Source organism: Streptomyces sp. NPDC027189 (assembly GCF_055566975.1).
Genome location: NZ_JBVHRI010000016.1, coordinates 1 through 57,671 on the forward strand (window position 1 = coordinate 1; position 57,671 = coordinate 57,671).

Annotated in this window: 44 protein-coding genes and 8 pseudogenes (1 of these 52 running past the window's edge); 29 read left to right on the top strand and 23 right to left on the bottom strand. The window is 67.8% G+C overall.

Features of this window, described 5'->3' with window-relative positions; translation table 11 throughout:
- Positions 1 to 877: 877 nt before the first annotated feature.
- The 4 genes from ACZ4RZ_RS31785 to ACZ4RZ_RS31800 all read right to left on the bottom strand — a co-directional run bounded on the left by ACZ4RZ_RS31785 (position 878) and on the right by ACZ4RZ_RS31800 (position 5,113).
- Complete coding sequence (locus tag ACZ4RZ_RS31785) at positions 878 to 1,276, bottom strand: hypothetical protein (RefSeq protein ID WP_467749817.1); 399 nt, start codon at positions 1,274 to 1,276, stop codon at positions 878 to 880.
- A 1,109-nt stretch (positions 1,277 to 2,385) separates the two neighbouring features.
- The gene (locus ACZ4RZ_RS31790) at positions 2,386 to 3,339 is read right to left on the bottom strand and encodes an NAD(P)H-quinone oxidoreductase (RefSeq protein ID WP_467749819.1); all 954 of its coding nucleotides are present in this window, start codon (positions 3,337 to 3,339) and stop codon (positions 2,386 to 2,388) included.
- A 269-nt stretch (positions 3,340 to 3,608) separates the two neighbouring features.
- Positions 3,609 to 4,304: a type 1 glutamine amidotransferase domain-containing protein gene (locus tag ACZ4RZ_RS31795; RefSeq protein ID WP_467749821.1), complete on the bottom strand. Its 696-nt coding sequence runs from the start codon at positions 4,302 to 4,304 to the stop codon at positions 3,609 to 3,611.
- Positions 4,305 to 4,381: 77 nt separating this feature from the next.
- A complete protein-coding gene (locus ACZ4RZ_RS31800; protein ID WP_467749823.1) occupies positions 4,382 to 5,113 on the bottom strand; it encodes a type 1 glutamine amidotransferase domain-containing protein in 732 nt (243 codons plus the stop codon).
- A gap of 193 nt (positions 5,114 to 5,306) precedes the next feature.
- Here ACZ4RZ_RS31800 and ACZ4RZ_RS31805 point away from each other — a divergent pair, with 193 nt between their 5' ends.
- On the top strand, positions 5,307 to 6,218 hold the full coding sequence (locus ACZ4RZ_RS31805) for a LysR family transcriptional regulator (RefSeq protein WP_467749825.1): 912 nt from the start codon (positions 5,307 to 5,309) through the stop codon (positions 6,216 to 6,218).
- 366 nt (positions 6,219 to 6,584) lie between these two features.
- On the opposite strand, the pseudogene ACZ4RZ_RS31810 reads toward ACZ4RZ_RS31805, so the two are convergent.
- The 3 pseudogenes from ACZ4RZ_RS31810 to ACZ4RZ_RS31820 form a co-directional block, all read right to left on the bottom strand.
- Positions 6,585 to 6,782: pseudogene (locus ACZ4RZ_RS31810) on the bottom strand (tyrosine-type recombinase/integrase); the annotation flags it as partial.
- Positions 6,775 to 6,954, bottom strand: a pseudogene (locus tag ACZ4RZ_RS31815) (helix-turn-helix domain-containing protein); the annotation flags it as partial. The pseudogenes ACZ4RZ_RS31815 and ACZ4RZ_RS31810, both read right to left, overlap by 8 nt.
- Positions 6,947 to 7,348 (bottom strand): annotated as a pseudogene (locus ACZ4RZ_RS31820) (replication initiator); the annotation flags it as partial. The pseudogenes ACZ4RZ_RS31820 and ACZ4RZ_RS31815, both read right to left, overlap by 8 nt.
- A 97-nt stretch (positions 7,349 to 7,445) precedes the next feature.
- On the opposite strand from ACZ4RZ_RS31820, the pseudogene ACZ4RZ_RS31825 reads away from it, so the two are divergent.
- The 6 genes and pseudogenes from ACZ4RZ_RS31825 to ACZ4RZ_RS31850 all read left to right on the top strand — a co-directional run.
- Positions 7,446 to 7,835: pseudogene (locus tag ACZ4RZ_RS31825) on the top strand (IS110 family transposase); the annotation flags it as partial.
- A gap of 104 nt (positions 7,836 to 7,939) precedes the next feature.
- Positions 7,940 to 8,527: a transposase gene (locus ACZ4RZ_RS31830; protein ID WP_467749826.1), complete on the top strand. Its 588-nt coding sequence runs from the start codon at positions 7,940 to 7,942 to the stop codon at positions 8,525 to 8,527.
- Positions 8,528 to 8,944: 417 nt separating this feature from the next.
- On the top strand, positions 8,945 to 9,553 hold the full coding sequence (locus ACZ4RZ_RS31835) for a hypothetical protein (RefSeq protein ID WP_467749828.1): 609 nt from the start codon (positions 8,945 to 8,947) through the stop codon (positions 9,551 to 9,553).
- A gap of 241 nt (positions 9,554 to 9,794) precedes the next feature.
- On the top strand, positions 9,795 to 11,051 hold the full coding sequence (locus tag ACZ4RZ_RS31840; RefSeq protein WP_467749830.1) for an IS256 family transposase: 1,257 nt from the start codon (positions 9,795 to 9,797) through the stop codon (positions 11,049 to 11,051).
- A complete protein-coding gene (locus ACZ4RZ_RS31845) occupies positions 11,048 to 11,740 on the top strand; it encodes a class I SAM-dependent methyltransferase (RefSeq protein ID WP_467749831.1) in 693 nt (230 codons plus the stop codon). The genes ACZ4RZ_RS31840 and ACZ4RZ_RS31845 overlap by 4 nt, the downstream gene beginning before the upstream one ends.
- Before the next feature lie 606 nt (positions 11,741 to 12,346).
- Positions 12,347 to 13,588 carry a GTPase gene (locus tag ACZ4RZ_RS31850; protein WP_467749833.1) on the top strand — a complete coding sequence of 414 codons (1,242 nt, stop codon included), beginning with the start codon at positions 12,347 to 12,349 and terminating at the stop codon, positions 13,586 to 13,588.
- A 392-nt stretch (positions 13,589 to 13,980) separates the two neighbouring features.
- On the opposite strand, the pseudogene ACZ4RZ_RS31855 reads toward ACZ4RZ_RS31850, so the two are convergent.
- The 3 genes and pseudogenes from ACZ4RZ_RS31855 to ACZ4RZ_RS31865 all read right to left on the bottom strand — a co-directional run.
- Positions 13,981 to 14,205 (bottom strand): annotated as a pseudogene (locus ACZ4RZ_RS31855) (replication initiator); the annotation flags it as partial.
- A 154-nt stretch (positions 14,206 to 14,359) separates the two neighbouring features.
- Positions 14,360 to 14,986, bottom strand: coding sequence for an arsenate reductase/protein-tyrosine-phosphatase family protein (locus tag ACZ4RZ_RS31860; protein ID WP_467749835.1), 627 nt, complete (start codon positions 14,984 to 14,986; stop codon positions 14,360 to 14,362).
- Positions 14,983 to 16,446, bottom strand: coding sequence for a tyrosine-protein kinase domain-containing protein (locus ACZ4RZ_RS31865; protein WP_467749836.1), 1,464 nt, complete (start codon positions 16,444 to 16,446; stop codon positions 14,983 to 14,985). The genes ACZ4RZ_RS31860 and ACZ4RZ_RS31865 overlap by 4 nt, the downstream gene beginning before the upstream one ends.
- Positions 16,447 to 16,845: 399 nt before the next feature.
- Between ACZ4RZ_RS31865 and ACZ4RZ_RS31870 the strand changes: the two genes are divergently transcribed.
- The 3 genes from ACZ4RZ_RS31870 to ACZ4RZ_RS31880 are packed head-to-tail and all read left to right on the top strand — an operon-like array spanning position 16,846 to position 20,225.
- Positions 16,846 to 17,511, top strand: a complete 666-nt coding sequence (locus tag ACZ4RZ_RS31870; RefSeq protein ID WP_467749838.1) for a hypothetical protein — start codon at positions 16,846 to 16,848, stop codon at positions 17,509 to 17,511.
- A 10-nt stretch (positions 17,512 to 17,521) separates the two neighbouring features.
- Positions 17,522 to 19,411 (top strand): DUF4012 domain-containing protein, encoded by a 1,890-nt coding sequence (locus tag ACZ4RZ_RS31875; RefSeq protein WP_467749839.1) that lies wholly within the window; start codon positions 17,522 to 17,524, stop codon positions 19,409 to 19,411.
- Positions 19,404 to 20,225, top strand: coding sequence for a glutaminyl-peptide cyclotransferase (locus ACZ4RZ_RS31880; protein ID WP_467749840.1), 822 nt, complete (start codon positions 19,404 to 19,406; stop codon positions 20,223 to 20,225). The genes ACZ4RZ_RS31875 and ACZ4RZ_RS31880 overlap by 8 nt, the downstream gene beginning before the upstream one ends.
- 317 nt (positions 20,226 to 20,542) lie before the next feature.
- On the opposite strand, the pseudogene ACZ4RZ_RS31885 reads toward ACZ4RZ_RS31880, so the two are convergent.
- Positions 20,543 to 20,837, bottom strand: a pseudogene (locus ACZ4RZ_RS31885) (IS5/IS1182 family transposase); the annotation flags it as partial.
- Between the two features lie 180 nt (positions 20,838 to 21,017).
- Between ACZ4RZ_RS31885 and ACZ4RZ_RS31890 the strand changes: the two are divergent.
- The 5 genes from ACZ4RZ_RS31890 (at position 21,018) to ACZ4RZ_RS31910 (ending at position 27,590) form a co-directional block, all read left to right on the top strand.
- Complete coding sequence (locus ACZ4RZ_RS31890) at positions 21,018 to 22,238, top strand: hypothetical protein (protein ID WP_467749842.1); 1,221 nt, start codon at positions 21,018 to 21,020, stop codon at positions 22,236 to 22,238.
- A gap of 349 nt (positions 22,239 to 22,587) precedes the next feature.
- A complete protein-coding gene (locus ACZ4RZ_RS31895) occupies positions 22,588 to 24,060 on the top strand; it encodes a sugar transferase (RefSeq protein WP_467749844.1) in 1,473 nt (490 codons plus the stop codon).
- A gap of 226 nt (positions 24,061 to 24,286) precedes the next feature.
- Positions 24,287 to 25,180, top strand: coding sequence for a WecB/TagA/CpsF family glycosyltransferase (locus tag ACZ4RZ_RS31900; protein WP_467749846.1), 894 nt, complete (start codon positions 24,287 to 24,289; stop codon positions 25,178 to 25,180).
- Between the two features lie 56 nt (positions 25,181 to 25,236).
- Positions 25,237 to 26,400, top strand: coding sequence for a glycosyltransferase family 4 protein (locus tag ACZ4RZ_RS31905; protein ID WP_467749848.1), 1,164 nt, complete (start codon positions 25,237 to 25,239; stop codon positions 26,398 to 26,400).
- Positions 26,394 to 27,590 (top strand): glycosyltransferase, encoded by a 1,197-nt coding sequence (locus ACZ4RZ_RS31910; RefSeq protein ID WP_467749850.1) that lies wholly within the window; start codon positions 26,394 to 26,396, stop codon positions 27,588 to 27,590. The genes ACZ4RZ_RS31905 and ACZ4RZ_RS31910 overlap by 7 nt, the downstream gene beginning before the upstream one ends.
- On the opposite strand, the pseudogene ACZ4RZ_RS31915 reads toward ACZ4RZ_RS31910, so the two are convergent.
- Positions 27,587 to 28,263: pseudogene (locus tag ACZ4RZ_RS31915) on the bottom strand (transposase). The gene ACZ4RZ_RS31910 and the pseudogene ACZ4RZ_RS31915 overlap by 4 nt on opposite strands.
- Positions 28,264 to 28,444: 181 nt before the next feature.
- Complete coding sequence (locus ACZ4RZ_RS31920; RefSeq protein WP_467749852.1) at positions 28,445 to 29,761, bottom strand: O-antigen ligase family protein; 1,317 nt, start codon at positions 29,759 to 29,761, stop codon at positions 28,445 to 28,447.
- Between the two features lie 263 nt (positions 29,762 to 30,024).
- Here ACZ4RZ_RS31920 and ACZ4RZ_RS31925 point away from each other — a divergent pair, with 263 nt between their 5' ends.
- From ACZ4RZ_RS31925 to ACZ4RZ_RS31935, 3 genes are all read left to right on the top strand, one after another.
- The gene (locus ACZ4RZ_RS31925) at positions 30,025 to 30,867 is read left to right on the top strand and encodes a glycosyltransferase family 2 protein (RefSeq protein WP_467750128.1); all 843 of its coding nucleotides are present in this window, start codon (positions 30,025 to 30,027) and stop codon (positions 30,865 to 30,867) included.
- Between the two features lie 828 nt (positions 30,868 to 31,695).
- Positions 31,696 to 32,397: a glycosyltransferase family protein gene (locus tag ACZ4RZ_RS31930; RefSeq protein ID WP_467749854.1), complete on the top strand. Its 702-nt coding sequence runs from the start codon at positions 31,696 to 31,698 to the stop codon at positions 32,395 to 32,397.
- Positions 32,394 to 34,034, top strand: coding sequence for an oligosaccharide flippase family protein (locus ACZ4RZ_RS31935; protein WP_467749856.1), 1,641 nt, complete (start codon positions 32,394 to 32,396; stop codon positions 34,032 to 34,034). The genes ACZ4RZ_RS31930 and ACZ4RZ_RS31935 overlap by 4 nt, the downstream gene beginning before the upstream one ends.
- Positions 34,035 to 34,068: 34 nt before the next feature.
- Here ACZ4RZ_RS31935 and ACZ4RZ_RS31940 read toward each other — a convergent pair whose 3' ends face one another.
- Both ACZ4RZ_RS31940 and gmd read right to left on the bottom strand, forming a co-directional pair.
- Positions 34,069 to 34,854, bottom strand: a complete 786-nt coding sequence (locus tag ACZ4RZ_RS31940) for an FkbM family methyltransferase (protein ID WP_467749858.1) — start codon at positions 34,852 to 34,854, stop codon at positions 34,069 to 34,071.
- Between the two features lie 156 nt (positions 34,855 to 35,010).
- Positions 35,011 to 36,051, bottom strand: coding sequence for a GDP-mannose 4,6-dehydratase (gene gmd, locus ACZ4RZ_RS31945; RefSeq protein ID WP_467749860.1), 1,041 nt, complete (start codon positions 36,049 to 36,051; stop codon positions 35,011 to 35,013).
- A gap of 252 nt (positions 36,052 to 36,303) precedes the next feature.
- Here gmd and ACZ4RZ_RS31950 point away from each other — a divergent pair, with 252 nt between their 5' ends.
- On the top strand, positions 36,304 to 37,275 hold the full coding sequence (locus ACZ4RZ_RS31950; RefSeq protein WP_467749862.1) for a GDP-L-fucose synthase family protein: 972 nt from the start codon (positions 36,304 to 36,306) through the stop codon (positions 37,273 to 37,275).
- A 317-nt stretch (positions 37,276 to 37,592) separates the two neighbouring features.
- Positions 37,593 to 38,417: an SDR family oxidoreductase gene (locus ACZ4RZ_RS31955; RefSeq protein ID WP_467749864.1), complete on the top strand. Its 825-nt coding sequence runs from the start codon at positions 37,593 to 37,595 to the stop codon at positions 38,415 to 38,417.
- 409 nt (positions 38,418 to 38,826) lie between these two features.
- On the opposite strand, the gene ACZ4RZ_RS31960 is transcribed toward ACZ4RZ_RS31955, so the two are convergent.
- On the bottom strand, positions 38,827 to 39,951 hold the full coding sequence (locus tag ACZ4RZ_RS31960) for a GNAT family N-acetyltransferase (RefSeq protein WP_467749866.1): 1,125 nt from the start codon (positions 39,949 to 39,951) through the stop codon (positions 38,827 to 38,829).
- A gap of 1,032 nt (positions 39,952 to 40,983) precedes the next feature.
- On the opposite strand from ACZ4RZ_RS31960, the gene ACZ4RZ_RS31965 reads away from it, so the two are divergent.
- Both ACZ4RZ_RS31965 and ACZ4RZ_RS31970 read left to right on the top strand, forming a co-directional pair.
- Positions 40,984 to 41,712 carry a DUF2637 domain-containing protein gene (locus tag ACZ4RZ_RS31965; protein WP_467749868.1) on the top strand — a complete coding sequence of 243 codons (729 nt, stop codon included), beginning with the start codon at positions 40,984 to 40,986 and terminating at the stop codon, positions 41,710 to 41,712.
- Positions 41,684 to 41,926: a hypothetical protein gene (locus ACZ4RZ_RS31970; protein WP_467749870.1), complete on the top strand. Its 243-nt coding sequence runs from the start codon at positions 41,684 to 41,686 to the stop codon at positions 41,924 to 41,926. The genes ACZ4RZ_RS31965 and ACZ4RZ_RS31970 overlap by 29 nt, the downstream gene beginning before the upstream one ends.
- 28 nt (positions 41,927 to 41,954) lie before the next feature.
- Here ACZ4RZ_RS31970 and ACZ4RZ_RS31975 read toward each other — a convergent pair whose 3' ends face one another.
- Together ACZ4RZ_RS31975 and ACZ4RZ_RS31980 are read right to left on the bottom strand one after the other, a co-directional pair.
- Positions 41,955 to 43,142 (bottom strand): cytochrome P450, encoded by a 1,188-nt coding sequence (locus ACZ4RZ_RS31975; RefSeq protein WP_467749872.1) that lies wholly within the window; start codon positions 43,140 to 43,142, stop codon positions 41,955 to 41,957.
- Positions 43,132 to 43,887 (bottom strand): cyclodityrosine synthase, encoded by a 756-nt coding sequence (locus tag ACZ4RZ_RS31980; RefSeq protein ID WP_467749874.1) that lies wholly within the window; start codon positions 43,885 to 43,887, stop codon positions 43,132 to 43,134. The genes ACZ4RZ_RS31975 and ACZ4RZ_RS31980 overlap by 11 nt, the downstream gene beginning before the upstream one ends.
- Before the next feature lie 273 nt (positions 43,888 to 44,160).
- Here ACZ4RZ_RS31980 and ACZ4RZ_RS31985 point away from each other — a divergent pair.
- Positions 44,161 to 44,298, top strand: a pseudogene (locus tag ACZ4RZ_RS31985) (DUF397 domain-containing protein); the annotation flags it as partial.
- Between the two features lie 26 nt (positions 44,299 to 44,324).
- Here ACZ4RZ_RS31985 and ACZ4RZ_RS31990 read toward each other — a convergent pair.
- Positions 44,325 to 45,215, bottom strand: coding sequence for a calcium-binding protein (locus tag ACZ4RZ_RS31990; protein WP_467749876.1), 891 nt, complete (start codon positions 45,213 to 45,215; stop codon positions 44,325 to 44,327).
- Between the two features lie 108 nt (positions 45,216 to 45,323).
- Positions 45,324 to 46,556, bottom strand: a complete 1,233-nt coding sequence (locus ACZ4RZ_RS31995; RefSeq protein WP_467749878.1) for an MFS transporter — start codon at positions 46,554 to 46,556, stop codon at positions 45,324 to 45,326.
- Between the two features lie 83 nt (positions 46,557 to 46,639).
- On the opposite strand from ACZ4RZ_RS31995, the gene ACZ4RZ_RS32000 reads away from it, so the two are divergent.
- The 3 genes from ACZ4RZ_RS32000 to ACZ4RZ_RS32010 all read left to right on the top strand — a co-directional run bounded on the left by ACZ4RZ_RS32000 (position 46,640) and on the right by ACZ4RZ_RS32010 (position 49,124).
- On the top strand, positions 46,640 to 47,605 hold the full coding sequence (locus ACZ4RZ_RS32000) for an ArsR/SmtB family transcription factor (RefSeq protein WP_467749880.1): 966 nt from the start codon (positions 46,640 to 46,642) through the stop codon (positions 47,603 to 47,605).
- 34 nt (positions 47,606 to 47,639) lie between these two features.
- Entirely contained in the window at positions 47,640 to 48,140 is a 501-nt protein-coding gene (locus ACZ4RZ_RS32005; protein WP_467749882.1) for a glutathione peroxidase, read from the top strand.
- Between the two features lie 87 nt (positions 48,141 to 48,227).
- A complete protein-coding gene (locus tag ACZ4RZ_RS32010; protein ID WP_467749884.1) occupies positions 48,228 to 49,124 on the top strand; it encodes a MerR family transcriptional regulator in 897 nt (298 codons plus the stop codon).
- A 181-nt stretch (positions 49,125 to 49,305) separates the two neighbouring features.
- Here ACZ4RZ_RS32010 and ACZ4RZ_RS32015 read toward each other — a convergent pair whose 3' ends face one another.
- Positions 49,306 to 51,141, bottom strand: a complete 1,836-nt coding sequence (locus ACZ4RZ_RS32015) for an MFS transporter (protein ID WP_467749886.1) — start codon at positions 51,139 to 51,141, stop codon at positions 49,306 to 49,308.
- 204 nt (positions 51,142 to 51,345) lie between these two features.
- Positions 51,346 to 54,387, bottom strand: a complete 3,042-nt coding sequence (locus ACZ4RZ_RS32020) for a serine hydrolase (protein ID WP_467749887.1) — start codon at positions 54,385 to 54,387, stop codon at positions 51,346 to 51,348.
- A gap of 220 nt (positions 54,388 to 54,607) precedes the next feature.
- Between ACZ4RZ_RS32020 and ACZ4RZ_RS32025 the strand changes: the two genes are divergently transcribed.
- The 3 genes from ACZ4RZ_RS32025 (at position 54,608) to ACZ4RZ_RS32035 (ending at position 57,033) form a co-directional block, all read left to right on the top strand.
- The gene (locus tag ACZ4RZ_RS32025) at positions 54,608 to 55,363 is read left to right on the top strand and encodes a GOLPH3/VPS74 family protein (RefSeq protein WP_369247303.1); all 756 of its coding nucleotides are present in this window, start codon (positions 54,608 to 54,610) and stop codon (positions 55,361 to 55,363) included.
- Between the two features lie 354 nt (positions 55,364 to 55,717).
- Positions 55,718 to 56,575: a helix-turn-helix domain-containing protein gene (locus ACZ4RZ_RS32030; RefSeq protein ID WP_467749889.1), complete on the top strand. Its 858-nt coding sequence runs from the start codon at positions 55,718 to 55,720 to the stop codon at positions 56,573 to 56,575.
- A 260-nt stretch (positions 56,576 to 56,835) separates the two neighbouring features.
- On the top strand, positions 56,836 to 57,033 hold the full coding sequence (locus tag ACZ4RZ_RS32035) for a DUF397 domain-containing protein (RefSeq protein ID WP_467749891.1): 198 nt from the start codon (positions 56,836 to 56,838) through the stop codon (positions 57,031 to 57,033).
- Positions 57,034 to 57,144: 111 nt separating this feature from the next.
- Here the strand turns inward: ACZ4RZ_RS32035 and ACZ4RZ_RS32040 are convergent, their stop codons facing one another.
- Positions 57,145 to 57,671, bottom strand: partial view of a hypothetical protein gene (locus tag ACZ4RZ_RS32040; RefSeq protein WP_467749893.1) — the 3' portion only. 313 nt of this gene lie beyond the right edge of the window; the window shows 527 of its 840 coding nt (coding positions 314–840); its start codon lies off the right edge, out of view; it ends in the stop codon at positions 57,145 to 57,147.

Genomic DNA, 57,671 nt, shown 5'->3' on the forward strand with positions numbered 1-57,671 from the left:
CACCGCCGAACCGGCCGAGGACGACCATCAGCTTCCTCCACAGCCGGAACCGAACCAGCTCGGCCAGTGACTACACCACTCGGCGGGACACCATCTTGGGCCCGGCCCCTCTGCGCCTGCGGCGCCGGGGCCGTGCCCCTGGGGCCGCAGCGAGCTACGGCCCTGAGTAGAGACCTGAACACACAGTGGCCACGGTCAGAACGAGCCTCCGGCGGGGGGCGCTCAGGTTCCGAGATGGAGGGGGCGCCGTTCGCGAGTGCCGGCGGAGTAGTGGCGTGCGCGGGGAGCTCCCATCCCGTCTGCCGTCGACCCAGGCAGAGCCGAGCAGACGCGGCCCCTGGCGTCCAGGTCGTTCGTACAGTGGCGCGCTCCACCTGGACGCCAGGAACCACGCCCGCTCCACGGTGTGTGGGTCGACGGCAGACGGGACGGGAGCTGGGGAGGATGGTGGGTTGAGGAGGAGCGAAGGCGCGACTCACCACTTAGAGCCCGGTGCAGCCCGAATCGAATGTCGTCAATCGCCGCGGCCGTCCTCACCCTGGAGTGGCAACGCTGAAAGAGCTCACTGCTTCGACCGAACAAAAGAAGGGCCGTCAGCAAACTGACGGCCCCTCACGGAAGATCGAGGTTAGGCCGCTACGCCGGGCCACCGTTCAGGTTCCCACCCCTCTCCCGCCGGGCATAGCCGATCGGGGTGTTCCCCCGCGCTAAGAAGCCCTGGCGGGGACGGAGCTTTGCCGACACTGCACTTGACTGCAATCCCTGTGCAGGTTACCTCATGGGGGCAGACAAGAAGCTCCCTGGCGTAGCTTCACAAGATGCACCAAGGAAGCATCAAGGCGCCAAAAAGGAACCCCGGTACATTCTGCAGATCTGATTACGTTGTCACTGTCTTGGAATAATATGTGCCACCATAATAGGCGCCGAATGTGATCTTGACGCCCTCGGGGAAGTCCTTGTTGCAGTATCCCCATTTACCGGCTCCGAGAGTGCTGCCGCACTGCCCCCACCTGCTGCTGCCGTTCGAGAGGCTCCAGTCGTTGGAAACGCCGTTGCCGTCGGCCTTCAAGTCCTTCACATACAGGTAGTCACCTTCGGCCTGAAAACAGGCCGTGGTGTTAGGAGTGCTCACGCACACCTGCGATGCATCCGGGGCGGGACTGCCAGCCTTTGCGAGATCACCTTCATAATCGGAGGCGGACGCTGTGCTTGCCAGTGGAAGCGTAGCCATAAGCACGCCACTGAGCGTGATGGCTATCCTGAATTTGTTTTTCACAGGTCTCCCGTTGTGTCTCTTGATCGTTGCCTTATTGTGAACATGCCAAGCTGTAGTCGCAAGGCTGCGGTTTGTGACCCTTCTCACGAGAGCATGAAGCCCACCCTTTGCAGCCTCCTGTACAGGCCAGCGCAACGTCTTCCTGGACGCCACCTACTGCAAGGCCCGGGTTGAACCACCGGATCGTCTCCCAGGCGGTGGAGAAGGTCTCTGACATCCACGATTGACTGTGAGGATGCCGGTGGTGCTGCCCTGGGGGCCTGACTCTCCGTCTGACCGACGCAGCCGCGTCGACCACCCTGACCGAGGCGCCTGCTGGCTCAGGGTGCTCTCCGCACCACAGGACGCAGCAGCGTAAAAAGCCCTGGGTAGATGCCGTCAGGCCGTTTCGTCGCCAACGGGATTGTCCTTCTCCCAGCTTGAGCTGGGAGACAGCTCGCACCCGTCCGCCGAGCGCGCGACACGCGCCCCGAGGCGGAGGCGCGGGTGAAGCCGAACGAGAGAAGTTCCGGAGAGCTGGCAGCCCCAGCACGCGGCTAACCGCAGGGCCGTGCCACCCTGCGTGCACGACAACGCCCAGGCACAGCAATCCGTGTGCAGTCGCGACGGCCCCGGCAGCCGACCTCCCAACCTGGGCTACGTCAGCCCGGCCGGAACCAATCGGCCCCCTGATCCCCTCACTTGATCCCCTCACTGCCCGGCGCCGTGCCCATAGCTGCCCGGAAGGGCGGGAAACAAGGGTCAACAGCGGTGCGACCCCGCACTTACGAGCCCCGCGGAAAGCACAGATGCCCAGGTCAAAAGCCCTTCCAGGTTGAAAGCGCCGTCGTTTCCCAAGCCGAGAGCGCGAGTTTGATTCTCGTCACCCGCTCCAGAGTGAAACCCCAGGTCATTAGCCTGGGGTTTGTTGTCTGCAGTGGATCGGCGGGCCCACGCTGAGCACGCACTTCGCTTGCCTCTGGCAGCAGGTCGGCTTCGTCTTGCATATGGCGAGGGCGGGGCCCGAAAGGCCCGCGGGTGCCCGAGGGCGCGGACCCGCGCTCCTCGGCCCGTTTTCCGGCGCTAACTGCAGCCCTGTCGTCGGACTCGTGGGCGATGGCGCGTCGGTGTTATGCGGTGTCGGGGTTGACCAGGACGATCTTGCCGATGTGGTGGGCGTCCAGGATCCGGTGCGCTTCGGCAGCCTCGGTCATGGGCAGGGTGCGGTCGATGACCGGCTGTACGGTTCCGTTCTCGATCAGTGGCCACACGTGGTCCTGGACCTCGGCCACGATGGCCGCCTTCTGCCCGGTCGAGCGGGAGCGCAGGGTGGTCCCGTGTACGGATGCGCGCTTGAAGAGGAGTTCGGCGAGGTTGAGTTCGCCCTCCAGGCCGTTCTGCAGACCGATGATGACCAGTCGCCCGTCGGGGGCCAGGGAGTGGACGTTGCGCTGGAGGTAGTGGCCGCCGACGACGTCGAGGATCACGTCGTACGGGCCATGCTCGGCGAAGTCCTCGGTGCGGTAGTTGATCGCGACGTCGGCGCCAAGGTCTCGTACCTTGGCGGCCTGCTCGTTGCCGCCAACAGTGGTGACGACGTAGGCGCCGTGGGCCTTGGCGAGCTGGATGGCCATCGTGCCAATGCCGCCGGCTCCGCCGTGCATGAGGAAGGTTTCACCCGCCTTCAGCGCACCGGTCATGAAGACGTTCGACCACACCGTGGCGGCGGCCTCCGGCAGCGCCGCCGCTTCGACAAGGCTGACGCCCTTGGGTACCGTGAGCAGCTGGCTGGCAGGGACGGCGACCTTCTGCGCGTACCCGCCCCCGGCAAGCAACGCGCATACTTCGTCGCCCGGTTGCCACTGGGTCACGCCCTCGCCGATGGCGCTGATCCGGCCCGAGACCTCCAGTCCCGGGTAGGGCGACGCTCCCGGCGGGACCGGGTACCAGCCCATCCGCTGTGCGACATCCGCTCGGTTGACCGCGCCGGCCACCACGTCGACGATGACCTCGCCCGCGGCCGGGGACGGGGCCTCGACGTCGATCCACTCCAGGCCCTCCGGCCCACCGGGTTCCTTGATCAAATTGCCTTCATGTCTCTCCTGTTCGCGCACCTGCTGGGTGGCGGTGCGTACGCCTGCGAGGCGTCGTCCAAATGCTGATGCGATGCCGGAGAACGTGCTGCGCATCGCGCGGCGAAGGCGGGACGCCTTCCGGGAGCACGGGTGGGTCTTGATCGCCGTCTGGATATGCGCGCGAAGACTGGGACTTCAGCCATCGGTTGCCTGAGGCGGGGCATCGGTCGGCTCCGTGCCGATGCGGGTAGGGAAACGGGTGCGGGTGCTCCACTACGTCATGTCAGCTTCTTCAGGATTTCGGTCGCGGCCGGTGCGGCGGAGGCGGGGTTCTGGCCGGTGACCAGGTTGCGGTCTACGACCACGTTCGGAGCCCACGGCTCGCCCTCCTGGTAGTCCGCGCCGATCTCGACCAGGCGGTCCTGGAGCAGCCACTTCGCGCCTGCCGCCAGCCCCCCCTGGGCCTCCTCGGCGTTGCTGAAGCCGGTGAGGCGGTAGCCGGTGAAGGCGTTGCCGCTATCGGTCAGGGTCGCGGCCAGCAGCGCGGCCGGGGCGTGGCAGACCACGCCGAGCGGCTTGCCCGAGGCGAGTGTGTCGATGAGGAGCCTGCCGGAGATGGCGTCGACGGCCAGGTCCTCCATCGGGCCGTGGCCACCGGGGTAGAAGACAGCGGCGTAGTCGGCGAGATCGACGTTCTTCAGCCTGACGGGGTGCTGGAGCTCGCCGATCGAGGCAACGGCGTCCGCCATCTTCTTCGCACCCTCCTCGCCGCCGTTGAACTGCGGCGCCAGACTGGCCTGGTCCAGGGGCGGCACGACGCCGCCCGGCGTGGCGACCACGATCTCGTGGCCGGCGGCCGTGAACGCCTCGTACGGGGCGACGACCTCCTCGGCCCAGAAGCCGGTCGGGTGCTTGGTGCCGTCCGCCAGCGTCCAGTAGCTGGCGCCGGTCATCACAAAGAGGATTTTCGACATGGTGCTGTCTCCTAATGCAAGGTTTAAAGGTTTATCGGGCGGCGTCCGCAGAGGGGGCGCCCAGATCTCCGCACCGACTATTCGGTCTCAGCCAAGGCGGCGAGAATCAGGCCGCTGACGGCTTTGGTGGACACCGGGTTCTGGCCCGTGATCAGGCGGCCGTCGCGCACGGCGTGTGGTGTCATCGGGACGGTGGAGCGCACATACTTGGCGCCCTTCGCGCGCAATTCGTCCTCCAGCAGGAACGGCACCCTGCCCTTCACACCGGCCAGCCGTTCCTCGACCGTTGCGAAGCCTGTGACGGTGCGGTTCCGTACGAGCGGGTTCCCGTCCGTGTCGCGGAGGTTGATGAGCGCGCAGGCGCCGTGGCAGACCGAGGAGACGATGCCGCCATGGGTGTAGATGGCCTCGGCTGTTCCCTGCAGGTCCGCGCTGTCGGGGAAGTCCCACATCGTGCCGTGCCCACCCGTGAAGAAGATCGTGGAGTAGTCGTCCGGATCCGCGTCGGCGACAGAAGTGGTGGCTTTCAGAGCCGTCATGAAGGCCGGGTCGTCGAGATAACCGCGAACCGTCCGGTCGACGAACAAGCGGCCAAGGCTTCGAGGGTCGAGCGGCACCTCACCGCCCGCCGGGCTCACCACATCCACGGTGTGACCGGCCTCCACCGCCTTGTCATAGAAATGGACCAGTTCAGCCAGCCAAAGGCCGGTCCGGTGCTCGCTCGCCCCGTAGGTGGCCTGATTGGTCACCACCGCCAGAATCTTCTTCTGTCGCACTTTTCCCACGGCTCCTTTGTCGGCCAACTGCACATTCGGGGCCGGGTGTAGCCGAATGACACCGACGGTGATGATCTATAGAACCCGCTGCCCCTTGGTCGCGAAACTAAAGGTGCTGAAGTATCCGCGCCAATGAAGAGACCGATACCGGGTATCGATGACCCGATGCCTCGCCCCGAGGACGGGCGGCACGTGACCGCCGCGCGTACCTCGTAGGCTCGGAGCCGTGAGCGATCACAACACTCCTGGATCCGGTCCGGTGGACCTGAACCTGCTGCGCACCTTCCTCGCGGTGCACCGCCTGGGCTCCTTCACTGCCGCAGCACGTCAGCTGAGCTTGTCGCAGTCCACCGTCACCACGCAGATCCGGACGCTGGAGAACCGCCTGGGCCGCGAGCTGTTCGAACGCCGGGCGCAAGGCGTCACCCCGCTGCCCCACGCGGACGAACTCGCCACCCGGCTGTCGGCCCCCCTCGACCAGTTGGCTGTCATCACCGGCGAGGAGCCGAGCAGCACCGTCGCACCGGTGCATCTGGCGGGCCCCGCGGAGTTCATGAGCATGGCCGGCCTCACGGTGCTGGCCCCGCTGGTCACGCAGGGCGTCCGGCTGCGGGTGGCCATCGGACTGACCGAACCGCTGCTCGAAGAACTGCGGGCCGGACGCCACGACCTCGTCGTCGCCACGCGGCGGCCCCGCGGCCGGACTCTGCACGTGGAACTCCTCGCCGACGAGGAATTCGTCCTGGTCGCCGCCCCTGTATGGGCCGAACGACTCAAGGGGCAGAGCTTGCCCACCGCCCTGGAGAGCCTCCCACTGATCGCCTATGCCGAGGATCTACCCATCGTCCGCCGCTACTGGCGCCACGTCTTCGACCGCCGCCTGCACGCCCAGGCCGCGATCACCGTTCCCGACCTGCGCAGCGTCCTCACCGCCGTCACCGTCGGCGCCGGCTGGAGCGTCCTGCCCAGCTACCTGTGCCGCACCGAACTCGCTTCCGGCGCGCTCCGGCTACTGCACCAGCCGGAGGACCCGCCGATCAACACCGCCTACCTCGTCCAACGCCCGGGCAGCTCCACCAACCCACACGTGACACTCGTCCGCGAGCACCTACTGGCCGCTGCGAAGAGGACCTGGTGAACCGGCCCAGCGGCGCCGAGACCCAACTCGAGGCAATCAGCGACGCAGATCCACCCAGGATGGCGAAGGCGAGGAAGACTCCCCCACCCCTTCCCAGGGGCCCCGAAGGCCCCTCATGGGAACGTCATGGGAACGGAAGGCCATGTAAAAGACGGGGAACGATCAGACAAGGACGGAAGACCGCGCCCCGCTGACCAGCAGGAACGGTGAATCTAAGGAAAGGCCGGCACAGACAGGGCAGGCAATAGGGCCTCTCCTAAAGCGGGTGTCGCAGGTTCGAATCCTGCCGGGGGCACAAGGGAAAAGGCCCCGGACCGATCATGGTCCGGGGCCTTTGACATCCATGATTGACATCAACGAGCACGGTCAGCGACGACCGGGACGCTTCCTGAGCAGCCGGTCCATGTGGCTCATGGCCTCGCGCTGCGTGTCCTGCACGACGTGCGTGTAGACGTCCACGGTGATGCTGATCTGCAAGTGGCCGAGGATCTCCATCACGACGCGGGGCGCGACTCCGGCCGCCGTGAGGAGGGTGGCCGTGCCGTGCCGGGCGCCGTGCAGCCGCCTCCAGTTCGTGGGAGATGTAGTCGCTGAGAGCCCGCGCCGGTATGCGGCGGCAGCGGCCGATGGTGATCGAGGGAAGCCGACGGGAGCGGATCAGGTCATACACCGTCGACCGGCCGAGCTTGAGCCGCGCCATGACGTCGGCCACGGCCAACAGCTCTTCGTCACGCATGCGTCGGTTCTCCTTCTGTTCCGGGGGCGGGTTCGAGGGATGCGGCGAGCCAGGCTTCGGCCGATGACAGGCCGGTTCCGGCGAAGACCCAGTGCGAGAGGACGAGGGTCGTGTCGGTGTCGTGCTCGGCGGCTGCTGCGGTTTGTGCGCGGCGCCATTCGGCGCGGGCGGTGCGGAGGGCGCCGAGGGGGGTGGAGTAGCGGCGGGATTTGGTGCAGAAGTGGCCGCGGAAGCCGGGCATGTGGGCCCACGCGCGGAGTCGGAGGTCTTCCAGTTCCTTGCGTGCGCCGAGCGTCCAAGCGGTACGGATCAACCGGCGGGCGTGGTCGCTGATGTCGAGCTGGGCGAGTTCGGCGAGGAATTTCAGAGGGCGGTCGAGAGCTCCCGTGGCGGTCTAGACCGTATGGAGAACCGGCGCCTCGCTCGCAAGTTGGCGCGGGTTGCCGCCACTCTGAGTGGCGGTAGAGCCGCAATTGCGGGAGGTGCCGGTCATGTTCGAGCGTACGTATGCCGGGCTGGATGTTCACGCCCGGTCGGTCGTTGGGGCCGCGATCGATGGGGTTTCCGGGGAGATCCGGTCGCTGCGGCTGGCGCCGGAGACGGACGCGGTGGTGTCCTGGGTGGCGTCGTTGCTTTCTCCGGTGGCGGTGGCGTATGAGGCCGGGCCGACTGGGTTCGGGCTGGCCAGGGCGTTAACGGCGGCGGGTGTGCGGTGCGTGGTGGTGGCGCCGTCGAAGGTCGAGCGGCCGCCGGGTGACCGGGTCAAGACCGACCGGAGGGATGCCGAGCGGCTGGCGCGGCTGTTGCGGATCGGGGAACTCCCGGCCGTGCGGGTGCCCACCGAGGCGGAGGAAGCCGCGCGGGATCTGGTGCGAGCGCGCGAGGACGTGCGCGGGGACCTGATGCGGGCCCGGCACCGGCTCTCCAAGTTACTGCTGCGCCACGGACTGGTGTGGCAGGGCACGGCCTGGACGCAGGAGCACGAGTGCTGGCTCCGCTCGCTCTCCTTCGACCGGATCGGCGTCCAGCTGGCCTTCGACGAAGCCTTCGACACCGTGCTCAGCACCTGTGCCCGCCGCGGGCGGCTGGACGGGGCCATCGAGCAGATGGCCGCCGCCTCGCCGTTCGCGCCGGTGGTGGGGCGGCTGGGTGCCTGCGCGGCGTCAGCACACTGACCGCCTTCGGGCTGGCCGTCGAGGTCGGCGACTGGCACCGGTTCACCGGCGCCACCATCGGCTCCTATCTGGGACTGGTGCCGTCGGAGGCCTCCAGCGGCCAGCGCCGGGTGCAAGGTCCGATCACCAAGACCGGCAACAGCCACGCCCGCCGGCTGCTGGTGGAGGCGTCCTGGCACCATCGCAAGCGGTACCGTCTGGGCCGCGAGCTGATGCGCCGTCAGGCCGGTCAGCCGCCCGCCGTCCGGGACCGGGCCGAGCGGGGCAACCGGCGCCTTAACCAGCGGTGGAAGCGATTCGACGCCCGCGACAAGCGGCCCACCATCGCCGCCGTGGCCGTCGCCCGCGAACTGGCCGGATGGTGCTGGAGCCTCGCCGTGATGGACGAGCCGTCCTGACCCCAGCCGGCCCGCAAGCCGCCGGTGGGAGACCGGCACTGGACAGGCAGCGCGAGGAGGACCCGCGGCACAGCTATGAGCAGCCCCGCCGGACACCGGCGCGGCCACGCTCGACCCTAGACCCGCGGAACACTCCCGACGCACAACCGGTCATGCGGTACCTAACCCGCGCATATCAGCCTGACCGCGCGTCGAGCCGACACGCCTCACCACACGCCCTCTCCCACCGGCCCAACAGCACGAAGACCAGGCCCGGCACCTGAGTGTCGAGCCGGACACCGCACCTCCCTTGACACCCAGGCCCTCCATATCAGCTGTTCACTCAGTCCGCTCGGTTCCTGAATTGGAGCGCTGAAGCCGCGCTCCCGGAGTTCGAGGCGGCTGTAGGCCGCTTCAGTCACCCGTAGCGGCCATTGGATGGATGTTACGACCGTCGCTGATACGACCGACCGCCTCACGGCGGGAGATCGTTCGTGGTGGAGCGCGCACACGCCGCTCACACCTTCCATCAAGGAGGCGTACATGCGAATGCGGCGTACTTTCACCGCGCTCGCGACGATGCTGGCCCTCGGGGTCGGCATGCCGGCAGCCATCGCCGATAGCCCACACTTTGTCGGCAATCTAGGGTGCAACACCGAAAACCAAAACGTCGGCCTGATTTGCAGCGGCAAGGTGGCCGGACTGGGCAGCACCACCACCTTTGTCTTCCTGACGGCGGACCAGGTGACAGCCACCTTCGAGTGCGTCAACAGGGGTGGCAACGTCGCGCCTGGTCAGCCCGTCGTTGAGGAAGACGTGACTGGCCCGGTCAGCACTTTCCCCAACCCCCGCAACGGCCAGATCACCTTCAGCGTGACGATCCCTCCACCGCCCCCTCCGAACCCGCGCCAAGCATGCCCCAATGGCAACTGGACGGTGCGCCAGACCGGGCTGAACTTCGTGAACGTCGTGCTGCACGTCCAGCAGCCCCCGGGGACGCCGCCGGACGCGAATGAAGTCCTGACGCACGATTTCGGCAACCTCTGACCCGTGGCCCTGTCCTTCAAGGCAACCGCCGAAGAGAGCCGCACTCGCGACTCTCTTCGGTTGTCGCCGCGGCTGAGCGTCGTTCTAGACAACTCCCCCCGTTCGACCACCTGTCCAGCCTGGCAGGAGCAATGCTCAGAACCTGTGGATCAGCCCGGGGAGGACGTACCTTCCCGGGTGATTGATCGATAGGTCACCGAGCAAGACCGGTGTTCGCAGCACCGGCCGGGAAGGTACGTCCGTGCTCACCGTAGTCAACGAGGACGGCTCCACGCACGACGGGTCGTCGCTGATCGACGAGATCGTTCGGGAAGGCGCAAGAAGGATGCTGGCCGCCGCACTGGAGGTCGAAGTCAACGCCTACATAGGCGAGTTGGCCGACGAGTGCGACGAGAACGGTCGGCGGCTCGTGGTCCGCAACGGCTACCACCAGCCCAGGAAAGTCACCACCGCGGCCGGCGTAGTCGAGGTGAAGGTCCCGCGGGTGAACGACAAGCGCGTCGATGAGGCGACGGGCGAGCGCAAGCGGTTCTCCTCGGCGATCCTGCCGCCGTGGTGCCGCAAGTCGCCGAAGATCAGCGAGGTGCTGCCGCTGCTCTACCTGCACGGTCTGTCCTCCGGCGACTTCGTGCCCGCCCTGGAGCAGTTCCTGGGCAGTTCCGCCGGGCTCTCCCCGGCCACGATCACGCGGCTGACGACGCAGTGGCAGGCCGACCACGCCGCGTTCATGGACCGCGACCTCGCGGGGGTCGACTACGTGTACGTGTGGGCTGACGGCATCCACCTCAACGTCCGCCTGGAGGAGGCCAAGGCGTGCGTCCTGGTGCTCATCGGGGTGCGCGCCGACGGCTCCAAGGAGCTGGTCGCGCTCAAGGACGGCTACCGCGAGTCGGGCGAGTCCTGGGCCGACCTGATGCGCGACTGCGCCCGCCGGGGCATGCGCGCCCCCGTCCTCGCGGTCGGCGATGGCGCGCTGGGCTTCTGGAAGGCGCTGGCCGAGGTGTTTCCCGACACCCGCGAGCAGAGGTGCTGGGTTCACAAAACCGCAAATGTGCTCGACGCCATGCCGAAGTCCGCGCAGCCCGGAGCGAAGAAGGCGATCCAGGACATCTATAACGCCGAGGGCCGCGACCACGCCACCAAGGCGGTCAAGACGTTCGCCCAGCTCTACGGCGCGAAGTTCCCGAAGGCCGTCAAGAAGATCACCGACGATCAGGAGGAGCTGCTGGCGTTCTTCGACTTCCCGGCCGAGCACTGGATCCACCTGCGGACCACGAATCCGATCGAGTCCACGTTCTCCACCGTCCGGCTGCGGACCAAGGTCACCCGCGGGGCCGGCTCCCGCACCGCCGCCCTGGCCATGGTCTTCAAGCTCGTCGAGTCCGCCCAGCAGCGGTGGCGGGCCGTGAACGCACCCCATCTCGTTGCCCTCGTCCGTGCCGGAGCCCGCTTCGAACGCGGCCAACTCGTCGAACGCCCAACCACCGTGGCAGCATGACCGGCTTCAGCCAAGCATCCAGGGAGGCATCCGCCTTGTCCGACCTCGACAGCCAGGTTCCCTACTGGGATGCCGCTGCGGCCACGAAGACGTTCACCCACCCGCTCCATCTGCCCTGGCTCGACAGGATCAGCAGGCACGCCGCGATCCTCGACTACGGATGCGGCTACGGCCGCATCATGAAGGAGCTCGAACAGCGAGGCTTCGGCAACCTCACGGGCTTCGATGCCTCACCGGGAATGATCGGTCGGGCACGCCGCCTGCACCCCACCATGCGCTTTGCCGCCCTGGACGCACCACCCGCCTCGCCCTGTCCAGACGCAGGCTTCGACGCCGTTCTGCTCTTCGCCGTGCTGACCTGCATTCCCGGCGATGAAGCCCAGCACCGGTTGATCGCCGAACTGAACCGCATCCTCAAGCCCGGCGGAATCCTCTACATCAGCGATCTTCTGCTGCAAGACGACGAACGCAACCGCAACCGTTACGGCCGCCATGCCGATCACTACGGCAGCTACGGTGTGTTCGAAACCGGCGACGGCGCGGTCTGCCGCCACCACCCCCGCGAATGGTTCTCCACCCTGCTCACCGGGTTTCAGACCATCGACACCCGAACCATCACCGTGCCCACCATGAACGGCCACGAGTCAACGGGGATCCAGATCCTCGCCCGCAAGCCCACATCGCCATGAACGCGGCTCAGATCCACAGGTCTTGACTATTACTCCGCCTGGCAGACCTCAGCGACCGTCCAGCCCGCAGTTCGCACCTAGGGGGCGAACCAGCGGAAAGCGTCAGCGGCCCTGGGCCGTCTCGGGGCCGTCAAAGGGCGCTCAACGACGACCAACGCTGACAACCACCGACGGCTAAGTCGCAGGTCGCAGCGTTGATCGATGACACGGCCCGCAGGTCAGGGACCCGGCCCTTCACTTCTTCGGCTACTGAGCGCACCCAGTGGCGCTTGACAACTTCCCAAGCTGCGGGCGCTGGAGGCAAACAGCTCTTGGATGTCTTCACGGGCCGGCCGCCGCGGCTTGCATGTTGACGGCTCCAGCAGGGTGTCTGACTGTCATTGGCTGGCCAGAAGAGCAAGACACTCGGCGTCCGAGGCGACTGACAGGCCACTCAGGACGATCCGCACAGGGAGGGGCGCGCGGGGGCTCAGGATGGACATTTCAAGCGCTGGGTGCGCCGGTGACACAGTCGGTGAGGAGAGGTACTTTCGGACGGGGGTCGCACGGGGGATTTCTTGACCTTGTAGATATAGGCGTGAATGCGGTTTGGGCACTGGGGGGGAAATGTCCAACGAGCTGTACGATTTTGAGGAATTTTCTCGCCTCATCGAGGAAGCCTTTGATGCGGCATTGGAGCAAATCGGAAAATTCAACCTTGCCGTGTTCGGAGATGCAGGCGCAGGAAAGAGCACTTTAGTCAATGCCGTCTTCGGTTTTGACCGTGCCACAACGGGAATCGGGAATCGTCAGACAACCCACATACAGCTATTTCGAAAAAACAAAGATGACGTCTTAGGGATCTATGACACTCCGGGGTTCGAAATCGGCTCGGGAGATCTTGCCGCGCTAATATCAGAAGTCACGGGTATCGTGGAGAGTGCTCGGCATGAACATATCAGCGAGCACATTCACGCCGTCTGGCTGGTCGTGAACGCAACCAATGGTCGCTTTCTCGACGCTCATGCAGACATGCTTCGAGCCCTACGTGAAATCCATCTCCCCGTCTTTGTAGTGCTCACTCGGGTAATGCAACTCGATGGACGATTCCATCAAGATGCCCTGGATCTGCAACGGGACATCTCAGGGAGGGAGCTCCCGCTGTCGGGGGGCCAGGTGTTCCTCGTAAACTCGAAGCAATACACGGAGCTTAGCGGGACCATCTACCCCGTGCACGGCCTTAAGGAACTTCTCGCTGCCACAGTAGAAGAAATTCCTCAAGCCGCACGATACGCAGCCACCGCAGCTCAGCAGTTAGATTTTACTCATCAGCGCCTAGCTTCAAAGCGCGCGATCAAAGTGGCAATGGGAGCCGCGTTCGGATCGCAACTGATGCCAATTGGGCTTGACATGGCGGGATTTACCGTCACCCTGGCCGGAATGATGGCGCGGATTAGTGTCCTGTATGGCGTGCCTGTCGACAAGCAAGCACTCATACGCCTTTCATGGAAGGTGTTCATCGGTGGCAATGCGGCGAAGCATGGTGCCAATTGGATTGCGGAGGAGGCGGCGAGGCGCACTGCCGAGAAAGCGGCAAAGGAAGCAGGTAGGAAGATTGCCAAACAGTCCGCAAAATTGATCCCCGGAGTAAATCTTGCAGTTGCAGCTGTGAGTACCGCTGTCGCTGCTCCCATGATGTATGCCGTCGGGTACGCATGGATGGACGTTTGCGAGTACTTGCGTACCCACCCCGAGGAAGCGGCTGCCGATCGGGAGTCAAATATCGGCATGCTATTCCTGAAGTGCTACAGCGAACGGATGGCGGATCATCGACCGAACTGGCTGTCTCGCATCATAGGTCGAGGCTGAAGTGGGCGAAAATACCCGATGCAATCCAGGCAGGGATGACCGCCAACGGCCGACGAGTCGAGGAAGTCAGCGTTCGGTCGCAGGCTTTGAACAAGGAGTCAGGAGAGACCTCAGCGAAGCCGCCAGACGAGGCCTGGACGGCGTTCCCCTGCGTCAAGAGACCGAACCGGCCTTTATTGACCTATTCCAGACGAGCGTCGAAAGGGTGCTCGCCGAGCCACAGCGACATGGCGAGGCAACGAACAACATGAGCACCTTCACTCGAGATCTTGCCACCGAAACGCGGCGGAGGAGCCTGACATCCGTCACCCTCGCAGTTTTCAGCTATATAAAGAAATCGTCGTGCCCTATGTGGCCGTTCTGTTAGCTCCGTAGGAGGCAGTCCTCTTGGGTGTGCCCCGGCGGAAAGTGCGGGCGAGTTGGTCCTTGGCGGCCGGGACGGAGACGGAGGCGGAGGAGCGCGTGGCGGCGGCGCGGATGGCGTCGGCGAGGAACTCGACGGTCGCCCAGGATGGCGGCGGTGTGTCGGGGCCGTCCGGTCCGTCGAGGCGGATCACGGCGTGGAAGTGCAGGGCTCCGCGCTTCTGAAATTCGGCGACCTTGCCGTACGACAGGCGTACGGGTCCCCGCGACGAGCACGAGGAAGTCGTCCGCGTACCGGCAAATCCGGTAGTGGGGCCGTCCCTTCGCCCGCCGGTGAGCCCTGCGGCTCGAGGTGGTGTTCGGTCCGCCCGGTCCTGCCGCGGTCGAACTATTCCATGGACCCTCGATTCAGACGCTCGCCCCGCCGCCCAGCAACCGGCCGAGCGTGCTCACCGCCCCGTCGATCTCGCGGGCGCACCCGTACAGCACCAGGTGGCGCTTCCCCCACGGGTCCGCGACGTCGTCCTCGGCCGGCGGGACCGGGGCGGCGGCACCGCGACGGCCGGCCGCGGCCGCGACTACGACGTCGAAACCGTCCGCGACCCTCAGGTCTTCCCCGTCGGGTACCCCGCCATGCGCGGTCGCCGCACCTTCCCCGCCCACTTCCCCGCCCCGCACTTCGTCGACTCCCCCCACGGCGAGACGCACGAACTCCTTCAGGGTGAAGCAGCGCCGCATCGCCGACGGCGCGAGCCGCACGGCCGCCTCCCGGTGCTCGCGCGCGAGCCCGAGGACCAGCGCCGCTCCCGCGACGAGCTGCGCGGTGAGCGGGCGGGCCGCGAAGCCGGAGCCGTCACCGCCCAGCTTCTCCAGCACCGCCCTGGTGGAACTCTCCATGCCGGGCCGGGGCCACGCCTCCGTGCCGGCGCTCTCCGGCCGCACGGCCGAGCCGGGCGGAAGCCTCGCGGCCAGCAGCCGCTCGGCGAGCACCGAGCGGTGCACGTTGCCCGTGCAGACGAACAGGACCCGGGTCATTTCTCGCCCGCGAGATCCGTCGCCGCGGGTACGACGGCCTCCTCGCGGGGGGCCGACGCACGGGGAGCGGGCAGCTCGCCGTACCCGTAGTTGCCGTAGCGGCCGTAACGGCCACCCCTTGGAACCGGAGCCATACTGAAGACCGTACCGAGGACGCGGACGCCCACGCGCTCCAGCGATTCCGCAGCGGTGCGCACCTGGTCCCGGCCGGTCTTCGCAGCGCGGACGACGAGCAACGCGCCCTGGGCGAGCGAGGCGAGTCCAACGGTGTCGGCGACCGGCAGCAGCGGCGCGGTGTCGATGATCACGGCCTCGTAGGCGTCCGCCAGCTCGCGCAGCACCTCTTCCATGCGCGCAGAGGCGAGCAGCTCCGTGGGATTCGGTGGTACGGCGCCGCTGGCAAGTACCGAGAGCCGACCGTCGGCCTGTTGCATCACGTCCTCGATGCGAGCCTGTCCGATGAGCACCGTGGTCAGACCGGCGTCCTGGACGAGACCGAAGGTCGGGGCCACACGCGGGCGGCGCAGGTCGCAGTCCACGAGGCAGGTGGAGACACCTGCCTCGGCGAGCGAGAGGGCGAGATTCACCGCGGTGTTGGTCTTGCCCTCACCGGGCACCGAACTCGTCACCACGATGACCCGTGGTGGGTCGTCGACCTGGGAGAACTGCAAGTTGGTGCGCAGTTTGCGGAAGGCCTCGGCGCGCTTGGAGTGTCCGTCGGCGCTGACCAGCGGCTGCCTGGGTGCGTTCCTGTCGTACGGGATGGTGCCGAGACCCGGCAGCGCGGTGAACTCGCCCAGCGCCTCGCTCGTCTTGAGCGTGGTGTCGAGCGTCTCGCGCAGGGCGACGATTCCGGCACCGAGCAGCAGGCCGCCGAGCACTCCTGCGGCCAGGTTCAGCAGCGGGCGGGGCGAGACCGGACCGGTGGGGGCGACGGCCTCCTGGGTGACGCCCAGGGAGACGGGTGAGACGGGCGGGGCATCGTCCGCGTGTTTCTTTCCGGACCGCTGGACGGTGCGCTTGGGCGTCTCCAGCCGCTCGACGACCGCGCTGAACCGCTCCGCCACGGCGTTGGCGATGCGCGCCGCCCGCTTGGGCGCGGTGTCCCGGACGGTGATGTCGATGAGCACGGTGTTGAGCGGCGCGACCGCGGTGATCTGGGACGCCAGTTCCTCCGGTGTGGTGCGCAGCCCCAGCTTTTTCACCACAGGTGCGGTCACCTGACGGGTCGTCACGATCGAGGCGTACGACTGCACGCGCGCCTGCGAGAAGCTCTGCCCCTGGTTCAGCTGTGTGGTGTCCTCACCGGTGAGGGTGGCGACGAAGAGCTGGGTCCTCGCCTCGTAGACGGGGGTGCTCAAGCCCGTCACAGCGAGTGTCGCCCCGACCCCGAGAACCAGGCAGAGCACGACGGTCGGCCAGCGTCTGGCAAGAGCCTTCAGGAATCCGTGGAGATCCAAGCTGCACCCCTATAACCCCTCGTGGACCGAGGCAATCACCCGAAATGAAATGTTCTGTTCCCTGCGCACAGCCGAAGATAGGGACTCGCGTGCTCGAACTGGGGGAGCCACCCCTACGTCGGACTGTCGGACGACCCCGGTGGCGCAGACCGTCCGACCACTCGACGCGGCGGCATGGGCCAACAGTGGGCAGGCGCTCCACCATCCGGTGACTTCTGGGCACCGCCACACCACCAGATGTCGGTATGTCCCACTTATTCCATGTATCCAGATCTTGGTACCTAGAAATGGATTACGGCCGACGCTGCAGCCTGGCCCGCACCGAAGTCGAGGAGAGGGAAGAGGATGACGACATCGCCCAGATGGAGGGTCGCCCTGGCATCGGCAGCATCAGCTGCCATGCTCATCGCGGCACCCCTGATTGGCGCGCAGGCCGCCTACGCACAGCCATACCCGGGGTCGCCCCCGCCCCTGAACGTCAGCACCACCACGGTCACGGCCGGAGGAGAGTTGAGCTTCGACACGCCCCCGGACGTCTTCGATCCCGGGCAGAGCATCACGGCGCTGCTGGAATCGACCCCGATCGTCCTCGGCAATTTCCAGGCCGAGGACGACGGTTCGGTGGCGGGTACCGTGGACATCCCGGAGACGGCGCCTTCCGGCTGGCACGTCTTCCGGCTCACCGGGGACAACCCCGACCAAAGCGTCGGCGTCACCATTTACGTGGAGGGCGGGGTCGGTAGCACCCCGCCTCCGACACCGACGCCGACACCGACGCCGACTCCTACCAAGCACCCGAAACCGACCAAGACCCCGACCAGCCGACCCACCCACTCGGACAAGCCCGAGCACCCCGGTGGGCACGACGGACATGACGACGGACACAACGGAGGCGGCGTAGTCGGCGACCCGGTGAACTACCAGCACGAGACTCAGAGCCACAACGGCGAAGGCCTCGCGGAGACGGGCAATGGGAAGGCCCTGACCCTGGGCGGCACCGCAGCGGCGCTGCTCGTGGCGGGCGCCGGCACGACGCTGGCCGTGCGCCGTCGCCGCAGCTCATGACGGGTAGTTCATGACGGAGCGAGACATCCGTAAGGCGGCACGGCGTCCCGGCCCCGGCTGGGACGCCGTACGCATGCCCGGGGCAGACTGCTCCGACGAACAGGCACCGGGTCGCCGCCGCGTACTCAGGAAAGTACTGCTGGCCAGCACGCTGCTCCCGTTGGCCGGCGCGGTCTGGATCGGTGTCACCGGACTGCTCGCCCGCTCGGAGCTGCTCGCGGCCCAGCAGGACCTCGACGCGCTGCGGCACTCGGCGACGGCCGCCGCGGCGCCCGGCTCCGCCTCCGGAAAGGCGACCGCGTCCGCGCAGGTAGCGGAACAGGCAGCGCGCTCCGCCGCCGTCCACGCAACTCGGGCGCATCGTCTCACCACCGGGCCGGCCTGGTACTCCGCCGCAGAGCTGCCCTTCCTCGGGGGTCCCGTCAGAACCGTGCGCGGCGCCGCTTACGCGGCGGACCGGCTGGCCGGCGACGTGCTGTCCCCGCTGACCGGCGTCCTGCCGCCGTCCACGCCGCACGGAAGCGGCGGCGGGATGTCCGAGGCCCTCGCGGAGTTGCAGCGCCACGGGCCGGAAATCGCCCGGGCCGCAGACGCCGTTGCAGAGGTGCGGACCGACGTGCACGGTCTGCCCCGGTCCACCTGGCTGCCGGCGGCCGACCGGGCCCGTGCCGGGCTGCAACAGCAGCTCGACCGCCTCGCCCCGGTGATGACCGACGCCTCCCTGGCGGCTCGCGTCCTGCCGCCCATGCTCGGCACGCAAGGACAACGGCGTTACTTCCTCGCGTTCCAGAACCTCGCCGAGGCACGAGGCACCGGGGGTCTTCCGGGCGCCTTCGCCGTGCTGCGGGCCGACCGGGGCCGGCTGTCCTTCGAGCGGTTCGGCAACAACACCGAGCTGGAAACGGCGAAGCCGGACCTCGACCTCGGGGCCGAGTTCAACGCCCGCTACGCGGGCAGCGACCCCATCCACGTGTGGCCCAACTCCAACAAGAGCCCGCACTTCCCCTACGCGGCCCGCATCTGGGCAGCGGCATGGCGCAAGCACACCGGCGAACGCGTGGACGGGGCGATCGCCGTCGACCCGGTCACGCTGAGCCGTCTCTTGCGGGTCACCGGCCCGGCCCGCATGGCCGACGGCACCGAGCTCACCGCCGACAACGTCGTGGACCTCACCGAACGGGCCAGCTACGCGAAGTACGACGACGTCGCCCGGCGCAAGGCGTTCTTCGTCGACGCGGCGCGTGCCGCCGCCGCACGGCTGATGGGGGCGCTCGACGACCCGCACCGACTGCCCGCGCTGCTCGTCGCCGTGAACGACGTCCAGCGGGACGGACGGCTGAAGGTCTGGAGCGCCCACACGGCGGAGCAGCGCCTCCTCGAGTCGCGCCCCTATTCGGGCACGCTCCCGGACACCCCTGGCCCCTTCGCCGGGCTCGTGGTGAACAACGCGGCCGGCAGCAAACTGGACTACTACCTCGACCGGAGCCTGACCTGGGAAGCGGGCGCGTGCTCCGGCGGCGGCCGGGCGGTCACCGTGACCATGACCCTGACCAACCGGGCGCCGACCTCCGGCCTGCCCGACTACGTGACCATCAGGACGGACTCCCCTCCCTACCGCACCCGGCCCGGTGACAACCGCCTCCAGGTGTCGTACTACGCCGGGGTCGGAGCCACCCTCGCCGACGCGACCCTGGATGGCCGCCGCGCGCTGCTCGCGCCCGGCGTCGAACGCGGCCACTCCGTGTTCACGCTGGACCTGGAACTGTCCGCCGGCGCCCGCCGCACCCTGGTGCTGCATCTGCTGGAGCCGCACGCGGACGGCGCGCCGACACTGCTGCGTCAGTCCCTCGTGAGGCCGCAGCGGACCACGCTCAAGTCGGGAGGGACCTGCCGTGTCTGAGCGTGTGCGCCGCGCGGCGGGGGCCGTACTCGCGGCCGCGCTGCTGCTCGCGTCACGCCCGCCGGCAGACCGCGCCCCCCACGACCCGGCAGGCCGAGCCATGGCCGCGGCGCACCGGGTCGAGCACCTGCGGGTCAAGGTGCTCGAGACCCTTCCGCACGACCCGCAGGCGTTCACCCAGGGTCTCGAGATGGCCGGCGACACGCTCTACGAAGGCACCGGCATCTCCGGCCGGTCCTCGGTACGGGCAGGGCATCCGGGCAAGGAGCCAACGGTCCGCGCGGCACTCCCCGCGCCGTTGTTCGGTGAGGGCATCACCGTGCTCGGCCGAACCCTGTGGCAGCTCACCTGGCGGAACCGGACCGCCATCGAGCGCGACGCCAAGACGCTCGCGGAGCTGCGTCGCGTCCCGTACCCGGACGACGGCTGGGGCGTGTGCGTCCAGCGGGCCCGGCACCGGCTGGTAACCAGCGACGGCTCGTCACGGCTGACGTTCCGCGACCCCGGCACGCTCGCGAAGACGGGCGAGGTCACCGTGACCGAAGGGGGCCGACCGGTGACGGAGCTCAACGAGTTGGAGTGCGTCGGCGCCGCCGTGTACGCCAACGTGCTCTTCTCCAACCGCATCGTGCGCATCGATCCCGCCACCGGAGCGGTGACGGCAAGCATCGACGCCTCGGGGCTGCTGCGCGACGACGAACTCGTCCCGGGGTCCACGCTGAACGGCATCGCGGCCGTGCCCGGAGCGGATGAGTTCCTGCTCACCGGGAAGTTCTGGCCCAAGATGCTCCGTGTACTGTTCGTCCCGGCCTGACGAACGGATGGCTGGGGTGGCCGAGCCGGAGGGAAGGCCACCACGGCGAGGCAAACAGCCGTGCGGCCCACTCGCGGAACTCCTCGGCGGGCGCCGTCAGAACCATGATGTGGGGTCGACCACGTATGGGTACATCCACGGGAAGCCGGGGTCCTTCTCAAAACACAGGTTCCACAGGGTCAGCTCCGGGCGCTCTCGACGGCAAAGTCCACCTCGTCGTGGACGGCCGCTCCGCCTTCCGCTCCCGAAAGGTCCGCACCTGCCGACCGGATTGAGCCCTTCCCCGTAACGTCTCGTTACGTTTGGTGATCTTCGTTTCAGGCGGTGCGTCCGTGTTCGAGCCAGAGCAGGACGAGGGCAGCTCGGGCGACCCGGGTGATGGCCGCGAGGTCGCGGCTAACCCTGCGCAGGGCCTTGAAGGTGACCTCCAGCAGGGTGTTGACGCGTTCGGCGACGGCGTGGACGCCTCGGATCACGGCGTTGAACGCCTTGCCGGGCTCGGCGAGTTCACCGCTTGAATTTCTTGACCGGATGGCGGAAGCCGTCTGCCGCGTTCTCCTAGCCGAGCTCGGTCAGGGTGGGGATGCCCAGGGTGGCGGCGAGCCGGTTCAGCCGAGCCCGCGGCCGGACCCGACTCGCCGCCGAAACCCGCAGGACATCGTCCTCGGCTGCTTCCACGGCCCGCACGTCCGATGCACCTTCGGACAGAACCCTTTGAGTTTCGGATCAATAAGCCATCTGATGTACTCGCCTCGCGCGCCGCGTCGCGGGAAAGTCCAGGAGTGTTAAAGCATGCTCATGCCTGACATTTTGCGGCGCTTCAGTGCCCTTCTCCTTGCCTGCCTATTTGTCGCCGCCCTCGGCGGATACGGATACCTTTTCTCCAGGAGCGACTGGGGCTACAGCAACGACAGCTACCGCTATACACGCGCCAGTCTCGAGTTCCTCGGCGAGTCACGTACCGAAGCGCACCTCAGGGCGGTCGATGCGTACTGTCGGATCGAGGAGGTTTCCGATGTTCCGGGATGCCTGAAGCGGAACCGCCATTCACTCGTTCCCGACCAGCCGAGGTATGAACGGATCTTTGCCACCCGTCCCGGCTATCCGCTGCTGGCCGCGCCGTTCATCGCCGCATTCGGAGTACTGAAAGGGCTATGGGCGCTCTCCTTGATGCTCATGGCAGCCTCCAGCGTCCTGATCCACCACCTGCTTCGAGAGGCAGGTGCGCGGCGGCGCACGGCCTCGGCAGGGCAGCTCCTCTTCCTGGGGAGCGGTCTCGGTTATGTGTGCCTGCGGCCGCTGACCGAGAGCCCGGTGACTCTCTTCACTCTGGCCTGTACAGTCGGCGCGGTCCGTCTGCTGCAGAGCCCGACACGGGCACGTTCAGGTCTTGCCTGGCTGCTGACCGGCTTCCTGTTGCTGGGAGTGACGAGGTATCCCAATGCGCTGTTGCTCGCCGTTGGCCTGACGATCACAGTCGGCGCGTACACGTACGCGTCTCGACATGGCCACCCGGGGCACAGAGGGAGTCGGCTGCTCGCCGCCGCATCCGCAGGCCTCGTCCTCGCGACAGTGGTCGTCACGAATGCCCTCGGCCTGCCGGGGTTCAACGAAACCCTGCAGGACTTTCAAACGCGCCATTTCACCAGCCCCGATGTACCGCATCCGCTCGGCGGAATTCTGCAACCCGAGGCCCGGTTCTGGGCGGGGTGGCTCCACTCCAACACGCCACTCGCGCTTCTGATCGCCGTCTCCTCATGGGCCCTCTGGCGCAGCCGCCCCGCACTCGCTGTGCCGACCGTTGCTGCGGCCCTGACTGGTCTCGGCCTCACGGCGGTGCATCCGGTCCCGGCGGAGGGCGACCGGCTGATGAGTCTGGCGTGGGTTCCCGTAGTCCTGGGGTTGCCACTCCTCGTCGAAACGATGTGGAGTGGGGCAGGAGTAACACTTCCCTCGACGCGTCGCCCCGCTGCCTCCCCTGACCAGGGCCCGGCACGGGTGGCAGCCGAGTAGCACCGACTCGCGGCGGGTGCGGCGAGGAAGGTCTGCCTCAGCGACGCTGATTACCGCTCGCACGACGCGTTCGTACGCCGCCGAGGGGCCGGGGTCTCGGTGCGCGACCCCGGCCCCTCGCGTGTGCGCCGGTCACCGGCGGACCGGACCGCCCTACGGCGCCCTCCCCGGAATTCCTCGCCTCCCGGCCCCAATGGTCCGCATATGCACTGGGCATAGGGCTCTGCTCATCGGGTGACAGTTCCCCGTCACCCAGCGTCGCACCCCACTCCCCCGCGGACAGCCATGCACACTCGATTAGTCCACTTTGATCCCCTTTGGAGGGCGAATGTGGCTGTTCGGGGAGACCATGCCCCAGGTACCAGTGGCAAGGCCTGCGCAGACACAGGCCATCAGGGAACAGCCACCAACTGGGTACCGCACCCGCAAGCCCGTCTGGTACGCGCCGGCCGCCGTCCTCGGTGACGCGGCCGGCGCTGCCGTGCCGGTATACCTTGCCTTCGCACTGATCGACGGCACGAATGCCCTGGCATACGCGACGGTGGCGGCCGCGGCATGGCTGCTCGTGCGCGGCTCGCGGAACCGCTACGGCGAACGCCATCTCGGTGAGTGCGACAACGCCGGTCCAGCTCTGCAGGACTGGCTGGTACTGGTCGGCCTGCTCGCGGTGGTGCGGGCGGCGACGGGCGAGGAGTCCCCGTTCCTCGTCGCACTCGCCGCCCTGGTGCCCTGCGCGCCGACGAGCGCCGTCGTGCACACGCTGATCCACCGTCATCTGGTCGCCCGACGCCGCGACGGCCGGGCCGTCCGCCGGGCCCTAGTGATCGGGGAGGCGACCGCTGTCGACGGTCTGGTGAGTCACCTCGCGAAGCGGACCGACCCGGAGCTCGTTGTCGTCGGGGTGTGTCCGATCGGCGACGAGGACCCGCATGCGCTGGCCCCGGTCGCCGCCCGCCTCGACAGGCAGGCACCGCGGCACATGTCGGCCGACTCCATCTCGGTGCTGGAGGCGGCTCGGCTGCTCGACGTGGACGTGGTCCTCGTCGTGTCGGGACCGTACATGGCCGGAACGCGCCTGCGGCGCCTGTCGTGGGCACTGCACGGTGTGGAGTACCCGCTCGTGGTCGTGCCGGGCCTGACCGAGGTGGCCGGGCGCCGGGTGGGCGTCTCCTCCGTGGCCGGGCTCACGATGCTGAACGTGGCCCCGCCCCTGGGGCGGGGGCTTGCGACGCTGCTCAAGTCGGTGACGGACCGGCTGGGCGCCGCGCTGCTGGTCGCCCTGCTCGCCCCGGTGTTCGCCGCGGTCGCCCTCGCCGTACGGCTGGACTCCCAGGGCCCCGTCGTGCACCGGCAGACACGCATCGGCCGCGGCGGAAAGCCGTTCACCATGGCGAAGTTCCGCACCATGGTCGCCGACGCGGAGCGGCAGAGGCGCCAACTGATGGGGACCAACGAGCAGGACGGCCGGATGTTCAAGATCCGCCGAGATCCGCGGATCACCCGCGTCGGCCGGGTGCTGCGCCGCTACTCCCTGGACGAGCTGCCCCAACTGTTCAACGTGGTACAGGGCCACATGTCCCTGGTCGGTCCGCGACCGCCGCTGCCCGACGAGGTCGCCGGGTACGACGAGGTGGAGTTGCGCAGGCTGGCCGTCAAGCCGGGGCTCACCGGCCTGTGGCAGGTCAGCGGCCGATCCAACCTCTCCTGGGACGAGACGGTCGCCCTGGACCTCAGGTATGTGGACAACTGGTCCCCGTCCGTGGACCTCGGCGTCCTCGTCCGCACGGTGCGCGCCGTCATCGCGGGCACCGGGGCCTACTGATCGGCTGCCCGCCCCGCTCCGGGCCGGTTCGGGGCCGTGCCTTGCCGCCACTCCCGCGCCTGACTGCGTGCTGCCATTCAGGGGAAACGTCCCAGTCGCGAGCCACCCTTTCTCCATCTCGCCGACTCTGACTGGTACATCAACAGCATCCGAAAGAACACAAAACACAGTGGCAGTCGGTTCTGGCCACGGAACACCGCTTCGAAGGTTGCACGAGGAGTCCTCTATGACCACGCCGTCTGCTCCCCCAACAGAATCGACCAATGAGGGGCAACGTGAACCCGTTCCGGTGGTCGGATGCCTCGGAATCCCCATTGCCGCGCACGATCGCCGGAGCGCGGCCCGTCAGGTCGTGCAGCTCGCAGAGCTGACACGTCGTGCACACGGTGCATCGGAGCACGGACGCACAATGTCCCCGGCCACAAGGCGACGAAGCGGTGCTGACGTACATCTCTGCAATGCCTATACGCTCGCTTCGGCCGCCAAGGATGCCGAACTTCATGCCTTGCTTCGTTCGGCCTCCCTGAACCTCCCTGACGGGCAGGCCGTTGTCTGGGCGAATCAGCTGCTTCACCGGACCGCCGCTCTGCCGTCTTCACGCGTCTGCGGAACCGAACTTCTTCTGGACGTGTTCGCACTTGGCCAGACAGCGAAACTGCGTCACTACCTACTGGGTTCCACGCCGGAAGTGTTGGCCGCACTGCAGCAGAAATTGCGTCGGCGCTTCCCACATGCGCTGATCGTGGGTGCTTGTTCTCCTCCCTTCCGGCCATTGACTGCCCATGAGTCGTTCGAGCAGGAGGAAGCCATCCGCAAGACCAGGGCTGACGTCGTATGGGTGGGACTTGGGACTCCGCAGCAGGACCGGCGAACCGCGGAGCTGGCAGGTGTCGTCCCCTCGGTGTGCGTAGCCGTGGGAGCAGCATTCGACTTCGTTGCCGACCATAAAAAGCGAGCACCTCGCCGGGTACAGCAATGGGGAATGGAATGGCTGTTCAGACTCATCCTCGAACCGCGCCGACTGTGGCGCCGTTATCTGTTCGGCAACGCACGGTTCATCCACGGTGTCGCCAGACAGCGCAGTCGTCAGCGCACCGCATCAGATAGGGGGGCAGGATGAAAACCACGCCTCATCCCCAGGGCGTATCGGTCCGCTCGACTCAGGGGACATATCGCGTGGCCCTGGTGCACAGTTTCTACTCATCGCAGCGGCCGAGCGGGGAAAACGCCGCCGTACGGGATCAGGCCGAAGCGTTGCAGGCGGCAGGGCACGATGTCACCGTGGTGGCCGCGCATACCGACACCATGGAACAGACGCGTGGATACGCGTTGCGCGCCGCGGTGCGGGTTGCCACCGGCCGAGGTCGCTCCCCGCTGGCAGAACTGGAGCGACTCGCGCCCGATGTCGTACACGTGCACAACCTGTTTCCAAACTTCGGCACCGAGTGGCTTGAACACTGGAGAGGAGCTCTCGTCGCCACTGTGCACAACTTCCGTCCGGTCTGTGCGGCCGGAACGCTCTTCCGTGACGGCAATGTCTGCACGCAATGTCCCGACGGCGACCGCTGGGCGGGCTTGCGCCACGGCTGTTACAGGGGGTCGCGCACCGCTACTGTTCCCCTCGCCTGGGCGACTCGTGGCGGTGCGGCAGCACATCCCGTACTGCGCCGTGCCGACAGGATCGTGGTGCTCTCCGAGCGGAGTCTGGACCTTTATCTGCGCTTCGGGCAGTCAGCGGAGAGACTCGCCCTCGTGCCCAACTTCGTCGATGTTCCCAAGCCCTCAAGCGTCTGGAAACCGAACATCACCCCGGCGGGTGCAACTCCTCGTTGGCTCTTCATCGGACGACTCGGTGAGGAAAAGGGAATTGTGCCACTACTGCTGAACTGGCCGCAGGGTGAACTCCTCGATGTGATCGGCTCCGGCCCACTTGAATCCGCGTGCCGGAAAACGGCTCCAGCAAACGTTCGGTTGCTGGGGAGCCTGTCGCGCGAGCACATCCTGAACATGCTGCCCGATTACACCGGGCTGATCTTTCCGAGCCTCTGCTTTGAGAACTCCCCGCTCGTCTGTCAGGAGGCCCTGGCATCCGGAGTGCCGATTCTGGCACGGGCAGGCACATCGCCCGCGGACAGCGTGCAGCGGGACGGGACGGGCGCGCTCTACGAAACGTTCGAAGAACTACCCCGGGCTCTACAGAAAGCAAGAACATTGTTTCCCGAACTTCGAGAGCACTGCCGCAGGGTCTATGCAGAGCGTTACACAGCTCGATCCTGGAGCGCTGCGATGAGTACGATCTACAGGCAAGCGGTGAACCACCATGAGGCAGGGGCATGCTGAGCGCGAAGGGCCAGCCCAGAAAACGCGTGCTCGTCGTGCAGCCTTACGTTCCCGCCTACCGGACGGCCTTCTTCGAGCAGGTGGAGATCGCCCTCGCGTCAGCCGGGGTCGCGTTCAAAGTGGCTCACGGATTGCCGGCACAAGACCAAGAAGCCAGGGGTGACACTGCGGCCTGTGGCTGTGCGGCGCAGGTTCCCACCACGAGGTGGTCCGCGCCCGGTGGACGGCACCTGAACTGGCACAAGTTGACACGCCACGAGGCTGCCGCTGACGCAATCGTCCTGGAGCAGGCTCTGCACAACCTGGAGGCATACCCGCTCCTTTTGCGCCAGTCCGTCGGTCGCCTCGGCCGACGTGTCCGCCCGGTCGCGTTCTGGGGGCACGGTCGGAGCTTCACCAAACCGCAAAGCCGGCTTGAAGCGTGGGCCAAGGGCGTACTGACCCGACAAGGCACATGGTTCTTCTCCTACACCGATCAAGGAGCTGCTCACGTAGCGTCACAAGGTTACCCACGGGAACGCATCACCGTCGTTCACAATTCAATCGACACTGCCGTGTTGTCGGAGACCTGCGACCGCGCCAGGAGACCCGGGACAACCGAATACGACGAGGCCACGCGCCTCCGACACCATCACGATCTGATGGCCGGACGTACCGCACTGTTCCTGGGCGGGCTGGACTCGACGAAGCGGATTCCCTTCCTCCTGGATGCCGCTCGACGGATCGCCCATGAACTGCCGGGCTTCCGGCTGCTGGTTGCCGGAGACGGACCGGCCCGGAACCTGGTGGAGGGCGCGGCGTCAAGCCCTGGAAGTGCCGTGATCGCAGTTGGCCGCGCGGTCGGAAGGCGCGCTGCCTTGCTGGGGGCCGTCAGCGACATCATGCTCATGCCCGGCCGGGTCGGGCTGTGCGCCGTCGACTCCTTTGCCCTGCGTACACCGATCGTCACCACGTCCTGGCCCTGGCACGCGCCCGAATTCGAGTATCTGTCCGACGGGCGCAACGCCGTCGTGGCCCTCGACGATCCCGCTGCCTACACGGCAGCCGCGGTTGCACTCCTGCGCGATCACCGACGCCTCGCAGCACTGGCTGAAGCGTGCGCCAAAGATGCTTCGGTTTACACCGTCGAGAACATGGCCGCACGCTTCAGCGATGGATTGCTGAGGATGTTACTGACTTCGGTGCATTAGGGTCCGTCCGGTCTGTCGAGAGCGAGCCCCGTCCCGGCGAGGAATCCGCCGAGGATGCCGTGCCGGTACTGCAACGCCTTGAGCCGCCTGCGCACCAGGGTCTCCAGCTCGCTGAGGGTGCGGGCGGCCAGGGGATTGGCCAGGCTCCGCTCGATATGCGGCCACAGGCCCTCCACCGGGTTGAACTCGGGCGTATACCCGGGCAGCAGGACCACCATCACCCAGTCCCGCTCGGTCACGAGTGCCTTCATCGTCTTGGAGATGTGGGTGCTCAGCCGGTCCCACGCCACGATCAGTGGGGCCTTCAGCAGCTGGCGGGCGCCATCCAGCAGGCGGATGCAGTCCGTCTCGCTCAGCGAGCGACGCTCGCCCTTGCGGCCGGTATGCCGACGCAGCCGGTAGCACAGACGGGCGGGCAGGCCCGGCCGGAAGCACAGCAGCCCGATCGCCGAAAGACGGCCACGGCTGCGACCGGGCACCCGCACGGTCGGGGCAATCCCGCGCCGGCCCCAGGCACGGCGCCACTGGTAGACCGACTTCTCACTCACCCGTAACTCACGGGCGATGCGCGGGACTTCCATACTCTCCTCGAAGAGGTCAGCGGCCCGCATCCGTACTTCTTCGCGGCGCTTGCGCTGCTCGGAGGTCAAACCACCCCGTCTGGATACCGCATGCCCCGGGATACCAGCCACGACGGGCCCCCTCGCCGGGTCCAATGAACGCCTGGGCTCCAAGACGCCGAAGTCAGCAAGTGAGTTCGAGGCCGTCGGCAGGCGGATTTTAGTCCGCCTCGGCCTCGATTCGTCGGCGGGGCTCAGTCGCTGACCGAGTCGATGGTTCGCCCGTTCCGCCTCTCACGGGCTCGGGACGGCCGTCGCGTGACGCCGTGGGTTTCGCGCTCGGGCAGCTTCGTGGTGCGTGAGAGGTCCCCCAAGCCCAGCCCCACGTTTGCCGCGACAGTGTTCGATGTCTGATCCTCGCTGCGCCAGGCTGATCCCGGCCAGGGCACCCAGAGGAACCATAGTGAAGTAGCAAACGAATGGGTTATCGGTGATCGCCACCAAGCCGATTCCCAAGAGCGCGAGCAACGCCGCATAGTGCGGGCCGGCGTCACGCCTTGAGCGGCCCCGGGCCCGCCGCCAGCAGCCCGCCATGAGCCCAAGGTAGCCGATCAGCCACAGCCCCAGGCCGATATAACCGAAGTCATGCCAGAGGCGCAAATACTCGTTATGGGGTTCAAAAGTGGCCAATGTTTGGCTGATAAAATTCTTGGCGCTACCGGCACCGAATCCAGTCCAGGGGCTGTGCTGGGCGTGCTGGATCACGATGGACCAAAGAGTGGAACGACCTTCCGCGTTCAAGGAAATGCCCTGCACTGACCACGCTGAATCGCCGACGAAAAAGCGCTCCTGCAGCTCCGGGCTCATGGTCAGCACGAAGTATCCTGCGAGCCCGATCAGCCCCCCTCGGAATGCAGTCTTAGTGAGCCGCGCGGCACCCCGCCCTCGCAACGAAACAGCAAGTAGCAACGCGCCGGCCGCCATGGCGGATCGCGAACCACTGAGAGTGATTTCCAGGAGCAGGACGAGAGGAAGGAGGTGCTGCCATCTGCTGCCGCGCTCAAGAGGGATGACGGTCGCCATAACGAGGAGCGCCTGCATAGCGAACGCCCGCCGAGGAAATACGCCGCTGGCCCCGAACCCGTTACTGACGAGGTCCATTCCATAGATGACGGCCCGCAGCCACCCCAGAACCACTACGATCTTTGCGAAGTGGATATCGTACCTTCCGACGGCGAATGTCGAAAATACCTGTACGGTGCCGACGAAGAGAAAGTAGCAGCAGAGATTCTGCAGGCCTTGAACGGTCACACCCTGAGCGACTGTGTCCACCAGCGCCCAGGCCAGGAAAACCCAGAGGACCTTCGGTACGCGCCCCGGTTGCCGCGGCTCGACCAGCCACGACTTGGAGGTGCGGGCGAAAGACGACATGGTGGGCAGCAGCAGCAGGAGGAGACATCCGCAATACACAAGTAGGATTGTGATAGCCGCCGAGACTGACACCGATGCCGTCATCCGGATGGGGGCGACAATATCCCCCACCATCAGCAGCAACAAAGTCAACCCCCCGGCGAGTTGTCCAGCTCTCTCCATATGGGTACGCCTGTCCACAAAGCCATATCCTGGCATACCTGGACCAGCGGCACGAAGAGGAAGGGGTTGATAATCGAGACCGTGTCGCCGATCTCCGGGGCATCTTTGAGAACTAACCGACGGGCTGCAGGCCTCCGCGAGGCGCGCCGCCTAGGCTCCGCGGTTTGCATGTCCACATCCTCTATAAGGATGGTGAGCAGTGAATGTGGTCCGCTATGCGGGATCCGGCAGCGGACGCGGAATTCCCCAGGAGTTTGCCAATGGCTTCCGTCGTTGTCGTGATGGCCTGTCACAACAGGCGCGACACCACCCTCCAGTGTCTGCGTTCGTTGGTCGGACAGTGCCCGCCCGAGGAGCCGCTTCGGATCGTGCTCACCGATGACGGAAGCACCGACGGCACGGCCGCTGCCGCACGTGCGATCTGGCCCGGTGTCCATGTGATGCATGGCGACGGATCGCTCTTCTGGGCGAAGGGGATGGCACTGGCTGCGTCGGCCGCGGCGGACTATGACTTCCTGCTCTGGTTGAACGACGACGTCGTCCTGGACCCCGGGGCGCTGCTGCGTTTGCTGGAAATACACCAGTCGCTGGCCAGTTCGGGGCAGAATCCGATCGTCGTCGGCGCACTGCGCGACCCACGCACCGGCGCGTTGACGTACTCGGGTCTGGTGCGCCAGAGCCGGTTGCGGCCGATGCGCTTCACAAGAGTCGCTCCCGCCGACCGTCCGGTGGTCGCGGACACCATGAACGGAAACGTGGTCCTTGTACCGCGAACCGTGGTGGAACGCGTGGGACAGATCGACGGTGGGTTCCAACACAGCATGGCAGACATCGATTACGGCCTGAGGGCGAGAGCCCTGGGCTGCACCGTGTGGGTGGCGCCCCGAACACTGGGCACGTGCGCCGGCAACCCGGCGGCCGGAAGCCTCATGGACCCCACCCTGTCCGTGAGCGAGCGTTGGCGCCTTATGCGTACGCCCAAGGGGTTGCCGCCACGCAGCTGGCTGCGCTTCACCCGGCGGCACGCAGGACCGCTGTGGCCCGTGTATTGGCTGTCGCCCTACGCTCGGCTCATCGCCGGTGGCATGGTGGTGCGTCGCCGTGCCTCTGGTCCCGACGGGTGAAACGGCCACGTGTTTCCCAGACACCCTCGCCGGCGCCTGCAGCCCTCGCACCGCCTGCCGTACGTTGCTTCCGTGACCCCCCGAGACACAGTGCGGGCAGTCGCGGAGCTCTCGCAACCGGCCTACTTCTTTGGTCGCCGAAAAGTCGACACATCACACCATCGAAGTCGAGGTGACCACGGGGGACGACGCAGCGGGCGACCTAGGGTGTGACACGTCCCACTTCGCGCCACCGCCCGGCAAATGTCGCCGAATACCTCGGCAGGGACGGCCCGCACCGATTCCGGCCGGTCTTGTTCCCTCGCCCCGCTACGCCGACTTCCTCATGACCGTTCGAAACGTGAACGGTCATGAGGCGAAAGCGGGTGCCAACAGAGCACGCCCCGTTGCCGGCGTGGATCCAAGTGCATTGGCCGATCCGCCCGAAGCGCGGATCACTGAGGAGTGGTGATGAGTTCACCGGTGGTGCTACACCTCAACAATGAGCCGGAGCTGACCCGGCGCAGCCGCTTCACCGGCGCCTTTCGAAGACTGCAGGCGGATGGTCACCTGAAGCATGTCGTGGCTGCTCCGCGGGTTGACATGGCCCGCGGGGGGCGTGAAGCCGTCTTCACCACCGTGAAACGCGCGGTCGCCGAAGTGTCTCCCGACGTGGTCTTCGTGCAGTCTCCGCAGGGCATCCCCTTCGGAGACGCTGACGTTGCTCGGCTACTGCGACTGTTGGGCTCGCCACCGGTTGTCTGCTGGGAGGGAGACGCGTGGGGCGGCCGCAAACGCCTTCCCACGTCCAGCCGTGCATGGTTGCACGAGGCTGCTGCGGTCTTCAGCGTGGCCGGGGGTGCCCAGCTGGCGATGCTGCGTACCGCCACCCGTGGAACCCTGCACTATCTGCCGCACACCCTGCCTCTCGACTGCTTTCCGGAGCAGGACTGCCCGACCCCGCCCGGCGACGAAGCTCACTTCGATGTCGTGACCATCGCCAACAGCAGGGTGCGGGCCGGCGTGCTGCCCCGCTTGCCCGGCGCCTGGGACCGAGCGTGTCTGGTGCGAGGTCTGCGGCGTCTGGACTGCCGCCTGGGAGTGTTCGGAACAGGCTGGCGCGGGCCGCACGCCCGTGGCCCTGTTCCCTTCGAGGACCAGTTGGCGGTGCTGCACGATGCCAGGGTCAGTGCGGGCTGGGATCACTACGGGGGCTACCCGGGATACTTCTCCGACCGACTGCCCATCTGTGCGGCGGCTGGTCGCGTACATGTCGGGCAGAAAAGGCCCGGCATGGGTTGGCTTCCCGGGCCACGAGACGGACTGCACCTTATGTCCACTCCGCAGGAAGCGGTGGCACGGGTTCGTGCGCTGTTGACTGTCGACCAGGAACAGCTGGACCAGGCTGGACGGAGGCTGCGCGGGTGGATCAACACCCGGCTGACGGACCTTCAGTCATTGCAGTTCATGCTGAGCGGCTTCGTTCGACTACCCCGTCCTCCGGACGACCCGTGGCTGGAGATCTCTGCCTGGGAAGACAGCACGGCGTGAGACCGCACAACTTCCGCACACGGATCCGGCAGGAGCCTTCGGGAGCCACTGCGATCCAGGACGATCGGGCCGACAGCCGCCGGGCTGTCACCGCGACCCTGTGGAACTACTGCGCAGCGGCCGTGGTATCCATTCTCCAGCTGGGCTACACGGCGTATACAGGACGCTCCATCAGCGTTTCCGCCTTCGGTGCCTACGCCTCCGCGCAGTCCATCGCTCAACTGCTCGGGTATTTCGCCAACGCGGGGCTGGGCACAGCCGTGCTCCGCGCTCGTGAGCCGTCCCGGGACCTGCTTGCGGCAGCGCTCAAGCTCGGCCTCGTGACCGGCCTCGTCTGCTGCACCCTGATTCAGACGACGGCCGGGATGTGGGCCGACCTGTGGCACGCACCGCAGGCCACGCCGATGCTGCGTGTGCTGGGCTGCCAATTCCTGGTTCTTCCCTTCGCGGCAGTGGCGACAGCCTGGCTCGGACGGCTCATGGCCCAACGCACAGCCGTAGTGATCGAGACGGTCGGACAGGCCGCGGGACTGCTCACCGGCACGCTGCTGCTGACTCTCGGCTGGAATCCGGTGGGTCTGGCCGCCGCCCCGGTGACGGCCAAGCTGTGCACGGCCGCCCTAGCGCTTCCTCTGGTCTGCCTGCGCATGTCCGGCACGCCCGGCCGTGCCCAGCAGCGGGTGAGACTGTGGGAGCTCGCAAGAACCTCGGGCTTCCTCGCAAGCCATCAACTCGCCCAGTACTCAACGAACACCGTGCCGCTGTGGGCGGCGGGTGCGGTGCTCGGCCCGGCCGCTGTCGGCTGTTATTCCCGCGCAGTGATGTTCACCGGGATCCCGCTCGCTCTCCTAGCGAGCGGGCTGACGCGGGGCACGACTCCAAGCCTCACCCGCGTGCTGGTGCGTGACCAGACCGACGTCGGGCCGCCGCCCCAGAAGGCGTCCGAGGAACGAGTGCGCACCGACCGCGTGGAACCCGCTTTCAACCGCGCGGTCACCGATGTGCTCCTCGCTGCCTCCGCCCTGTCCTTCCTTCCCTTCGCGTTCCTTGCCGGGGTCGGGTCGGAGGCGCTGCGCCTGCTTCTGGGGCCGGGCTGGACGGACGCCCAAGCACTGGTGCCGTGTCTGTGCCTGGCGTCCATCGCGGCGATGATGTACTCGGCCGCTCTCTCCGTGGACACGGTGCGCGCGGCCTACCGCCAGATGATCGTCGCGCAGGTCGTGACCGCATCCGCGACCATTGCGGCGACCATCGCCGCGGTCGCTTTGGACAGCCTCTCCCTGCTGGCTGTCGCGTCCGTCGCGGGGCCGCTGTGCGGCCACGTCGTCCAGATGCGGAAGTGGCACGCCGATCGCGTGATCGACACCCGCAGGCTCTGGCGCGGCTATAGGGTGCACGCCGCCCTCGCGCTCCTCTTCTACGCCGTCGGCGCGTCCATCGCCTGGATCGCCAGGGGCCATCCCGCTCCGGCAACCGCCGTGTTGCTGTGTACTGCCTGCGCCCTGGGCGCGTGCTGGCAACTGCGTGGCAGTCTGCCTCTGTACCACGTAGCGATGACTCGTGGCCTGCTGCCGCGCCAAGGAGGTTCTCCCGAGTTGCGGACGGGACGCCAGGGCGAGTCGGATGTGTCTCTGTGATGATGTACGGCGCTGTCGATCCGAAGCCGCTGCGTCATGTTCTCTGCGGTCCCGCGAGGTGGTCGCCGCTCTGCGGGCCCTGTGCGGCGCAGGACAGTTCGTCCCTGAGGAAGACCGCATCACACTGGAGCATCTGGCCGGTCCTGGGGTCGGTGAATCCCGGAACCAACGCCATCAAGGTCAAGCCGTAGTGGTGTTGCGCCAGCTCCAAGGCTTTCCCCAGCAGCATCCCGCCTTCGTACAGGGGAACACAGGAGACCTCCATCTGCAGGCCCGCGCAGTCATGCAGCCGATCTCCGGCCCCCCGCAACACTGCCTCTTCGTAGCCCTGGACATCGAGCTTGAGGAAAACCCTGTCACCCGGCGCGACTACCTGCGGCCACATTGCGTCCAGTCGATGCTGCTCGGCCTCCTGCCGTTCCACGTAGCGTGACTCCGGGCAGGCTTCGGCATGTCGGGGCAGCATGGGCAGCATGGAACTGCTCGCAGCACCGTTGCCGGCCACGTTCATGGTGACGACGGCGAGCTCGTCACCCAGCGCGTGCGGGAACACCGTCCACAGCGGATCTGCGGCAGCGTTTTGCGACAGGGTCGCCAGCGGGCCGCGCACCGGTTCGAACGAGACGATCCGGCCCTGATAGCCAAAGCATCGCAGCATCGCGCCGTACTGGCCGCAGTTCGCTCCCACGTCGAGAACCACGTCGATGCCGCTTCGGAGCAGCAACTGGACGATGCGATAGTCGAAGGAACACTCAGGAAATCGGTTCACATCGATGCCGAAACGCTGCGCGACCATGCGGGCCCGGTGGAGAAGAGTCACTTGTCCATTGTGACGGCTTCTTGCCGTCATTTCTACATTGACCCGATTTGAACCGGTCAACTGTGGGATGCGATTCCGCGGACCAGCCGTGATCCTCAACAGCCCCTCATGTCACCGACTCCGCGCCCCGAGGGGAGAGGAGGCGGCCATCCGAGGTCACCCCGCAGCCGGCGCGGGGATCGCCCATTCAGTGGCCGCAGTTGTCAGGCCTGCGGGACGCCGCAACGTGTCGAGTTCGGCATCGACCATCAGTTGTGCCAGTTCGGGGGCGCGTACCGTTGGCCGCCACCCGAGGTCCCGTTCGGCCCGGGAGGCATCGCCGACTAGGTGATCGACCTCGGAGGGCCGCAGGTACCGCGCGTCGAAGCGCACGTGGTCGTGCCAGTCCAGACCCACGTGGGCGAAGCAGTACTCCACGAAGTCGCGCACGCTGTGGCTGGTCCCGGTGGCCACCACATAGTCGTTCGGCTCGTCCTGTTGCAGCATGAGCCACATGGCCTCGACATACTCGGGCGCATAGCCCCAATCGCGCCGGGCGTCGAGGTTCCCGAGGTAGATCGCATCCTGCAGGCCCGCCTTGATGCGTGCGGCTGCCGCGGCCACCTTGCGGGTGACAAAGGTCGGGCCGCGGCGAGGAGATTCGTGGTTGAACAGGATGCCGTTGACCGCGTACATCCCGTACGCCTCACGGTAATTACGGGTGACCCAGTACGCGTAGACCTTGGCGACCCCGTACGGGGAGCGCGGATGGAACGGGGTGCTCTCGCACTGAGGCGGCAGTGCGGCACCGAACATCTCCGAGCTGGAGGCTTGGTAGAAGCGGCACGGCAGGCCCACGGACCGAATCGCTTCGAGCAGACGCGTGGTGCCGAGGCCCGTGCTGTTCCCGGTGAACTCGGGCTCATCGAAGGAGACTCGTACGTGGGATTGTGCGGCGAGGTGGTACACCTCGTCCGGCTGCACTTTCTCCAGGAGGCCTGCCAACCGGGTGCCATCCGTCAGGTCGCCGTAATGCAGGAAGAGCCGCGCTTGCGGATGGTGTGGGTCTTCATAAAGGTGTTCGATCCGCTGGGTGTTGAAGGTGGAGGCACGGCGCACGACACCGTGTACGAAGTACCCCTTGTCCAATAGGAGCTCCGCGAGGTAGGAGCCGTCCTGGCCGGTAATTCCGGTGATGAGCGCCGTCTTCGCGGTCACGTTATCTCCATGTTCTGGACGTCGTCGCATGGAACGCCTCGGCCAGCACTCCCGATGGTTCCTGGTACAACGCCAGGGTAGGGATTTCATCATCCCTTTCCCCGCATTATGGCGATGTGTCCGCTTTATCGCCTTCGGTAATAGAGTGAGAAGACTCCGCACTACGGCCGCGCGGCGCACGTCCCCCCGGTAACGCAACAGCCGGGCCGAACTGACGCACGCGGCAGGAACCCACCCCGACAGGAGTCCCTGATGAGCGTTGCACAAGCGGTACGCACCGACACGTATCGTCCCCTGGACCGGAACGCTACCGTCTTCCTTGCCGGGAGAAACGGGCTCGTGGGATCCGCCTTGTTCAGACTCCTCACGGCCGAAGGCTTCACCTCACTACTCGGCCCGGGCTCGGCGGAGATGGACCTGCGGAACCGGTCCGCCGTCTTCGAATGGTTCGCGAAGCACCAGCCGCACGCCGTGATCCTCGCAGCGGCCCGCGTAGGTGGCATCAAGGCCAATGACACCCGCCCGACCGATTTCATCTCCGACAATCTTCTGATCCAGGTGAATGTGCTGGATGCGGCCCTGCGACACGGCGTAGAACGGCTGCTCTTCCTCGGATCCAGCTGCATCTACCCGAAGCACGCCGACCAGCCGATCCGCGAAGAGGCGCTGCTGACCGGCCCGTTGGAACCAACCAATGAGGCATACGCGATTGCCAAAATCGCCGGAATCACACAGGTCAGATCCGTCCGTCGGCAACATGGACTGCCATGGATCTGCGCCATGCCGACCAATCTGTACGGGCCGGGCGACAATTTCCACCCCGAGCACTCGCACGTACTGCCATCTCTGATGAGGAGGTTCCACCAGGCCCGGATCGAACAGGCACCCAGGGTGGTCAATTGGGGCTCGGGGACGCCCCGCCGGGAATTCCTGCACGCCGACGATCTGGCCCGGGCGTGCCTTCTGCTGCTCGAGCGATACGACTCCGACTCACCCATCAACGTGGGCACGGGCAAAGATCTCGCCATCAGGGAACTGTCGGACATGGTGGCATCCGCAGTGGGCTACGAGGGTGCCGTCGAATGGGATCCGAGCCAGCCGGACGGCACGCCTCGCAAGGTCCTGGACATCTCGAAGATCGCTGCCCTGGGCTGGGCTCCGCTGATCAAACTCTCCGACGGAATCGCGGAAACATACGCCTGGTACGAGTCAACTGCCCCCTGAAACCTCCGCGAAGACCGCCCCTGCCCGGTCCGCTCCACGGTGAAGCCCTAGGTCGGCGGTCTGGGGTTTATTGTCTAGTCCGATTTGGGGTGGCGTGCCCTCCGCGTGCCCCGATCCGGAGGAGAACGCCCTCACGCCACTTGCGCAATGGGCGACTTGTCGCCCCTGCGCGTCGGCCGACTCGGAACGATGAGCCGGGGCAAGGGGTTCGACCTGGGTCCGGAGTTGCCCTAGAACGCACTCCAAGGTGTTCGCTGGTGAAAGAAGCGCCGCGACGTCACGACGGAGCAGGCGACGAGTTTCTTGAGGAGCACGCCATGACACAGAAGATCTGGTTCATCACCGGTGCCTCACGCGGCTTCGGGCGGGAGTGGGCGATCGCGGCGCTGGAACGCGGCGACTCCGTGGCCGCGACGGCACGCGATCTGTCCACGTTGGACGATCTTGGCGCGACCTACGGGGAGCGGCTCCTGCCCCTGCAACTCGACGTCACCGACCGCGACGCCGACTTCGCCGCCGTGCGGCAGGCGCACGAGCGGTTCGGGCGCCTCGACGTGGTGGTCAACAACGCCGGCTACGGCCACTTCGGGATGGTTGAGGAGCTCACTGAGGCGGAGGCACGCGCACAGCTGGAGACCAACCTGTTCGGGGCGCTGTGGGTCACCCAGGCGGCACTGCCGTTCCTGCGCGAGCAGGGCAGCGGCCATATTCTGCAGGTCTCCTCCATCGGTGGGATCAGCGCGTTCCCGCTGGTCGGCATCTACCACGCGTCGAAGTGGGCGCTCGAAGGGATCAGCCAGTCGCTGGCCCAGGAGGTGGCGCAGTTCGGCATCAAGGTCACACTGATCGAGCCCGGCGGGTTCGCCACCGACTGGGCAGGCTCCTCGTCGAGCACGTCCGAGCAGTTGCCGGCGTACGCCAAGTTCCACGAGCAGGTGCAGGAGCAGCGCCGCGAGCGCGTGGGCACCCCGGGCGACCCGCGCGCGTCCGCCGCGGCCGTGCTGGAGATCGTGGATGCCGACGAGCCGCCGCTGCGCTGCTTCTTCGGTACGGCGCCGCTGGGTATCGCCAGGGCCGACTACGAGCAGCGTCTGGCGACGTGGGAGAAATGGCAGCCGGTGGCGGAGTTGGCGCAGGGCTGAGCGGGGGGTCTGCAGCGGGCCGGGAGGCGGCAGCCAATGCCGCCCAGGACGGCCACCGGCCGTGCTGGGAGGGGCTGATGCCGCCGCCTTCCCGAAAACACCCCCACCGGCTGCCCGTCCACTGGCGTGCCGATCGCGTGCGTCGCGTACTCGAGCAGGAGGAGCTCCAACTCCTCGCAGCGAGCGTGCAGTTCCGGGACTCGGTGCGGCATCCCGTACAGGTTCGCGGTCGGGGCGGTGGCCCGTCCCCTACGGACACGGAGGCCGGCACCGGCGCCGTAGCGCCGGGTACGGAGCCGGCCGTGCCCAGGACGTGCGGACACTTTCCCGTCCGAGTCGCCGCGTCGTCATCGCGGCACGCCGCGATCCGCGCGGCATCGTCACCTCTTCCGTCAGGGTGGAAGCCTGGTCAGCGTGCGCGGGGGCGGCCCGCTCCGCCGGAGCCACCCGTCCGGCCCGACGTGCGCAGCGTGCCAACCGTCTTCAGCAGCCGGTCGGCCGGATCGCGCAGCCCGGGGTGGGCCAGGACCGTGTTCCGCAGGCCGCGTACCGGCCTTCGCCAGAGCCGGTGCGCCGCCGCCACCGGATGGGGGCGGATCGCGAACCCTTCGCCCACGCGCAGCTCGCGGGTCTTCAGCCAGTCCTTCCACTCCTTGTCGCCGCGCCCCAGATCCATGAGCCGTACGCCGTCCCGTCCCGCGGCCTCGGCCATCCGCAGGTGCATGATCAGCCCGGGCGAGTAGTAGCGCAGCTCGGGGTCGTAGGCGGTGAACCAGGCCGCGAACGCCGTACGCGATGTCGGTCCGAAGTGCGCGGCCACCGGCCGGTCGCCGGCGTACACCACGGAGAGCACACCGGTGAAGTGCTCCTCGCGGACGTCGAACAGATGGTGCACCAGGTCCACGATCCACGGCCGCGCGAATCGGTCCATGCGTCCCGTTCTTCGGTACTGGGCGGACTTCCACCGCATGAGCGTGCGCAGCACGCGCGGGTCGCGCTCGTCGTAGACGAACCGCATCTCGCCCAGGTCGCGCCCAAGTCGGCGTTCCTTCTTCAGCGTCGTCTTGGCCAGCCCCGGATACGCGCCGCGCAGCCACTCCGCGTAGCTGCCGTGGCCGCCGTCCTTCAGGTCGATGACCGGTGAGGCGAAGGTTCCCGTGGCGTATCTGCCGAAAGGCTTCTGCTCCTCAACGAGATGGTCGAACTCGAAGACGGACAGCCCGCAGGCCCGCAGCAGTTCCTGGGTGTCCCAGGTGACCCCGGGGCGGTGCACGAGGGCCTGGCAGTCGGAGAGGCCGAGACCGATGGCCCGGCCTACGCCGAAGGAGTTGCGCTCGTACGGGAAGAAGCCCACGGGCTCTCCGCCCTCGTGCAGGACCGCCACCCGCGCCCCACCGCGGTACCTGCCGACCCCGGCCGCGAACTCCGGTGCCAGGAAGGGGTTGGCGTAATCGGGCGACTCGTCCATCGCCCGGTGCCACGCCCGGCGAAGCGGAGTACTCAGCTCCTCGGGTCTGTGGATCGTGATGTCCACCTCAGATCAACCGCCCTTCCACAGGCTCCGCGAGGGACGTACTGCTCACGGCGCAGGCCCCTAAGGCGTGTGGATCATTGTTCATGGATCGAATGGATCGCATGGACGACCGCTCCCCCCAGTTCCCCCATGACGCGCCGGCCGCGTCCTGCCACTTCTTTGGCTATCCCCTGCACCACGCCGTGTACGCGCCCGTTCCACGGTCGCCGACCGAGTCTCGAACTGTCCAGCGGGGATCAAACGTCGCGAAACAGTACGCACGCTGTCAAGGGTGTCTGTCGTAACGGAAGAGTGCGGATCGGGTGAGCCGGTCCTCTCAGGGCAGCCGGGGGACGTGTCGGCTGAACCCGGCGCCCTGCTCGGCAGGCCGGCGCAGTGCCGTCGGCCTGCTGCTGGGCGCCGTCCCTTACACGTCCGGGAACACGATGGCCAGGTGCCCATCAGGTCGCCGGGCTCCACGGGCGATGACGGCACTGAACTCCGGCAATGACGGAAACAACCAGCTCACGATCAGCACGGACGCTTTCCAAGCCGGACCGCTGGACGGATTGTCATACCAGCATTCCTACGCCTCACCCGCCAATCAGCAAGGCCATAAACAACTCATAGGACAGAAAAGACTTAGCCAATAATGAAATCTTCAGCACTACTGCGCAATCCAACCCCAGACAGTCACCGCCCCCGTGGCGCAATCCAACATCCACAGTGATCGGCCGTCGCTGGCGAAAGAATCATCCTGAACGCCCGTTACCTCACTGCCGGTTACGTCCGTTAGGTGGTCGTGACTTGGAAGGAAAGGTCTCTAGGTGAGGTTCATTCAGCCCTCCGTCGCCGGGAAGATCCTGAAGAGCAGGCACGCTTCAACCACTGTTCGGACCTGCTTGATGACTTTCTCAAGACAATCAGCCGAATGGAGAGTGAGTACCTGCAAGCCTCCACGGGAGGGAATGGCATCACAAGCGCGGTCGCCGATGCCCCCACGACCCGAGCCCTGGATGGAACGTTCCGAACCAGGCTGCGGGGGAGCCGAAGATGAACAGGAGCCAGAACGAACCAGGTCTGCACGACATGCAGTTCGGCCAGAGAGCCGACCATACGTGGGCAGGCCAACACCGCTATGACCAGGAGCCGTTCGAGGCGGATCGCATTTTGCACATCCCCCAACCGACGGTCGCGGCGAACGAATGGGATCCGGCCGAAGAGCTGGCTGAGATGCTCGGCGCGGCGACCAACAGGGATCCCTCCCCTCCCCTGGTGGACGACTATGGGCCCCCGCGCCACCGGGTCGATCGACGGCGGCCACAGCCAGACTTCCGGTTCCTCGCCGGGCAGCGCAATGTCATCCCTGTCGCAATCCTGGTGGCAATGATCACCGCCTGCTCGGTGGCAATGCTGGGCTGGTCCATCTCGTATTCATATAATCAACTACGCGCTATCGCTTCGTCAGTGGAGCCGCGCAACCTGGCGCAATGGTGGCCGCTGACCGTATACGGGCCGTGGCTTCTGGCAGGTTTGTCCATCCTGCGGGCAGCCGTTCAGCGCCGCCCCGCTCGCCGGTCCTGGACCGTCATGCTGATCTCTTCCGGAACGGCTGCGGTCCTGTGCGTAGGACATTCTCCGCACTCCCTACTCACAATGGTGATCGTCGGAATTCCGCCTATTACCGCCCTGGTTTGCTTCCGGGAGCTCGTCGGGCAGATGTCCTCCCCGAATGGCCCTCGCCATGCCATTCATGCTGCAAAACATTCCAACGACGGATGACGACAGCGCCCGGCCGGGATGCGTGCTGGGCCGGGTGCTGTTCTGGAACCAGGCGCGGATCGACTGGCTCGGGGTCGCGCTGATGACCGTGACCATCAGCGCGGTGGTCCTGGCCGCCACCTGGGCCGCTCTCGCCGTACGCGAGGTCTCGCTGCGCGGGCCGGGAGCCGCGGCACAGCGGGCCCCCGGCCGTAAACGCAGCCTCACCTCATAACAACGTACTTACGGTCGCCCCGCGCCGCTCACCACATCACCGGCAGCCGCTCGGGAATGCGCTTCATGAAACCCGTCCGCCACACCAACTGTTCGATGGGGACCGCCAGTTGTATCTCCGGCATGCGGTCGAGCAGCGTCTCCAGGGCGATCTCGGCGTGCTTCTTGCCGAGGGCCGTGGCGGGGCAGTAGTGGCGGCCGCCGCCGAAGGAGAGGTGGGCGGTGTTGTTCTCCCGGGCGAGGTCGACCCGGTGCGGGTCGGGGAACTCCTCGGGGTCGAAGTTGGCACCCTCCACGAGGACCAGGACGAGCTCGCCCGCCTTGACCTCCACGTCCCCCAGTCGTACGTCCTCCAGGGCAAGGCGCGGCAGCCCGTCGCCGATGGAGAGGTTGATGCGGAGGAGTTCGTCCACGGCGGCCGGAATCCGGTCCCGGTGGGCGAGCAACTCCTCGCGCAGCTCGGGGTGTTGGAGCAACGAGACGATCGCCATCGCCAGGAAGCCCGACGTGGAGATCACGCCCGCGCCGAACATCGTCACCCCCACCGTCGCGAGCATCTCGTCGGTCAGGTGGGCGTACTCCGGGTCGTCGCGCAGGGCCGCCAGCTCGGACATGAGACCGGTCGTCGCCGGGTCGTCCAGGCGGGCGGTCATGTACGCGATGTCCCGGTCCCAGTTCAGCTTCGCGCCGGTGATCGGGCAGGCCGAGTTCATGAACGCGATGTCCAGGCTGCGCATCAGCCGGGGCGCGTCCGTCAGCGGGATGCCGAGGATGTGGCAGTGCATCGCCGCCGAGTACGGGTCGGCGAAGCCGCCGCGCAGGTCCGCGGGAGCGCCCTCGGCCAGCAACCCGTCGACGAGTTCGGCGGCGTACCCGCGCATCCAAGCCGCCAAGCCCTCGCTCTTCGGGTTGAGCGCCTTGAGGACCGCCTTGCGCAGCCCCGCCCCGGTGATGTTGCCCATGTTGTTGACGACCTCGGGCGGGATCGTGAGTGCGTACTGGCGTGGCACGCCGGGTGCCGAGGTGTCCTTCAGGCTGAAGCGGCTGTCCTCCAGGACCTGCTTGCACAGGTCGTACGAGGAGACCAGCCAGGCCTCGTCGCCCGCGATGGTCCGCACCCGCCGGACGGGGGTCGAGGAACGCAACTCCTCGACCTCGGCGGGCAGTTGGTCCCCGCGCCAGGAGAACGGGAAATCGAGCAGGTTCTCAGCGAGCATCGCCGTCCCCTTCCTCCGACGTGACGGCGGGCGTGACGATCGCGTGACCCTGGTTGCGGGACGCGCGCAGGCCCGAGCCGCGCGCGTACAGCAGCTCGGCCATCGGCAGGAGCTGGTGGTAGCAGTTGAGGGAGGACGGGACGCCCAGGATGGCGGGGGTGTCCAGGAACAGCGGCGCCTCCGCGCAGACGTACTTCAGGCACACGTCGCGCTGCCTCTCGGTGCCCTCCCGTCCGTCGAGGACCTTCGAGGAGAGGTACGCGTCCACGAGGGCGTCGCAGGTCGCGCGGAACTCCCCGTCCATGTCGAGGAGTTCGCTGATGTGCTGGTGGATCCGCCGGTACGCCGGGTTGTCCGTGAAGTCCGACATCGCGTGCGCGGTGAGCCCCTCGGCGCCGAAGGTCTCCGCCGCGGCGGTCACCTTGGCCCGTACGCCCCGCAGGTTCTTCACCGCCTTGCGCCGGGCGTCGTCGGGCGCGTAGCCCAACGCCTCGTACATCTCGGCCACATGGAGGTCCGTATAGACCAGGTCCACCCGGTCGAAGTGGTCGATGCCCCAGCGAGCCAGCTCATTGATCCGGCGGGCCGAGAAGTAGCTGTTGCCCGGCGAGACGCCGATCACGGCGTGGTCGCCCGCCGCGTGGATCACCTGACAGTGAGGTGTGTAGGGCTGAACTCTGAAGAGGCCGGAAATGACGGGCCTGGGAGTGACGTGCTGGATCTCGGGAACTGTCGCAGTCGTCAACTGGAGAGTGTCCTTCGCGTCGCTAGTCCCAATGGAGCCTCGTGCTCCTGGTGTGGCGACGACGCCGTGAAGTTAGCGGTCGGACACGGAGAGTGTCAACGGGGCTCATGATGGTGCCGTGGCCGCGCCCGTACAGTACGCGGACGCGGTGCCGCGGAATGAGTTTCCCGCTCTCACCGAGGGCGAGATCGAGCAACGAGTCGCGGCACGTTCCGAACGGCAGGAAGTGCTCCATCGCTCGAACGACAGGAAGTGCTCCATCGCGCGGCGCCGTCCAGCTACAGCACGGAGCAGGGCGGCGAGTGCATCGAAGTCGCCGCCGCACCCCGTACCGTTCACGTCCGCGACTCCAAGAACACCGAGGGCCCGGCCTTCACGGTCGCCCCGGACAGCTGGACCGCGTTCCTCGCGCTCACCCGGCGCTGGTTCGGTTCAGTTCAGTCCTGGTACACCCTGTCGGTGCCCGGACCGCCGGAGAGGACGTCGGTGCCCGCGCCCCCGTGCAGGAGGTCGTCGCCGCTGTTGCCGTAGATCTTGTCGGCGCCCGTGCCGCCGTACAGGCTGTCGTTGCCGCGGCCGCCCTGGATGAGGTCGGTGCCGGCGTTGCCGTAGATCTTGTCATTGCCGTCGTCGCCGTACAGGGCGTTGCCGTAATCGGTGTACTCGGCGTTCTTCTCGCTCAAGCCGCCGTGCAGGGTGTCGTTGCCCGCGCCGCCGTGGCAGGTGTAGCCGCAGGCCGCGAGGTCGTCGTTGCCCGCGCCGCCGAACGCGCCCTCGCTGTAGACTCCGCCGCCGCCGGAGAGGTGGTCGTCGCCGTCCTGGCCGTAGAGGACGTCCATGCCGTGGCCGGTCAGGGTGTCGTTGCCCGCGCCGCCGTAGATGCGCGAATACCCGTTGTTGTTGGCGTTGACCGTCGCGGTGTCGTCGCCGTCGCCAAGGTCGACGATCAGGGAGTCGAGGTCGGATGCCGAGGTGTTGGGCTCCGTCACCGTGCAGACGGCCTTGGTGTTGTCGCTCGCGTCGGGACGGACACAGCCCTCGCCGAGGGAGATCTTCACGGTGTCGTCGAAGGTGTAGATGTAGTCGGACAGCTGGGACGCCGGGTCGGTCGCGCCGAGCGCCCAGGAGATGGTCAGGTTGTTCTTCTGACCCGGGGCTGCCGTGTAGTAGAGCTTCTGGCCCACGACATTCGCCGTCGCGCTCCTGGCGGTCGCGCTCTTGGCGGTCGCGGCGTGTGCCGTCGGGACGGCTACCGCGGCGCACACGGCGGCGAGCGCCAGGGCCTTCGGCAGGGCGGCGGCGGTACGGCGGCTGCGGCGACTGAACATGGTTACCCCTTGGTGTGTTTCTGCGCGCTCGTGAGCGCTTTCGGTCACCTCCTTCGACCTGGGTGACCGTGGGGTGGTTGTGACACCGATCGCACAACTACGCTCAATTCAGGGAGAGTTCACCCCGGATTGTCTTTCCCTTGGCGCGGACACCGCCGGGCGTTGGCAATCTCCCGACGCGGTACGGCGGCGGAGAAGCAACGGCGCCAGCGACACCGTGACCGTGATCGAGGCGACGGCCATGACCGTCATCGCCGCACCGGGCGAGGTGAGTTGGGCGACGCCGCCCGCCAGCGCCGCGCTCACACCCTGCATGGTCAGCATGCCCGCCGTGTGCAACCCCAGGGCGTGGCCGCTCAGTTCGTCCGGGATCAGGGACACCAGCCGTTCCTGCTGGATCAGGCTCGCGCCGAAGCCGATGGAGGCCACGGCCACGGCGGCCGCCGCCACGCCGACCCCGGGCCGGAGCGCGAACAGCAGATACGGCGTCGCCAGGAGCAGCAGGAACGGGATGCCCAGGCGGGCACGCACCCGGGGCGGGAGGAAGCGGCCCGTCGTCACGTCCCCCACGAACATCCCGAACGCCGCGCAGGCGAACAGCGCGCCCGCCCGGCTCGGCGCGTACGACACGTACAGCGATTCGCAGCCGACGATCAGGCCGTTGGGAATCCAGAGAAGGAGGTAGAGGGTGCGGCGTTCGGGCGAGGACCACAGGCGCGCGTTCGTGCGCCAGGTCTCCGCGACGGACGGGCGGCCGGCGGCGCGCGGGGCGCGCCGGGTCAGGCCCACTCGGGCGGTCAGGGCCGACGCCAGATACAGGGCCGCCGCCAGGAGCAGCGTGACCCGCGGGGACAGCAGCGCCACCAGGACGCCACCGGTCGCGTATCCCGTGATCTGCGCGACGCCGCTCATCATGTTGAACACAGAACGGCCCAGCAGATAGCCCTCCTTGGCGAGGATCTCGTTCAGCAGGCCCCACAGGACTCCGCCGCCGAACGACTGGACCAGGCCGAGGAACAGGAGCAGGACGAAGATCGTCCAGATCGGGAGGCCGGGGGTCGCCATCGCCGCCGTACCGAGCGCGAACGCGAGCGCGATGCCCGTCACCGTCGCCCGCGGCGGCAGCCGGTCCGCCGCGGAGAGCAGCGTCGTCGCGCCCACGACCTGCGCCAGCGACGGTCCGAACATGCTCAGCGCGGAGAGCAGGGGCGAGTCCGTCGCCCGGTACACCAGGGTGGCGAGGGCCAGACCGCTCACTGTCGAGGCCGCGGTCTTGAAGCAGGAGGACAGGAACAGCGGGGTGAACTCCCGCGTGCGGAAGAGGTCGGAGTAGCTGCGCATGCGCGGAGTCTCGGGGGCCCTGCGAAGCGGTCGTTATTGTTTCGCGCGGAGGCGAAACCAAGCCGGGGGGAAGGAGGCGGCGCATGGGCTGGTGGCAGGTCAACGCCGACACCCTCGCCGGAAGCCGTTTCGTGCTGTCGCCGCTCGCGGAGACCTTCGCGAGCCTGAAGGTGCTGCAGGCGGGGGTGGGCGCGCATCCCGGGGAGCACGCCTGGCTGCGGGCCCATCTGCCCGCGTACCGGAAGCGGCTCGCCTCCGACCCGGTCACCGCGCTGCTCATCCGTTCCGGGCTCGGGCGGTCCTGGATCGCCGACTTCCTCACCCCGACCCCGTACGGCGACGAGACCTTCGAGGACGAGGTCGCCCGGGTGCGGGAGGTGTCACCGGACGACGCGCGCGCCCACCTCACCGTCTCCCTCCGCGGCCCACTGCCCGACCGGCTCGCGGACCGCGACGACCTGCCCGGGCGCGCCGCCGAGCTCCTCACCTACGTGTGGCACGACGCCGTACGACCCTATTGGGACCGGCGGCGGCGCATCCTGGAGGCGGATGTGGTCGCCCGTACGGCGCAGTTGAGCCAGGGCGGCTGGGCGGCGGCGCTGGACGCACTGCGGCCGGGGACGCGATGGCTCGGCGACAACCGCCTCCAGGTCAACCTCCACGAGTATCCGCCGCGCGAGATCTCCGGAGCGCAGCTCCTCTTCGTGCCCGTCACTCCCGAGGCAGGCTGGGTGTCCTGGGAGGAGCCCGACCGGTACGCGGTCGTCTACCCGTGCGCGGGTGTGCTGGCCGACGTACGCACCGAAGCCGTGCCCGAGAGTCTCGGCGCGCTCCTCGGACCGGCCCGCGCCGGCGTCCTCGTCCTCCTCGACTCCCCGATGTCCACGAGCCAGCTGGTGGCCGTGACCGGGCAGGGGCTGGGCTCGGTCGGGCGGCATCTGAAGGTGCTGCTGGACGCGCGGCTCGTGCAGCGGCGGCGGGCGGGGCGGTCGGTGCTGTATTCGCGGACGGCGGCCGGTGAGGTGCTCGTCACAGCCCAGCGGAGCTGACGGTCACGTCATCCGGCGGAGTTAGCATCCGTTTATGACTACTGACAACTCTGTGCTTGACGTCGAAATCGGGGCCCTTCAGGGTGGTTCCGCCGATCTGGGGCAGTACAAGGGCAAGGCCGTGCTCATCGTGAACGTGGCCTCCAAGTGCGGGCTGACCCCGCAGTACGCGGGCCTGGAGCGCCTCCAGGAGCGCTACGCCGACCAGGGCTTCACCGTGCTCGGGGTGCCCTGCAACCAGTTCATGGGGCAGGAGCCCGGGACCTCCGAGGAGATCGCCGAGTTCTGCTCGGCGACGTACGGCGTGACCTTCCCGCTGACCGAGAAGGTCGAGGTGAACGGGGACGGGCGGCACGGGCTGTACCAGCGGCTGGTCGGCACCGAGGACGCCGAGGGGCACAGCGGGGACATCCGCTGGAACTTCGAGAAGTTCCTGATCGGGCGGGACGGCGCGGTCGTCGGCCGCTTCTCGCCGCAGACCGAGCCGGAGTCCGCGGAAGTCGTCGCGGCGGTGGAGAAGCAGCTCGCCGGCTGACTCCGACGTGATTGACCTTGCCCCTGGGGCAAGGGAGAACGTCCTGTGTCACCGGGCGGGAGGCGCCCGGTGACGGAGGATGGGCTCGTGCATCAGGAACACGCGCATCAGGGACCGCGACCGGAGCCCGGCCCGGCGGATCAGGAACTGCTCACGATCGGCGCGTTCGCCGCTCGCGCGCGGCTCTCGCCGAAGGCGCTTCGGCTGTACGACCGGCTCGGACTACTGGCTCCGGCGCACGTCGACGAGGTCAGCGGCTATCGCTACTACCGCGCCGACCAGGTCGAACGCGCCCGCCTGGTCGCCCTGCTGCGCCAGCTCGACATGCCGCTCGCGCGGATCGCGGAGGTGGTCGAGGCGCGGAGCCGGGCCGGCGCCGATCTCCTCGCCGCGTACTGGGCGGACGCCGAGGCGCGGTTCGCTTCGCAGCGGACGCTCGCCGAGTACCTCCGTGGACGGCTGTCGGGAAGGAGCTCCGAGATGTACGGGAAGTTCGTGGTCGAGACGCTGGACGTGCCCGAGCGTGTGGTGCTGACCGAGACGCGGCACACCCTCGCGGACGAGCTGCCGGTCTGGATTCCGGCCTCGCTGGGGCGGCTGGAGGAGGGCGCCGAGCAGTGCGGGGGGATCACCGGTCCGCCCTTCGTCGTCTACTACGCCGAGGTCAGCACCGAGAGCGACGGGCCGGCGGAGACATGCGTTCCCGTCGCCGACGCGGACGCCGCGCGCACCTGGGCCGAGCAGCAAGGCCGGCCCTGGCAGGCCAGGGTTCGCGTCGAGCCCGCCCAGCGGCTCGCCTACACCCGCATCACCAAGGCGCAGGTCGCCCATCCTCAGATCCTCGCCGCCTTCGAGGCCGTCGAGGCGTGGATCGCCGAGCGGGGGCTCTCGTACGACGGTCCCTGTCGCGAGGTGTACTTCGCGGACTGGGACGCGGCGGGGCCGGAGGACGCGGTGTGCGACGTGGCGTTTCCGGTGAGGTGACGTGGGCGGGGCGTTTTGTCGCCCCCTCCGCCCCTACTCGTCCCGTCCCTGGGAGCTGCGCCCCTTTCAGGGGCGCGGGGAACTGCGCGACAAACCCCCACGCACCCGCAGCCGAAAGGCTGGTACGGGAATGGGCAGGGCGGCGGGGGCAGCAAAACGTTCTGGCCCCCACTCAGGCGCGTCAGCGCAGTTCCTCCGGGCAGGGGGTTCCCCGGGGGAACTGGTACGGCGCCGCCAGGCGGTAGGTGCCCGGCTTCGGGGCCAGTAGCTCGGTCCACTTGTCGCCCGCCGCGGTCTCCTCCGTCGGCATCAGACAACCGTTGAGGTTGTCGTACGTCTTCGGCATCCCCTCGGCACGGTTCTTGGACTGCTCCGTCTCCTGCGGCGGCTTCACGCTCTTGCCCTCGGCATCGACGATGCTGAGCCACGGGGAGTACGGGATCCGGATGAGAATGCGGCCCGCCTTCTTCACCTCGAGCGTCAGCTCGCCCTGTTCGGCGCGGTCGACGACGGCGTTGGGCTCGGCGAGCTGGACCGGGTCCGTCACCGCGAAGAGCTGCCAGTTCGCGTCGCCCCAGATCTGGCGCAGATACGGCATCCCCCGCTGGACCAGTTCGCGCTCCCGCTCACCGCCGTCACCGTCCGGTTCGCCCTTCGGCAGCACCACGTAGTGGACGGCCCAGCGCTGCAGCCACTCGTGGTAGTTCGCGGAGTTGAGGGTGTCGTCGTAGAAGAGCGGGTTGCGCTCCATGTCGGCCTGGCGGTTCCAGCCGCGGGCGAGGTTGACGTACGGGGCGAGGGCGGAGGCCTCGCGGTGGGAGCGGGCCGGGACGACCTCGACACGGCCCTTCTCGGCGCCCACCACCTGGAGCTGGTTGACGAGCGGGGCCAGCTCACGCGCCCAGGACGCAGCCGGAGTCGTATGCACGATGTCGTCGACGGACTTGAAGCCGATCCAGCCGACGAATCCGACGAAGGCGACGACGATCGCGTACCACTTGCGCGACTTCGGCACGGCGAAGGGCAGGGCCGCCAGCAGCACGACTCCCGCAAACAGCATCGCCAGACGCGTGATGTTGGAGCCGATCTGCGAGCTGATCAGCCAGACGCCGAGCACGGAGAGGCCGTACACCGCCGCAGTGATCCGTACCGTCTTCCACTCCTTGGGGACGAGGACGAAGACCAGGACGGAGTACACGAAAGGCAGGATGACGGAGTAGAAGGCCATCGGCTGAGTGCCGGAGAAGGGGAACAGCCAGGCGGATACGGCGACCACGACGGCCGGCGCGATACCGAGGGCGTACGCGCCGGGGCGGCGCTTCTGCAGGAACAGGGCCACCGCGACCAGACCGACGAACAGTCCGGCGACCGGTGAAGCGGCGGTCGCCAGCGCGGCGAGCGGTGCCGCGCACAGGGCCTTCGCCCAGCGTTTGTAGCGCCAGCGGTAGGGCCAGCAGAAGACGACGGCGGCCGCGGCGAGCGCGAACACCGTGCCGAGGCCGTAGGTCACCCGGCCCGAGGCGGCGTTGCACAGGAGCGCGAAGACGCCCGCGAAGGCGGGCCACAGCGGGTTCTTCACCGCCCGGCTGCGCATCAGGATCATCGTCAGCAGGGCCGCCGAAATGGTCCCCGCGATCATCATCGTCGTACGGACGCCGAGCACCGACATCAGATACGGCGACACCACGCTGTACGAGACCGGGTGCATCCCGCCGTACCAGGCGAGGTTGTACGCCGAGTCCGGGTGCCGCCCCACGAACTCCGCCCACGCGTCCTGCGCGGCGAGATCCCCACCACTGTTCGCGAACGTGAAGAACCAGACGACGTGGAGGACGCCGGAAAGGGCGGTGGCGAGGACGACGGGGTGGCGGAGGAATCGGCTCAGGCGGGTGCCGTGCTCCGACGGGGACTCTTCGTCCTGCGCTCCGTCAGGGGTACGGGCACGCAGCGGTATTCGCGGGCCTGCTCCTGGGCCCGGATCGGCGTCGTCGGCGTGTGTCGGCTCCGCTGTCGCCACTGCAAGGCTCTCCCGTGTCCCGTTGTCCGTTCTGCGCCGGGAGCCGCGGCCCGCGACCAGCCCCGAGGCCACCCAGCGACGCTAGCACGCACCCCGTCGGGGAGCGCCCGGGCGGGGCCCCGCCGACGGGGTGCGGTGCGTTGCTTCGTACCCGGCGTACGCCACCGGTGCGGGCCGCGGTACGGCACCGGTGCGTACGTCCGTTCAGCTGACGCGGGTCAGCTTGGCGCCGAGGCCGGGCTCGGCGAGGTCCGACTGGAGCGCGACGGGGATCGTCACGGCGTGACTGGAGCCGTCGCCGACGGTCAGTTGGCCGACGACCGTGCCGGCCTTGCCGGAGTGCGGGACCGTTGTGCCGTCCTCGTCACCGATCGACAGCTTCGTCTTCAGGCCGGGCCAGCCGACCGCCGTCATGTTCTTGGTGGCGACGACGGGCGTGCTGCCGCCGAGCTGGTCGTCCACGTAGCCGACGACGTCGCCCTTCTTCACCACCGTGGCGGAGGTCAGGCTCTGCTGAACCTTGTCGATGAGCTTCTGGCTGTTGGTCAGCGCCAGCTGGAGGCTGTCCCAGACCTTGCCGGTGCCGGCGTTCTGGCTGAGCACCGCGCCGTAGACCGTCTGCGTCTTGCCGTTCACGGTCTTGGTCGCCGCCCACACCAGGTTGCCGCCCGCGGGCGTCGACGAACCGGTCTTCAGGCCGATCACGCCGACCTGCTTCACCAGCAGGTCGTTGTTGTTGTAGATGGGCTTGTCGAGGCCGGGGATCTTCGCGCTGGCCATCGAGACGATGCTGCGGAACACCTCGTTCTGCATCACCGCCTTCGCCAGCTTGAGCTGGTCGGTGGCGGTGCTCACCGTCGTCTTCTGCAGACCGCTCGGGTCGGTGTACGTCGACTTCGTCATGCCGAGCTTCTTCGCCGCGGCGTTCATCTTGCCGACGAAGGTCTCGTTGTCGGAATCCCAACGGGCCAGCAGCCGCGCCGCGTTGTTGCCGGACGGGATCATCAGCATCTGGAGCATCTGGCGCTCCGTGAACTGCTGCCCCTTCGACATGGCCGCCGTCGACTCGTCCGGCAGCTTCGACTCGTCCTCGGCCTGCTGGTCGACGGTGATCTTCTCGCCGCCCTCGTTCCCCTTCAGCGGGTGCTCCTGAAGGATGACGTACGCCGTCATGATCTTGGCGACGCTCGCGATGGGGGCGGGCGTCTGCTTGCCCTCCGTGCCGAGGCTGCCGACGCCCTCGACCTCGATCGCGGACTGTCCCTGCCCCGGCCAGGGCAGGTCGAGCTTGCCGCCCTCGAAGGTGTACGTCTCGTCGGCGGTGAGCGCGAGGGCGGGGGTCGGGAGCGGACGTACGGCCTGTACGACTGCAAAGATCACCGCGAGCAGCAGGACCATCGGGGTCCAGATCTTGACCCGCCGCACGATCGTCCGGACCGGGGTCTGCGGGGGCGGCGGCGTGTTCGTCAGCTCGGCCAGCAAATCCAGCGGGGGCTTCGGCGGCAGCGGCTGCTGGGTGGTGCGCTCGGGCCCGGTCTGCGGAAGCGCGGCGGTGGCTGCCGCCGGCTTGTCAGCGGTTCCCGGGGCGGGGGCTGCCGCCGGTTTGGCCGGGGTGCCGGGGGCCGGGGTGGTCTTCGGCTTCGCCGGGGCGGCCGGCTCGTCGAGGGGCTTGAGGGCGACGAACTTGCTGGTGCGCTCGGCGTCGGACTCGGGCTTGGTCGCGGGCTTTTCAGTGGTCGGCTTGGTGCCGCCGCCCAACTTGAGCATGGTGGTGGGCTGGTCCACGGCCGGGGGCCGGGGGGCCTTGAAGATGGCGGTGGGCTGGTCGACCGGGGGCTTGGGGGCGGTGGAGTCCTTGGCGCCCGTGGCGGTGGCCTTCGGAGGCGCCGCCGAGGGCCCCTTCGGCGAGTCCTCCGCCGTGCCCTTGGGGCTGGGGGTGGCGTCCTCGACCGAGGTGTCGTCGTCGGACTCGGACTCGGACTTGGACCCGGACTTGGACCCGGACTTGGGCGCACCGTCGGAGGCAGACGCGGAGCCGGCGTCGGCCGTGGGGGCAGACGCGGCCCTGGCGGCGGACGCGGACGAAGACCCGTCGCCGGCCTCGGAGGTGGAGGTGGAGGTGGATCCGGACCCGGCCGCGGAACCGGCCGTGCTCTCGGCCTCACCCCCGGACTCACCGGCGGCAGAAGCCTCGCCGGAGGCGAACGCGCGGCCGACGACAGGCGCGGAGGCGGACGCGGAGCCGGAGTCGGCCACGGAGGCAGACGCCGAGCCGGAGCCGGCCCCGGAGACAGACGCCGAGCCGGAGCCGGCCCCGGAGACAGACGCCGAGCCGGAGCCGGCCCCGGAGACAGACGCCGAGCCGGAGTCGGCCGTGGGGGCAGACGCGGAGCCGGAGTCGGGCTCGGAAGCCGCCGTGCTCTCGGCCTGATGTCCGGTCTCGCCGGCGGCAGGCGCGGAGCCGGTGCGGGACGCGGAACCGGTCGCGGTCTCGGCTTCGCCGTCGGACTCGTCGGCGACGGAAGCCTCGTCGGAGGCGGAGTTCGCGGAGTCCCGACCTTCGACCGCTTCGGTGTCCGAAGCTGACGCCTCGTCGGTCGCCGACTCGGCTCCCGACCCGGCCGTCGCCGCGGCGCCGTCGGCAGCCGCGTCGGAGTCGTCCCCGCGGGAGTCCCCCGCATCGCGCGGCGAGTCCTCGCCGGACGTCGCCGCGTCGCCCTCACCGTCGCCGATGCCGTCGACGTCACCGTCGACGTCGACGGCATCGGTCGGTTCGGCGTCGTCCGCGGCCACATCGGAACCCTCGGAGCGCCCCGCGTCGGGGTCCTCGGAGTCCGCGGAGCGCCCCCCGGCGGAGTCACGGTCGTCGCGTCCGGACTTCCCGGCGGCCGGGGAGTCGTCCCCGTCCGCACCGGCCACCCACGCGGCCACGGCGGCCCGCAGCCGGGAGTCGCCCTCGGAGCCCTTCTCGCCGGACTCGGCGGAGTCCCCCCGATCGGCCGCCGCCAAGGCCTTCGTGGAGAACACCGCCGTAGCCTGATCCACCCGCACCGTGGCCGCCCGCTCGCGGGCCACCGCCATGCGGGGGTCGGCCGAAGCCGGGGCCGGGTTCGAGGCCGACGCGGCACCTCGCGCCGGACCCGGAACCGCGGCCGGGGTCCCCGGCGTCGGTTCTGCCGACGACGCCGACGACTCGTGCTGCTTCGACCTGTCGGGGGACTCGCCCGCCACCGATGCCTCCTCCATGCGGCACACGCCCTCCGTGCGCCAACCGAACCGTCAAACCGTGCAACCGCCGCCCGGACACCGCTGTCCGAACCATGTACCAGTGTCCTGTGTGGGGGCTTAACCCCTGCGGTAGACGAGAACGACATACCTACCGGTTCCACTACATTCCGGTCACGCACCCTCGACAGACCAATGTGAGAGGGGTCACCCTGTCATTCATCCACGCGGGGAGGCATGGATGGGCAGGAGCCGCAGAACACTTCCGGAGGAGCTTCTGCTGCTGGCGTTGGACCCGACCACGGGTACCACCGCACAGCCGCAGTCGCTCGACCTAGGTCTGGCCGGAGCACAGCTAGTGGAGCTGGCGCTGGCCGGACGGATAGCCCCAGACGGGGATCGTATCGCCGTGGTGGCACCACGGCCGACTGGAGATCCAACACTGGACTGTGCGTTGGAACTGCTTCGCCGACGCGGAGCACCCGTACGCGCTGTGAACTGGATTGGCGGACCCCGACTGGGACTTCGCCAGACCTACCTCTCGCATCTGGAGAGGTGCGGCATGGTGCATGCCGTGGCCGGCCAGATGTGCGGGGTGCTGCCGACGACTCGCTACCAAGCGACGGACACGGCGATCAGCCGGGAGATCAGGTCCCGGCTGGACAGTGCGATCCGCACCGGCGTCCCGCCGGACCCGCGGACCGCGGCGCTCGCCGCGCTGGCCCATGCGGTCGGTCTCGGCAAGCACCTGTATCCGGGTAATGAGGGACGTTCGTCCCGCTCCCGGCTGCGGGACCTGATCAGGCACGACCCCATGGGCGGCCTCGTGGCCCATGCGGTCATGGACGTTCAGAACGGTGTAGCCGCACAACCGCGCCGCAGCCCGGCACCGGCAGGCCGGCCGGCCACCGCCGGAGTCAGGACCGCACCGGAACCCGCCCGCGGTGTTCCGATGCAACCGCGCCGCGGTTCCATGGCGCGCGCCGTGGCCCACTGAGCCGCAGTCCCACGGCACCCGGCACGACACGCAGTATCAGCACCGCCAGCACGACCAGCACCGCCAGTACCTCAGCGCCGCACCGCAGTCCCCAAGACCGGTTCGGGAGCCGCTGGCTCGCGCGGGGCGGTGGGGCCGTACGTCCGGACGACGACACGGCCCCACCGCCCCGCGCGGCCGCATCCGCGCGAGCCTCAACGGAGGCCGGGGCAGCCGCATATACACGCCGGATCCCCGAACTGGCGCCTACCCAGCGCATATCCGCTGTTTCCCAGCGGTAGAAAGCACCTTGGTGGCAGTCTGCTCAACAGCAGACACGCAAAGTAGAGGCCCGCAGCCGGAGGTGCACGTCCCGTGGCGTCCAATGTGAATCCCACCGTCCGGCGGCGCCGGCTGGGCCAGGAGCTGCGCCGGCTCCGCGAGCTCAAGGGCATGACGGCCGAAGAGGTCGCCGAGCGGCTGCTGGTCTCCCAGTCGAAGATCAGCCGATTGGAGAACGGACGGCGCAGTATCAGTCAGCGCGACGTCCGCGATCTGTGCGGGGTCTACGAGGTCGACGACCACCGGATCGTCGACTCGCTGATGCAGATGGCCAAGGACTCGCGCCAGCAGGGCTGGTGGCACTCCTTCGGCGACATCCCGTACAGCGTCTACATCGGGCTGGAAACCGACGCCGCATCACTTCGCGTCTACGACCCCCAGGTCGTCCCCGGCCTGCTGCAGACCCGGCCGTACGCCGAGGCCCTGATCGCGGGCGCCCTGCCCGAGACCGCGCCCGGCGACATCGACAAGCGGGGCCAGGTGCGACTGAAGCGGCAGGAACGAATCTCCGCCCCCGACAACCCGCTGCGCCTGTGGACCGTCCTCGACGAGGCCGCCCTGCGCCGGACCGTCGGCAACCGCTCGCTCATGCGCGACCAGCTGGAACACCTCGTCGAGCAGTCCCAACTGCCGCACGTCACCGTGCAGGTGATCCCCTTCGACATGGGGGCGCACCCGGGGCTGAACGGCCAGTACGCGATCCTCGAGTTCCCCGACGCGGCCGACTCCAGCGTGGTCTACATCGAGGGCGTGACCAGCGACCTGTACCTGGAGAAGGCGAACGACGTCCAGAAGTACAGCGTGATGTACGAGCATCTGCGGGCGCAGGCCCTGAACGTGGAACAGTCGCGTCAGTTCATCGCCGACATCGCGAAGGAGTACGCGCGCTGAGGCCGGGACGGCGGTCCCGCCGGGGCGCATGACAGCAGTCCCGCCGGGAAGGTGCCGGACAATACACCTTCGCCATGCCAGTGCGGAAGACCCCATGGAATATGCCATCCAGTCGAGTGAATAGTCGCTTCGTCAGCCGATGTTGGCGAGTAGCGTCGATCACGCCACCGAACAACAACGTTGGCGCAAACCGAGCAGCGGGTTCCGGACGAACCAGCAGTGCGGTGACAGCAACTCAACAACTCGCTACTGGAGCGAACATGGCAATTCAGCAGGGCGCCACCGACACGTGGACCAAGTCTTCCTACTCCACCGGCAACGGCGCCTGCGTCGAGGTCAAGTCCCCGGTGCTCGCGGCGATGGCCGTACGCGACTCCAAGGTCCCCCACGGCCCCACGCTGGCCTTTCCCGCGGACGCGTGGAACGCCTTCGTGGCCGAGGTGAGCCGGGGCGCTTAAAGACCCCGCCTGACACATGACCACATACAACTTCATACGCGTCACGTACAGAGCCCTCTCGACTGGCCCGCCGTCCCGGCCGAGGGGGCTCGGCCATACCGAACCCGGCGGCTACCTGAGCCGGTCCACGTAACGGTCCGTCCCCGGCACCGTGGGGATGAACGGCGCCACGAGCTCCACCCTCCCCAGCCCCGACTCGCCGACCGCCGCGTCCAGCCCCGTGAAGTACTCCTCCCAGCACTCCCGCGGATCCGCCTCCAGGAACCACAGCAGGGTCAGCCGGGTGTCCACGCCCTCGACCTGCTTGACGTACGTCATGCGGTCGCCGGGGAGGGGGGTCGGCCGGAAGACGGTGACCATGGCGGCGGGTGAGCCTGCGAGCCGTTTGGGCAGGTGCCGGGAGCGCAGCCACTCCAGCAACTCGGCGCGCTGCGCGGCGGATTCCGCGTCGACGACCTCCACCACCAGGCCCGCGTACGGGTGGTCGAGGGCGTGGAAGTCGCGGGGACCGGCGGCCCCGTCCCGGTAGACGGTGGCCTCGTGGTCCTGGAAGGCCGTGAAGACATGCGTACGGTCCTGGTAGACGCGGCCGTCACGGTTGAGCCGCTTGTTGATGCCGACGGTCCACTTCATGTGGT

Bases quoted from the DNA above. Each gene is read 5' to 3' on its own strand.
- ACZ4RZ_RS32020 (WP_467749887.1), bottom strand. From the start codon at position 54,387: ATGGAGGAGGCATCGGTGGCGGGCGAGTCCCCCGACAGGTCGAAGCAG.
- ACZ4RZ_RS31900 (WP_467749846.1), top strand. From the start codon at position 24,287: ATGACCACGCCGTCTGCTCCCCCAACAGAATCGACCAATGAGGGGCAA.
- ACZ4RZ_RS31850 (WP_467749833.1), top strand. From the start codon at position 12,347: ATGTCCAACGAGCTGTACGATTTTGAGGAATTTTCTCGCCTCATCGAG.
- ACZ4RZ_RS31860 (WP_467749835.1), bottom strand. From the start codon at position 14,986: ATGACCCGGGTCCTGTTCGTCTGCACGGGCAACGTGCACCGCTCGGTG.
- ACZ4RZ_RS31955 (WP_467749864.1), top strand. From the start codon at position 37,593: ATGACACAGAAGATCTGGTTCATCACCGGTGCCTCACGCGGCTTCGGG.
- ACZ4RZ_RS31795 (WP_467749821.1), bottom strand. From the start codon at position 4,304: ATGTCGAAAATCCTCTTTGTGATGACCGGCGCCAGCTACTGGACGCTG.
- ACZ4RZ_RS31845 (WP_467749831.1), top strand. From the start codon at position 11,048: ATGACCGGCTTCAGCCAAGCATCCAGGGAGGCATCCGCCTTGTCCGAC.
- ACZ4RZ_RS32000 (WP_467749880.1), top strand. From the start codon at position 46,640: ATGGGCTGGTGGCAGGTCAACGCCGACACCCTCGCCGGAAGCCGTTTC.
- ACZ4RZ_RS32025 (WP_369247303.1), top strand. From the start codon at position 54,608: ATGGGCAGGAGCCGCAGAACACTTCCGGAGGAGCTTCTGCTGCTGGCG.
- ACZ4RZ_RS31990 (WP_467749876.1), bottom strand. From the start codon at position 45,215: ATGTTCAGTCGCCGCAGCCGCCGTACCGCCGCCGCCCTGCCGAAGGCC.
- ACZ4RZ_RS31890 (WP_467749842.1), top strand. From the start codon at position 21,018: ATGCTCATGCCTGACATTTTGCGGCGCTTCAGTGCCCTTCTCCTTGCC.
- ACZ4RZ_RS31970 (WP_467749870.1), top strand. From the start codon at position 41,684: ATGCTGCAAAACATTCCAACGACGGATGACGACAGCGCCCGGCCGGGA.
- ACZ4RZ_RS31870 (WP_467749838.1), top strand. From the start codon at position 16,846: ATGCTCATCGCGGCACCCCTGATTGGCGCGCAGGCCGCCTACGCACAG.
- ACZ4RZ_RS31925 (WP_467750128.1), top strand. From the start codon at position 30,025: ATGGCCTGTCACAACAGGCGCGACACCACCCTCCAGTGTCTGCGTTCG.
- ACZ4RZ_RS31875 (WP_467749839.1), top strand. From the start codon at position 17,522: ATGACGGAGCGAGACATCCGTAAGGCGGCACGGCGTCCCGGCCCCGGC.
- ACZ4RZ_RS31950 (WP_467749862.1), top strand. From the start codon at position 36,304: ATGAGCGTTGCACAAGCGGTACGCACCGACACGTATCGTCCCCTGGAC.
- ACZ4RZ_RS31965 (WP_467749868.1), top strand. From the start codon at position 40,984: ATGAACAGGAGCCAGAACGAACCAGGTCTGCACGACATGCAGTTCGGC.
- ACZ4RZ_RS31975 (WP_467749872.1), bottom strand. From the start codon at position 43,142: ATGCTCGCTGAGAACCTGCTCGATTTCCCGTTCTCCTGGCGCGGGGAC.
- ACZ4RZ_RS31910 (WP_467749850.1), top strand. From the start codon at position 26,394: ATGCTGAGCGCGAAGGGCCAGCCCAGAAAACGCGTGCTCGTCGTGCAG.
- ACZ4RZ_RS31895 (WP_467749844.1), top strand. From the start codon at position 22,588: ATGCCCCAGGTACCAGTGGCAAGGCCTGCGCAGACACAGGCCATCAGG.
- ACZ4RZ_RS31995 (WP_467749878.1), bottom strand. From the start codon at position 46,556: ATGCGCAGCTACTCCGACCTCTTCCGCACGCGGGAGTTCACCCCGCTG.
- ACZ4RZ_RS32005 (WP_467749882.1), top strand. From the start codon at position 47,640: ATGACTACTGACAACTCTGTGCTTGACGTCGAAATCGGGGCCCTTCAG.
- ACZ4RZ_RS32035 (WP_467749891.1), top strand. From the start codon at position 56,836: ATGGCAATTCAGCAGGGCGCCACCGACACGTGGACCAAGTCTTCCTAC.
- ACZ4RZ_RS31835 (WP_467749828.1), top strand. From the start codon at position 8,945: ATGGATGTTACGACCGTCGCTGATACGACCGACCGCCTCACGGCGGGA.